60 protein-coding genes (2 of these 60 only partly in view) are annotated in these 57671 nt (G+C 44.5%); 40 read left to right on the forward strand and 20 right to left on the reverse strand.

The window, feature by feature from the left end; genetic code table 11:
• Both ACSFXN_RS06540 and ACSFXN_RS06545 read left to right on the forward strand, forming a co-directional pair.
• Positions 1-95, forward strand: the 3' end of a protein-coding gene (locus ACSFXN_RS06540; protein WP_437149374.1) for a GNAT family N-acetyltransferase. 331 nt of this gene lie to the left of the window's left edge; the window shows 95 of its 426 coding nt (coding positions 332-426); its start codon lies beyond the left edge, outside the window; it ends in the stop codon at positions 93-95.
• Positions 96-176: 81 nt separating this feature from the next.
• A complete protein-coding gene (locus ACSFXN_RS06545; protein ID WP_437149375.1) occupies positions 177-599 on the forward strand; it encodes a DUF1259 domain-containing protein in 423 nt (140 codons plus the stop codon).
• A 715-nt stretch (positions 600-1314) separates the two neighbouring features.
• Here the strand turns inward: ACSFXN_RS06545 and ACSFXN_RS06550 are convergent.
• Positions 1315-1716 (reverse strand): DUF2512 family protein, encoded by a 402-nt coding sequence (locus ACSFXN_RS06550; RefSeq protein WP_437149376.1) that lies wholly within the window; start codon positions 1714-1716, stop codon positions 1315-1317.
• 229 nt (positions 1717-1945) lie between these two features.
• On the opposite strand from ACSFXN_RS06550, the gene ACSFXN_RS06555 reads away from it, so the two are divergent.
• Positions 1946-2500: a divergent PAP2 family protein gene (locus ACSFXN_RS06555; protein WP_437149901.1), complete on the forward strand. Its 555-nt coding sequence runs from the start codon at positions 1946-1948 to the stop codon at positions 2498-2500.
• A 21-nt stretch (positions 2501-2521) separates the two neighbouring features.
• Here ACSFXN_RS06555 and ACSFXN_RS06560 read toward each other — a convergent pair whose 3' ends face one another.
• Positions 2522-3097: a TVP38/TMEM64 family protein gene (locus ACSFXN_RS06560; protein WP_437149377.1), complete on the reverse strand. Its 576-nt coding sequence runs from the start codon at positions 3095-3097 to the stop codon at positions 2522-2524.
• Positions 3098-3426: 329 nt separating this feature from the next.
• Positions 3427-3936 carry a GNAT family N-acetyltransferase gene (locus ACSFXN_RS06565; RefSeq protein ID WP_437149378.1) on the reverse strand — a complete coding sequence of 170 codons (510 nt, stop codon included), beginning with the start codon at positions 3934-3936 and terminating at the stop codon, positions 3427-3429.
• A 967-nt stretch (positions 3937-4903) separates the two neighbouring features.
• Here ACSFXN_RS06565 and ACSFXN_RS06570 point away from each other — a divergent pair.
• The 4 genes from ACSFXN_RS06570 to ACSFXN_RS06585 all read left to right on the forward strand — a co-directional run bounded on the left by ACSFXN_RS06570 (position 4904) and on the right by ACSFXN_RS06585 (position 10093).
• On the forward strand, positions 4904-5605 hold the full coding sequence (locus ACSFXN_RS06570; protein WP_437149379.1) for a GDSL-type esterase/lipase family protein: 702 nt from the start codon (positions 4904-4906) through the stop codon (positions 5603-5605).
• Positions 5606-5950: 345 nt separating this feature from the next.
• Complete coding sequence (locus ACSFXN_RS06575; protein WP_437149380.1) at positions 5951-7381, forward strand: carbon starvation CstA family protein; 1431 nt, start codon at positions 5951-5953, stop codon at positions 7379-7381.
• 322 nt (positions 7382-7703) lie between these two features.
• On the forward strand, positions 7704-9107 hold the full coding sequence (locus ACSFXN_RS06580; protein WP_437149381.1) for an FAD-binding oxidoreductase: 1404 nt from the start codon (positions 7704-7706) through the stop codon (positions 9105-9107).
• Complete coding sequence (locus ACSFXN_RS06585) at positions 9104-10093, forward strand: bile acid:sodium symporter family protein (RefSeq protein ID WP_437149382.1); 990 nt, start codon at positions 9104-9106, stop codon at positions 10091-10093. Before ACSFXN_RS06580 ends, ACSFXN_RS06585 begins: the two co-directional genes overlap by 4 nt.
• An 80-nt stretch (positions 10094-10173) precedes the next feature.
• On the opposite strand, the gene ACSFXN_RS06590 is transcribed toward ACSFXN_RS06585, so the two are convergent.
• Positions 10174-10509, reverse strand: coding sequence for a hypothetical protein (locus tag ACSFXN_RS06590; RefSeq protein ID WP_437149383.1), 336 nt, complete (start codon positions 10507-10509; stop codon positions 10174-10176).
• Positions 10510-10623: 114 nt separating this feature from the next.
• Positions 10624-11478, reverse strand: coding sequence for an NAD(P)H-hydrate dehydratase (locus tag ACSFXN_RS06595; protein WP_437149384.1), 855 nt, complete (start codon positions 11476-11478; stop codon positions 10624-10626).
• A 155-nt stretch (positions 11479-11633) separates the two neighbouring features.
• Here ACSFXN_RS06595 and ACSFXN_RS06600 point away from each other — a divergent pair, with 155 nt between their 5' ends.
• The 8 genes from ACSFXN_RS06600 to ACSFXN_RS06635 all read left to right on the forward strand — a co-directional run bounded on the left by ACSFXN_RS06600 (position 11634) and on the right by ACSFXN_RS06635 (position 18180).
• The gene (locus ACSFXN_RS06600; protein WP_437149385.1) at positions 11634-12377 is read left to right on the forward strand and encodes a ZIP family metal transporter; all 744 of its coding nucleotides are present in this window, start codon (positions 11634-11636) and stop codon (positions 12375-12377) included.
• A gap of 126 nt (positions 12378-12503) precedes the next feature.
• Positions 12504-13466, forward strand: coding sequence for an MBL fold metallo-hydrolase (locus tag ACSFXN_RS06605; protein WP_437149386.1), 963 nt, complete (start codon positions 12504-12506; stop codon positions 13464-13466).
• A 71-nt stretch (positions 13467-13537) separates the two neighbouring features.
• The gene (locus ACSFXN_RS06610; protein ID WP_437149387.1) at positions 13538-13903 is read left to right on the forward strand and encodes a nuclear transport factor 2 family protein; all 366 of its coding nucleotides are present in this window, start codon (positions 13538-13540) and stop codon (positions 13901-13903) included.
• Positions 13904-14121: 218 nt separating this feature from the next.
• Positions 14122-15087 (forward strand): nucleoside hydrolase, encoded by a 966-nt coding sequence (locus ACSFXN_RS06615; protein WP_437149388.1) that lies wholly within the window; start codon positions 14122-14124, stop codon positions 15085-15087.
• A gap of 13 nt (positions 15088-15100) precedes the next feature.
• A complete protein-coding gene (locus ACSFXN_RS06620) occupies positions 15101-15703 on the forward strand; it encodes an ECF transporter S component (protein ID WP_437149389.1) in 603 nt (200 codons plus the stop codon).
• Positions 15704-15768: 65 nt separating this feature from the next.
• The gene (locus ACSFXN_RS06625; protein WP_437149390.1) at positions 15769-16524 is read left to right on the forward strand and encodes an energy-coupling factor transporter transmembrane component T; all 756 of its coding nucleotides are present in this window, start codon (positions 15769-15771) and stop codon (positions 16522-16524) included.
• The gene (locus ACSFXN_RS06630) at positions 16509-17372 is read left to right on the forward strand and encodes an energy-coupling factor ABC transporter ATP-binding protein (protein WP_437149391.1); all 864 of its coding nucleotides are present in this window, start codon (positions 16509-16511) and stop codon (positions 17370-17372) included. Before ACSFXN_RS06625 ends, ACSFXN_RS06630 begins: the two co-directional genes overlap by 16 nt.
• Positions 17365-18180, forward strand: coding sequence for an energy-coupling factor ABC transporter ATP-binding protein (locus ACSFXN_RS06635; RefSeq protein ID WP_437149392.1), 816 nt, complete (start codon positions 17365-17367; stop codon positions 18178-18180). Before ACSFXN_RS06630 ends, ACSFXN_RS06635 begins: the two co-directional genes overlap by 8 nt.
• 385 nt (positions 18181-18565) lie before the next feature.
• On the opposite strand, the gene ptsP is transcribed toward ACSFXN_RS06635, so the two are convergent.
• Both ptsP and ACSFXN_RS06645 read right to left on the reverse strand, forming a co-directional pair.
• Complete coding sequence (gene ptsP, locus ACSFXN_RS06640; RefSeq protein WP_437149393.1) at positions 18566-20278, reverse strand: phosphoenolpyruvate--protein phosphotransferase; 1713 nt, start codon at positions 20276-20278, stop codon at positions 18566-18568.
• Complete coding sequence (locus ACSFXN_RS06645; RefSeq protein ID WP_036804699.1) at positions 20278-20544, reverse strand: phosphocarrier protein HPr; 267 nt, start codon at positions 20542-20544, stop codon at positions 20278-20280. Before ACSFXN_RS06645 ends, ptsP begins: the two co-directional genes overlap by 1 nt.
• Before the next feature lie 178 nt (positions 20545-20722).
• On the opposite strand from ACSFXN_RS06645, the gene ACSFXN_RS06650 reads away from it, so the two are divergent.
• The 5 genes from ACSFXN_RS06650 to ACSFXN_RS06670 all read left to right on the forward strand — a co-directional run bounded on the left by ACSFXN_RS06650 (position 20723) and on the right by ACSFXN_RS06670 (position 28064).
• The gene (locus tag ACSFXN_RS06650; protein ID WP_437149394.1) at positions 20723-21475 is read left to right on the forward strand and encodes a DeoR/GlpR family DNA-binding transcription regulator; all 753 of its coding nucleotides are present in this window, start codon (positions 20723-20725) and stop codon (positions 21473-21475) included.
• Complete coding sequence (pfkB, locus tag ACSFXN_RS06655; protein ID WP_437149395.1) at positions 21472-22404, forward strand: 1-phosphofructokinase; 933 nt, start codon at positions 21472-21474, stop codon at positions 22402-22404. The genes ACSFXN_RS06650 and pfkB overlap by 4 nt, the downstream gene beginning before the upstream one ends.
• Entirely contained in the window at positions 22401-24317 is a 1917-nt protein-coding gene (locus ACSFXN_RS06660; protein ID WP_437149396.1) for a PTS fructose transporter subunit IIABC, read from the forward strand. Before pfkB ends, ACSFXN_RS06660 begins: the two co-directional genes overlap by 4 nt.
• A 209-nt stretch (positions 24318-24526) precedes the next feature.
• Positions 24527-26623 carry a sensor domain-containing protein gene (locus ACSFXN_RS06665; RefSeq protein ID WP_437149397.1) on the forward strand — a complete coding sequence of 699 codons (2097 nt, stop codon included), beginning with the start codon at positions 24527-24529 and terminating at the stop codon, positions 26621-26623.
• Between the two features lie 208 nt (positions 26624-26831).
• Entirely contained in the window at positions 26832-28064 is a 1233-nt protein-coding gene (locus ACSFXN_RS06670; protein WP_300989079.1) for an AI-2E family transporter, read from the forward strand.
• A gap of 126 nt (positions 28065-28190) precedes the next feature.
• Here ACSFXN_RS06670 and ACSFXN_RS06675 read toward each other — a convergent pair whose 3' ends face one another.
• Positions 28191-28376, reverse strand: a complete 186-nt coding sequence (locus tag ACSFXN_RS06675; RefSeq protein WP_437149398.1) for a hypothetical protein — start codon at positions 28374-28376, stop codon at positions 28191-28193.
• Positions 28377-28457: 81 nt separating this feature from the next.
• Here ACSFXN_RS06675 and ACSFXN_RS06680 point away from each other — a divergent pair, with 81 nt between their 5' ends.
• The 14 genes from ACSFXN_RS06680 to ACSFXN_RS06745 all read left to right on the forward strand — a co-directional run bounded on the left by ACSFXN_RS06680 (position 28458) and on the right by ACSFXN_RS06745 (position 41596).
• A complete protein-coding gene (locus tag ACSFXN_RS06680) occupies positions 28458-28829 on the forward strand; it encodes a nuclear transport factor 2 family protein (protein WP_300989075.1) in 372 nt (123 codons plus the stop codon).
• 253 nt (positions 28830-29082) lie between these two features.
• The gene (locus tag ACSFXN_RS06685) at positions 29083-29802 is read left to right on the forward strand and encodes a 3-ketoacyl-ACP reductase (RefSeq protein WP_437149399.1); all 720 of its coding nucleotides are present in this window, start codon (positions 29083-29085) and stop codon (positions 29800-29802) included.
• A 111-nt stretch (positions 29803-29913) separates the two neighbouring features.
• Positions 29914-30363, forward strand: coding sequence for an SRPBCC family protein (locus ACSFXN_RS06690; RefSeq protein ID WP_437149400.1), 450 nt, complete (start codon positions 29914-29916; stop codon positions 30361-30363).
• 931 nt (positions 30364-31294) lie between these two features.
• The gene (locus ACSFXN_RS06695) at positions 31295-32542 is read left to right on the forward strand and encodes a hypothetical protein (protein WP_437149401.1); all 1248 of its coding nucleotides are present in this window, start codon (positions 31295-31297) and stop codon (positions 32540-32542) included.
• A 508-nt stretch (positions 32543-33050) separates the two neighbouring features.
• Complete coding sequence (locus ACSFXN_RS06700) at positions 33051-33395, forward strand: MerR family transcriptional regulator (protein WP_437149402.1); 345 nt, start codon at positions 33051-33053, stop codon at positions 33393-33395.
• Entirely contained in the window at positions 33392-33844 is a 453-nt protein-coding gene (locus tag ACSFXN_RS06705) for an SRPBCC family protein (RefSeq protein ID WP_301857297.1), read from the forward strand. Before ACSFXN_RS06700 ends, ACSFXN_RS06705 begins: the two co-directional genes overlap by 4 nt.
• Positions 33845-33965: 121 nt before the next feature.
• A complete protein-coding gene (locus ACSFXN_RS06710; RefSeq protein WP_437149403.1) occupies positions 33966-34175 on the forward strand; it encodes a hypothetical protein in 210 nt (69 codons plus the stop codon).
• 134 nt (positions 34176-34309) lie between these two features.
• Positions 34310-34846 carry a short-chain dehydrogenase gene (locus ACSFXN_RS06715; protein ID WP_437149404.1) on the forward strand — a complete coding sequence of 179 codons (537 nt, stop codon included), beginning with the start codon at positions 34310-34312 and terminating at the stop codon, positions 34844-34846.
• A 103-nt stretch (positions 34847-34949) separates the two neighbouring features.
• Positions 34950-35822, forward strand: coding sequence for a phosphotransferase family protein (locus ACSFXN_RS06720; protein ID WP_437149405.1), 873 nt, complete (start codon positions 34950-34952; stop codon positions 35820-35822).
• A 68-nt stretch (positions 35823-35890) separates the two neighbouring features.
• On the forward strand, positions 35891-36547 hold the full coding sequence (locus ACSFXN_RS06725; RefSeq protein ID WP_437149406.1) for a YIP1 family protein: 657 nt from the start codon (positions 35891-35893) through the stop codon (positions 36545-36547).
• Positions 36548-36807: 260 nt separating this feature from the next.
• Positions 36808-37593: an MBL fold metallo-hydrolase gene (locus tag ACSFXN_RS06730; protein WP_437149407.1), complete on the forward strand. Its 786-nt coding sequence runs from the start codon at positions 36808-36810 to the stop codon at positions 37591-37593.
• A gap of 222 nt (positions 37594-37815) precedes the next feature.
• Complete coding sequence (locus ACSFXN_RS06735) at positions 37816-38322, forward strand: GNAT family N-acetyltransferase (RefSeq protein WP_437149408.1); 507 nt, start codon at positions 37816-37818, stop codon at positions 38320-38322.
• Between the two features lie 221 nt (positions 38323-38543).
• Complete coding sequence (locus ACSFXN_RS06740; RefSeq protein ID WP_437149409.1) at positions 38544-40550, forward strand: ABC1 kinase family protein; 2007 nt, start codon at positions 38544-38546, stop codon at positions 40548-40550.
• Between the two features lie 125 nt (positions 40551-40675).
• Positions 40676-41596 carry a bifunctional helix-turn-helix transcriptional regulator/GNAT family N-acetyltransferase gene (locus ACSFXN_RS06745; RefSeq protein WP_437149410.1) on the forward strand — a complete coding sequence of 307 codons (921 nt, stop codon included), beginning with the start codon at positions 40676-40678 and terminating at the stop codon, positions 41594-41596.
• A gap of 60 nt (positions 41597-41656) precedes the next feature.
• Here ACSFXN_RS06745 and ACSFXN_RS06750 read toward each other — a convergent pair whose 3' ends face one another.
• Positions 41657-42184, reverse strand: a complete 528-nt coding sequence (locus tag ACSFXN_RS06750; protein WP_437149902.1) for a cupin domain-containing protein — start codon at positions 42182-42184, stop codon at positions 41657-41659.
• Positions 42185-42308: 124 nt separating this feature from the next.
• On the opposite strand from ACSFXN_RS06750, the gene ACSFXN_RS06755 reads away from it, so the two are divergent.
• Positions 42309-42725, forward strand: a complete 417-nt coding sequence (locus ACSFXN_RS06755) for a GNAT family N-acetyltransferase (protein ID WP_437149411.1) — start codon at positions 42309-42311, stop codon at positions 42723-42725.
• 425 nt (positions 42726-43150) lie between these two features.
• Here ACSFXN_RS06755 and ACSFXN_RS06760 read toward each other — a convergent pair whose 3' ends face one another.
• Positions 43151-43540 carry a VOC family protein gene (locus tag ACSFXN_RS06760; RefSeq protein ID WP_437149412.1) on the reverse strand — a complete coding sequence of 130 codons (390 nt, stop codon included), beginning with the start codon at positions 43538-43540 and terminating at the stop codon, positions 43151-43153.
• 258 nt (positions 43541-43798) lie between these two features.
• Between ACSFXN_RS06760 and ACSFXN_RS06765 the strand changes: the two genes are divergently transcribed.
• On the forward strand, positions 43799-44632 hold the full coding sequence (locus ACSFXN_RS06765; RefSeq protein ID WP_437149413.1) for an AraC family transcriptional regulator: 834 nt from the start codon (positions 43799-43801) through the stop codon (positions 44630-44632).
• Between the two features lie 52 nt (positions 44633-44684).
• On the opposite strand, the gene ACSFXN_RS06770 is transcribed toward ACSFXN_RS06765, so the two are convergent.
• Positions 44685-45110: a hypothetical protein gene (locus ACSFXN_RS06770; protein WP_437149414.1), complete on the reverse strand. Its 426-nt coding sequence runs from the start codon at positions 45108-45110 to the stop codon at positions 44685-44687.
• Between the two features lie 386 nt (positions 45111-45496).
• On the opposite strand from ACSFXN_RS06770, the gene ACSFXN_RS06775 reads away from it, so the two are divergent.
• Positions 45497-45709, forward strand: a complete 213-nt coding sequence (locus tag ACSFXN_RS06775) for a DUF3951 domain-containing protein (RefSeq protein WP_437149415.1) — start codon at positions 45497-45499, stop codon at positions 45707-45709.
• Between the two features lie 366 nt (positions 45710-46075).
• On the opposite strand, the gene ACSFXN_RS06780 is transcribed toward ACSFXN_RS06775, so the two are convergent.
• The 7 genes from ACSFXN_RS06780 to arsC all read right to left on the reverse strand — a co-directional run bounded on the left by ACSFXN_RS06780 (position 46076) and on the right by arsC (position 52043).
• Positions 46076-46198, reverse strand: coding sequence for a hypothetical protein (locus tag ACSFXN_RS06780; RefSeq protein WP_437149416.1), 123 nt, complete (start codon positions 46196-46198; stop codon positions 46076-46078).
• Between the two features lie 205 nt (positions 46199-46403).
• Positions 46404-46616, reverse strand: coding sequence for a hypothetical protein (locus ACSFXN_RS06785; protein ID WP_437149417.1), 213 nt, complete (start codon positions 46614-46616; stop codon positions 46404-46406).
• Between the two features lie 36 nt (positions 46617-46652).
• On the reverse strand, positions 46653-47498 hold the full coding sequence (locus ACSFXN_RS06790) for a type II toxin-antitoxin system SpoIISA family toxin (RefSeq protein ID WP_437149418.1): 846 nt from the start codon (positions 47496-47498) through the stop codon (positions 46653-46655).
• 358 nt (positions 47499-47856) lie between these two features.
• Positions 47857-49452, reverse strand: a complete 1596-nt coding sequence (locus ACSFXN_RS06795) for a long-chain-fatty-acid--CoA ligase (RefSeq protein ID WP_437149419.1) — start codon at positions 49450-49452, stop codon at positions 47857-47859.
• 290 nt (positions 49453-49742) lie between these two features.
• Positions 49743-50531, reverse strand: coding sequence for a hypothetical protein (locus ACSFXN_RS06800; RefSeq protein WP_437149420.1), 789 nt, complete (start codon positions 50529-50531; stop codon positions 49743-49745).
• Positions 50532-50675: 144 nt separating this feature from the next.
• Entirely contained in the window at positions 50676-51467 is a 792-nt protein-coding gene (locus ACSFXN_RS06805; RefSeq protein WP_437149421.1) for a hypothetical protein, read from the reverse strand.
• Between the two features lie 156 nt (positions 51468-51623).
• On the reverse strand, positions 51624-52043 hold the full coding sequence (gene arsC, locus ACSFXN_RS06810) for an arsenate reductase (thioredoxin) (protein ID WP_437149422.1): 420 nt from the start codon (positions 52041-52043) through the stop codon (positions 51624-51626).
• Between the two features lie 209 nt (positions 52044-52252).
• Between arsC and ACSFXN_RS06815 the strand changes: the two genes are divergently transcribed.
• Complete coding sequence (locus ACSFXN_RS06815; RefSeq protein WP_437149423.1) at positions 52253-53023, forward strand: alpha/beta fold hydrolase; 771 nt, start codon at positions 52253-52255, stop codon at positions 53021-53023.
• Between the two features lie 575 nt (positions 53024-53598).
• A complete protein-coding gene (locus ACSFXN_RS06820) occupies positions 53599-53745 on the forward strand; it encodes a hypothetical protein (protein WP_437149424.1) in 147 nt (48 codons plus the stop codon).
• A 311-nt stretch (positions 53746-54056) separates the two neighbouring features.
• Here the strand turns inward: ACSFXN_RS06820 and ACSFXN_RS06825 are convergent, their stop codons facing one another.
• Positions 54057-55112: a glycosyltransferase gene (locus ACSFXN_RS06825; RefSeq protein WP_437149425.1), complete on the reverse strand. Its 1056-nt coding sequence runs from the start codon at positions 55110-55112 to the stop codon at positions 54057-54059.
• 94 nt (positions 55113-55206) lie between these two features.
• Positions 55207-57144: an FUSC family protein gene (locus tag ACSFXN_RS06830; RefSeq protein WP_437149426.1), complete on the reverse strand. Its 1938-nt coding sequence runs from the start codon at positions 57142-57144 to the stop codon at positions 55207-55209.
• Between the two features lie 250 nt (positions 57145-57394).
• On the opposite strand from ACSFXN_RS06830, the gene ACSFXN_RS06835 reads away from it, so the two are divergent.
• Positions 57395-57671, forward strand: the 5' end (the start) of a protein-coding gene (locus ACSFXN_RS06835) for an HAD-IA family hydrolase (protein WP_437149427.1). 353 nt of this gene lie beyond the right edge of the window; 277 of the gene's 630 nt are visible here — the first part of the coding sequence; its start codon is at positions 57395-57397; the stop codon falls past the right edge of the window.

Raw genomic sequence — 57671 nt, forward strand, 5'->3', positions numbered from 1 at the left:
TCCAACAAATTCTCGAACCTCGAGAAATTCGGGCTTCAGAAGAGACGAAAGAATTTGTGGAGATGTGCAGGAAAGTTAAAAAAAGTAATCACTGACCAAAGCCTAGCAGAAATGATCAAGTCCGCATAAATCGAGAAAAAAGATTTTTAAATCGAAATTCGGAAGGAATGGATGTTATGCAGCTAGTGGAAACAGTGGCAGAAAAAGTAGGGCATCTTTTAGATGCAGAAGTGGAAGGGAATTCTGATAAATACATCATTAAAAAGAATAGAACACTTCAAATATGCACAGAAAACGTCTGTTTTACTTGCGCCCTTGAGTTGGATATTTTTTTTAAGCGGATGCATGGCAACGGGATTGCTTTTAATAAAGCAGAAATTCTTTTGTTGCCGGAAGAATTGAAGGCTTTCAATTCTGCTTTAATGGAACATGAAATTACTTTTCCCACTTCGTTTCGCCAGTGGCAAGTAGAAAATCCACATATTATCGCAGTAAATATCGAATCAATGGAGCCGCCGGAAAATTTTGCTGCACGTCTTGCTTCAGCTTTGCAAGTCATCGATAATAAAGAATTCCAGCTGGATCGGACATGGGTATGATTTTATGCTGATTTATTTAAAAAAGGGTTCTGGAATAATTATTTCAAAACCCTCCGCTTGTTGAGAAAGATAAAACTTGTATTGGTGATCCTCCCTTAACCGATATTCCGCCAACCAGCTGCGCTTGCCGCGGGCGAGCGCCGAGCCGCTTCGTCGCTTACGCTCCTGTTTCTGCATCGCTTCGCTAGCTTCGAAACATGAAAGGGCGTTGCAGGGTCTCGGCTGTCTCGCTATCCCGCAGGCGTCTCCGCTGGTTGACTCCATATCTAAAGAGCAAGCACAAACATTCGAGAGCTTTCCAAAACCATCACACTTTTAGAGAGTCTCTAGAAGTGGTAAAAGGAAGTGGAATGCAGCGGAAGGCGGCGAAGGGCAAAGATGTGCTCCTACAGCGCCAGGCGCTTCGTCGCAAAGGCACCACCCGACTATGGTTGGGTGATGCCTTTTCTGCGGGAATAGGGCGAGTCCTGAGACCCCGCAGGGAATGAATGGGGCAAATTGCTTTTGCCCCGTTCATTTGCGGCGAAGCTAGCGCAGCGATGCAGGAGCACACGGTTTTCGCCAGCGAGCGAGGAGGCTCAGGCCGCCCCCCGCGAAAAGCGTCCGTCCTGGAGCGAAATGAAAAAAGAGAATAAGAGTTTCTCGACAGCTTAAGGGCTCTGGAATAATTATTCCAGAGCCCTTTTTAACATTGAAATGCTTTAACTATGGTTCATTAAGTTGCAGAACTTCTGCGGCGATTTCTGTCACGGAACACTTGGCTGTCCAAAAATTGATGGAAATACCATTCACCTAACCCAATGAAAATACCTGAGATGATTGCCGGGGTAATCACATCTGCGGTGCTTGGAACAAGCGCTTCTCCCACGAGCCAAATCACCAGAATGGCAACTGCTACATCTGCGATAGTGGCAAGTGAGTTGCGTTTCGTTTGTTCCGAGCGTTCGCCTGATCTGCGGAAAATCATCAAATCTCCCATCGCATACGCAATTAAAGTCAAAGCCAAGCTGATCAAAAGTGTATCCGCAAATGAAATGTCAAAAAAACCGGTTAAAATGATTAATAAGACTGCTGCAATCATGACGAATTTAATAGCCAATGCAAGTAAATGTCTCAACTGAATCTCCTCCTTGCTTCTTTTTTACTCAACCTTTACCCCGATTTATAAACTATTAAATCAAATTTCCACGTAAATATTATATTTTTATCAAAAGGATATTGATGCAGCGCTTTTTCTTCAATTTCTGCATAAAGAGGACAGAGTTAGGGTAATAAAAAGAAATAGACTTGAAACTTAAGAGTGGCAAGTTATTTTAGATGCAGAGTGGAGGACGAGGGATATGGAATTGCAGCAAATGAACAGAGGAATAGCGACCTCACTTTCAGCTATTGGCATTGCACAAGCATTAAAAGTGCTGACTCATAAGAACTTGACTGGAAAATGGGATTGGAAACAAGCCTTTACGACGGGCGGCATGCCAAGTTCCCATTCAGCCGGTGTCTCAGCACTTGCAGCTTATGTGGCAGCGAATAAAGGTACAGGACATACCGAAACGGCATTGGCTGTAGTTTTCGGCACCATTGTTATGTACGACGCGCAAGGAATCCGCCGCCATACTGGAGAAATTGCTCATCTGGTCAATGATCTAGAAGACAGTTTCGTTTCCCTGACAGGAGAATTTCCAAGCCTTGAATTCGAAAGGCGGGAAAAAGAGTTGAAAGAGATTCTTGGCCATCAGCCGATAGAAGTTTTAGGCGGGGCTATATTCGGTGTATTATTCGGACTTGTTTCTGCCAAAATTGAAAATGATGAACGCAGACAAAAGAGAAGAGAACGCAGAAAAGAAGGCGCTAAATTCCGTATCGAGTCAAATGAAATTTATGTGCCTGCAAAAAAATAAAATCCAAAAAAGCGTCCCGATTCAGGTGCGCTTTTTTGGATTCGTTAAACCAACATTCAATCGTACTTTATTCATTTTTCCAATGACCACATAAACCAATGCCAACACCAGGAATAAAGTCAAGCTTACGTACCAGGGGAATTCCGTAATTGCTTCACCGAACGCCGTATAAATGATAGCCGGTGCAATCAATCCCAGCATAGAATAATACATATATTCCTTGCGGGTTTTGGTCATTTCCATTAAATAAAGAGAAAGCAAGTGGAAATGGACAAACGGCATAATGCGCAAGATCATTACTTGGCCTACTGAAATTTTGCGGTCTGAAAACATCCGATTTTTTAAATCAGATATTTTTTTCCGGAATTTAGGAAATTTATTGACCAGCAAATACGACACCAGACTCATTAATGAAAGACCGATAAAAGACAATAAAGCCCCTTCCCAAAAACCGAAAACCAAACCGCCGATCACACAGACCAAAATCACGGGCAAAAACAAAAGAGGCCGCAATAAATGCAATAGCACAAAAAGGAGAGGGGCCAGCCAACCAAATCCTTCTATAAAAGTTTCTAATGTATATTCGAATTGCTCCATTGTTCTACCTCATTTGATAAACTTTCTTAATTCTGAAGAATAAGCCAATAATAACGCAAAAGCAAGCAAGAGGCTTCAAACCCTTATAAAATAAGGGAAGAAATCCGTATCGCCGGCTTATTGGGCAAAGCAGCTCGTAAACGTTTTATTCAACTTTTTTGCTTCCAGATTTTTTCTTGGAATAATAGCTATTTAAGACAGTTCTTTATAATGGCTTCCTGTACTTTTGAGATGAGACAAAATAGTGGAGGCGCCCAAATGTGCTGCGCAGTAAAAAAGCCAGCGAAGCGATGCAACGCCCGTTCATCTCTCGAAGCTAGCGCAACTTATTAAAGGTCTTTAATCCAGACCATATGGTGTTTTCCTGTTCCCCAATAATTTTCAAGTAAAAGGCTGGGTTCTCCTAGTTTTTTTAACCAGTACAGCTGGGAACTTGAAAATCCGGAGTCCAAATAGAATGTTTTCTTGCCTAAACTGTTCAATTGTTTAATGGCATTTTGAAATAAAAAATCACCTACTCCCTGGCGCTGATTGGAAGGGTGCACATAAACGCACGCAACTTCATACTGTCCAGGTTCTACAGCAATCATTGATTTCAACATGTTTCCTGGATTTTGCAAGGCAATTGTGCCTATAAGCTGATTTTCCTGCAAGGCAAGATAAAACCGGTTTTCAGATTCTGTGAAACTATCAGTTACCGCATTGTTTAGCCTGCGGACTTCTTCTTCAAATAATACATTGTCGTTAAAGCCTTCCCGAGCAAGCAAATCGGCCATACAAGCTCGGAAAAGCTGATCCGCATTTTCAACATCTGTTGCTTCGATTATTTTAAATATCATGCTGCACCTCGTATTTCCTTAAAATAAACTCTTCCCATCCTTCTGCGTCAATCCTGATATTTGTATATAATCGTTCGAAACTTCTCCCGTCAAATTAGCAGCCGCCGCAAACAGCTGTGGTAAAACTTTTTGGAACCCTGGAGGTTCTTCATAAATTGCAGCAAAATCTTCAACTGCCATTCGTTCAAAGCGAATGGTTTTGCCGCTTATATGGGGTGACGCCGGTCATTCTCAAACTCTTTAATTCTCAAAATGCCCAGAAAGCGCTGCTGGGTATATAGCATAAAATATCGGTCTCTTTAAAAGATTCCTCCAATTCCTGTTCTGAAGTATAATCTGCCCGTTGGATTGGTGCACCTTAAGCTGAAAATTTTTCGTTTCCCTTGGATTTCAGACTGTTGAAGACCGGTTCAAAGTATTGACGATTTCCAGAAATTTTTTTGCGAATTTACTCTGCAACTGCCCGTTCACTCCTTTGATAGTATAATTCAATTTTAATTCCTCTTTGAGGATATAAATAGTCGTCCTGTCATTTTCAACTTGTGTTGCCTTCCCTAAACAGAACACTTGTTCTTGTTTTGATAAAGGATTATAATAGACAAAAGAAGAAAAAACAGTTGTTGCCTTTATCCGTTAGGATGAAAAACTAAGAAGTTCCCGCTATTAAACAAATGAAAAGAGGGAGTTCAAAGCAATAGCTATAATAAGTGAAACATATTTATTATTAGGGGTTTAATGAGCAAGTCTGCTGTGGAGCGAAAAATACAAAGAAATGTTTTACTCTCTTCTTAAATATCGACAATGATTTTCATTTATTTTCTTAATCATGTCAGATAGGAAAGCTGGCGATTAAAAAGTGAAAAGGGACATAAATATTTCACAACTTAAGCAAAGGGCTAAAATCGAAGAACTTGTATTTTTGTGATAAAATTATTTCATATCTAGCTAGAAAGGGACGTGTGGCAGAATGAAAACCAATTCTCAACCTGGCGCCCTTTTGACAGGAGTGCCTTTCACTAATCCAAAAAAGCAGCAAAAAATACTTCAATTAAATCATATTGTCCTATTAGGAGATTCAGTCGCGTACGGTTATGGAACGCAAGGCGGCATAGCAAAATACTTGAAAGAAACGTTCCGAGACAGCAAAGTGACGAACTTGGGCATAAACGGATTAACCAGCAACGGCATGGTAGAACGGCTGCGGTCCGGTATGTGGGACAAAACGATTGCTTCTGCAGACATGGTTCTGATTAATATTGGCGGCAATGATTTGCTTCACGGTTTCCGCGGATACGGAGCAAAAGGGCTTGTCCGTCAATTTTCCTCCATTAAACGGACGTTCCGCCAGAACTTGCTGGAGACATATAAGCGTATCCGGAAGCTCAATGAAGCAATTTTAATTGTGCAGAACAATTTGTACAACTCGATGAAAAAAGAAGTTCAATATTTCGGTTTTACTGATCTTTTATTGCGTTTATGGAATTCATCAATCGGTGAAAAAGATGTCATCGTTTCCCGGACAGATATCATGGGAAAGAACCCAGAAATTTGGCTTGATGCCATCCATCCGAATGATGCCGGCTATAAATTGATGCATGAACTTTTGATGAAAACTTTGTCTTCTACAGGGTTTGTGTTTCCTCCAATTGAAAGCACAAATCGTCACTAAATTTTACTGAACCTGCAAAAAGATGATTTAGCTTCTAATCAAATCCCTGGCCTATTAAGAAGTTGACAAGGGAAGGCTTTGAAGTCCCGCTCTATGCTGAAGCACAGAGCGGGACTTTTTTATTCTCTTAAGCTTCTCTTTCTTTTATAAAACACGACAATTTTGTCCAAGAGGTTGACGTGGCGCATTCTGGCAAATAGTATTAAAATGGAAAATATTTTTGTTTTTGAAAATATTTCTTGTATACCTAAAGAAGATTAAATTATAAAAGGGGGTGGCCAAAGAGACATGGAATTTTGACGATTACCTGAAACTGGTTACTAATACTAAGGATAGAGGTGTGCTATGATTACTTTTTTTGTGTCGATTATCATATTGGTAATTGCTTATTTTACATACGGAAAGTTCATTGAAAAAATGTTCAATCCGGTGGAAGAAAGAAAAACACCGGCTTATGCTAATCACGACGGCGTCGATTTTGTTCCAATGAACAAGCATAAAAATGCATTGATCCAGTTGTTGAACATCGCCGGGACAGGACCGATTTTCGGGCCGATCATGGGAGCTTTGTACGGTCCTGTAGCTTTCTTATGGATTGTGATCGGTTCTATTTTCGCTGGGGCCGTCCATGATTACTTGACGGGAATGATTTCAATCCGCAATAAAGGGGCGCATATCCCCGAATTGGCAGGGAAATTTCTAGGTGCCGTTTCCAAACATATCGTCAACGTTTTTGCTTTATTGCTTTTGTTATTGGTAGGGACCGTGTTTGTCACTACACCGGCTTCGCTAGTGGTTATTTTACTGGATGGCAAAGTGGCTTTAGGCATTGTCATTGCTGTTATTTTTATCTATTATTTCTTATCGACAATCTTGCCAATCGACAAAATTATCGGCAGACTGTATCCGTATTTCGGAGCAGTGTTGTTGATCGGGACACTTGGAGTCGGAGGGGCATTGGTGTTTTCAGATTATAGAATTCCTGAATTGAATTTAACCAATATGCACCCGGCTGATTTACCGATTTTCCCGATGCTGTTCTTTACGATTACGTGCGGAGCATTATCTGGCTTCCACGCCACCCAGTCGCCGATTATTTCCAGAACTGTTCAAAAAGAATCACAGGGGCGCTATATTTTTTACGGCATGATGATTGCAGAAGCGATTATCGCGATGATCTGGGCTGCGGCTTCCATGAGCATTTTCGATGGACAGACGTTGAACAGCATCATCAATTCCGGAACGCCTTCTGCCGTCGTCAACGAAGTTTCCATGACGCTGCTTGGTGCAGTTGGAGGAACCATCGCTGTGCTTGGCGCCATCGTGTTGCCAATCACTTCTGGCGATACAGCGTTCCGCGCGGCTCGTTCCATCATCGCTGACTACATTAAACTCGACCAGCAAAAAGTGATGAAACGCCTGATTATTGCGGTTCCGTTGTTTGCTGTATCGGTTTTGCTGACGCAAATTGATTTTAATCTGTTGTGGCGGTATTTCTCTTGGGCAAATCAAGCGACAGCGGCTATTGCGCTTTGGATTGGGACAATGTACTTGTACATCCAAAGAAAGAACTACCTGGTTGCCATGGCACCAGCCATCTTTATTACGTATATGGTGTTCGTCTATATTTTAAACCAAAAAATCGGTTTCAACTTGGATTTGAACGTATCGTTTATGATTGGCCTGATTCTGACCCTTGTCATTGTGGCTTTGTTCTATGCGAAAGCCAGAAAAAATCGGGAAGAAGATGTGGAAACTGCCGTAGCAGTCGAATAACGAAGTGGGAGGGCTTTATCCCTCTGAAGCTGCTGAAGCGGACTCTAAGAGTCCGCTTTTTCTTTTTAGCTGCCATTCACTTCGTAGAAGAATGAAGTACACCCGGAATGGAAATGGTTTTTTAGAAGCCTGAACAATTGATGCCGAAAAGGATTTAATGTAAAACGCTTAACTGATTAATTATTATATTAATATTATATTAGGTTGAAATTTTCAGATGATTATGTATAATAAACACTATTAGCCAGACAGAAATATCAGCCGATTCTAAATGTTTGTTATTTGTTAGTCTGGAAATCGTTATACATAAGGAGTGAATAGTATGACCGTACAGAATATCACCGTTGTCATGGACGCCTTAAAAGCGGCATTGACAGAAGAACAGGTTACGATCAATGAAACGGTAAGAGAACTGCATGGCAAAGATGAATCTTATCACGCCTTGCAATTACCGGACATTGTCGTATTTCCTGAATCCACCCAGCAGGTCAGCCAAATCATGAAAATCTCCAACGAATTCAAGGTGCCCGTTGTTCCTTTTGGCCTTGGATCGAGCTTGGAAGGGCACATCATTCCAGTAAATGGAGGAATAACAATTGATTTTTCCTTAATGAACAAAGTGCTGGAAGTAAAAGAACATGATTTTCTGGTGAAAGTGCAGCCGGGTGTGACACGCACCCAATTGAATAAGGAATTGAAAAAATTTGGATTGTTTTTCAGTGTAGACCCAGGGGCAGATGCCACGCTTGGAGGCATGGTGGCGACAAATGCCAGCGGAACCACCTCGGTCAAATACGGGGTCATGCGTGACCAAGTGCGCGATTTGGAAGTGGTCCTTGCTGATGGGATGGTCATCCACACCGGCAATTTGGCAGCTAAATCATCGTCCGGCCTTCACTTGAACGGATTATTTACTGGATCCGAAGGGACACTCGGCTGTTTTACTGAAATGACATTGCGTGTTTACGGCATTCCGGAACATGTGTCTGCAGCAAGGGCATCTTTCCCTTCTGTCAATGATGCTGTAGAAGCGGTGGTCTCCATTCTTCAAGCAGGGATTCCGGTTGCCCGTGTAGAGCTTGTCGATGAACCATCGATCAAACAAGTCAATCTTTACAGCGAAACAACTTACAAGGAAAAACCGACCCTGTTTTTGGAATTCCACGGAAACGAGGCTGGATTAAAACAAGACGTCGAATTTATGAATGAAATCGTTTTGGGCCACGGATGCCAGGAAATCCGATTCGAAACGGACACGGCAAGCCGCAATAAATTATGGGAAGCCAGACACAATCTGGCTTACGCGTTCATCCACGGCTATCCAGGCAAGAAAATGATGGTGACAGATGTCTGCTTGCCGATATCGGAACTTGCAGGAGCTGTTGCCCATGCCCGTGAAAACCTTGAAAGTATGGATTTGATCGGCGGAATTGTCGGCCATGTCGGAGACGGCAACTTCCATGTATTGCTGATGATGGATATGAATGAGGCAGAAGAAGTAGCAAAAGCCGGCGAATTCAACGAGCGGATTGTTCTTTACGCACTTGAGCGAGGCGGCACATGCACCGGCGAACATGGAGTGGGCATCGGCAAACAGAAATATCAGCAGCAAGAACACGGCGATGCGCTGCGAGTAATGGAAAAAATCAAGCAAGCATTGGATCCGCACAATCTGCTAAATCCGAATAAAAATGTCAAAGCAGAGAAAAAGGAGGCCTCCCAATGAAACTGCTTGAAAAATTGAGTGCCTTTGCTGGCAAATATTTTGGTATCTGGGTAATTGCTATTGCAATTCTTGCATTTCTGATTCCTGAACCTTTCTTGTCTTTTGGGAGTTACATCACCATATTGCTTGGAATCGTCATGTTTGGGATGGGGCTGACGTTGAAACCTGTAGATTTTAAAATTGTATTTATGCGCCCAATTCCCGTTATCATAGGAGTAGCGGCACAATTCATCATCATGCCGCTAGCCGCTTTTTCCATCGCTTATTTATTGAAACTGCCTCCAGAACTTGCTGCAGGACTAGTGTTGCTTGGAAGCGTCCCGGGGGGAACTGCTTCCAATGTGATGGTGTATTTGGCTAAAGGGAATCTGGCCTTGTCAGTCGCCATGACATCGTTATCCACTTTGCTGGCGCCGATCATGACGCCGTTATTGCTGCTTTTATTGGCAGGGCAGTGGCTACCGGTAGATCCGGTTTCCCTGTTCATGTCCATTATCCAAGTCATCATTATTCCAATTGCCTTAGGGTTTATCGTTCAGAAGTTTTTCCCGAAAGCGGTCGAAAAAAGTGTCTCGATCGTACCGCTGATTTCTGTTCTGGCCATCTTGATCATTGTTTCTGCAGTGACTGCAGCCAATGCTTCGAATGTCATCAGTGCTGGATTCATCGTCTTTATCGCGGTGTTCCTGCATAATGGTTTCGGTTTGTTGCTTGGTTATCTAACTGCAATGGCGCTCGGATTGAATGAAAATGACAGACGCGCCATTTCAATTGAAGTCGGCATGCAGAACTCCGGACTGGGAGTTGCCTTGGCTACCGCCCACTTTAGTCCGCTTGCGGCGCTGCCAAGTGTTTGGGGAGCTATCTGGCACAACATCTCCGGCCCCATTCTTGCGACAATCTGGTCGAAAAAGCCCGTGCCGGAAGACAACGCAGCTGTGATTCCTGCTGCTAAAGTTCCTTCAGCAGTAAAAGCAGGGAAGTAAGCCTTCTTTAGCTGCCAAAAACTATTGAGTTATTAACATTAAAAAACGAGAAAAGCTGATTGCCAGCAGTTCTCGTTTTTTTATTTTTTCCGCAGCGTAGCAATCAATTCTTCGCCTTTCACTGTCTTTGTGGAAAAAGCGATCGCGTCTCCTTCTTTAAGGGCATCAAAATCACCAGTGGCATCTTCGGCAAGGGGATAGGTTTTTTCTTGGCCTTCAAACTCAATAATTACTTCATTTTTTTCTTCGTTAGCGTAACCTTTAAAGATGCCATTCATTTGAGTGGTCAAGTCAATTCCGGATGCTGGATCCGTTCGTTCGGTTTCCTGTACCATTTCATTTTCCGGCCGTTCGATACAGCCGGAGAGCGACAATACAAGCAATCCGAATAATAAAGTTTGTGTGATGAACTTCATTTGTGCACCGCCTTTTCGAAATTTACGGAAAGATTCCTCTCTTAAAATACACTTATCTCAGTAACACTTTGCTTCCGAAATGCACTTATATTACTAGTCTGTCTGTTTAATGATTCACTTTGCCTCGAAGTTTTTCCATACTTCCGGAAGGAAATCCATTAATTCATGAGCGAGCAATGTTTGCGTAGAACGTGTTGTGGCCCAATGGTCAGCACAAGCCCCGTGGAGAAACACCGCATTCAAAACAGCATGTTTCCAGTCTTCATGGCAGCACAGCATGCCGAGAATCATGCCCGTCAATGTGTCGCCTGTGCCGCCTTTAGCGAGCGAGGCATTTCCAGTGGCGTTAACCCAGGTCTCGCCATCAGGAAAGGCAGTAATCGTCTGATGTCCTTTTAAGACGATGGTGACTCCAAGTTCTTTCGCAAACCTGGAAACATAGTAACCGCGCTGCTTTTCCAGGTCGGTTGTTGAGACCCCCGTAATTCGTGAGAACTCTCCAGGATGGGGCGTTAAAATAATTGGAGCTGGTCGCTCATTATAAGGCCGCTCCGTTAAAGCACCGGCATCAAGAACTACTGGAAAATCGCAGTCGATGAGCTGCTCAATCGCATGTTCCGCAATCCGGTTCGGCACAATGCCCGGCCCCATGGCAGCCGCACGGTACCGATACAGTTCAAGCGTCCCGTCTGCTACTCTTTCTAAGCCATTCCGGATATAGGTGGCTTCCGGAAGAACAGGAACCACCAATGGAATCACTTCCGATTCGGTGGCGATTTCCAGTTTTCCGATTCCCGAGCGCATCGCGCCCAGCCCGGATAATATTGCAGCCCCTGGCATATCCCGGCTGCCCGCTATCAAAAGACCGGTGCCGTATGTTCCTTTGTGGCTTTTTGGGTCCCGTATCGGAAGGGTTTTTTCTACAGAATGCCCGGTCCATACGGGCAGCCTTGCCTTATTTTCTGCCAACTCCATCAGCTCCCAGCATAATGTCTGTTTAATAAAACATACCCGTTAGAAGCAGCTAATTAACGGCTGCGAAGTTTAGATTCCGATTGAGGTTATGATTGAACATTTCCGGGAACGGTAAAGCATGGAAATGAAATTGAAGAGGGGTGGGTTGGATGGGGCAAGCGCTGTTTTGGGGAGCAGTAGCAGGCGGAGCCAATTTGCTGGGTGCTTTGATCGTAATGGCCGTTGCGCTTCCGCAAAAGCTGATCGGTTATATCATGGCACTTGGAACTGGGGCGTTGATCGGAGCTGTTGCTTTTGAGCTGTTGGTCGAAGCGATGGAAATCAGCGGGTTGATGTATATTGCGCTGGGATTTCTCGGCGGAGCATTAATTTTTACTTTTTTGGATATTTTAGTTACCCGTAAAGGCGGCATGCACCGGAAACGTTCCGGGCATGGAAAAGATGCCCCCAGCAATTCGGAAGCAAGTGCAGGAATGGCGATTTTTCTCGGCACCATCATGGATGCCATCCCGGAAACAGCCATGATCGGCCTTGGCCTTGCGCAAGGCGGAGGCATCGGTTTCGCATTGATTGCCGCTGTTTTCATCAGTAATTTGCCAGAAGGCATATCCAGTACAACCGGTTTGCAAAAAGGCGGCTTCCACAAAAAGAAAGTATTATTCATGTGGGTTTTTGTAGTAGTGGTATCCGCATTAAGTTCACTTATCGGATATACATTCCTGGAAAATGCCCCAACAGATATTCAGGCGCTGATCAGTGCTTTTGCAGCAGGCGGCATTATCGCCATGGTGGCTTCTACCATGATGCCTGAAGCACATGAAAAAGGCGGGCCAATTACCGGTTTCATTACAGCGCTGGGGATTTTTATTACTTTAATGCTGCAGCAAATTTAGCGTTCAAAACCTTAGGAAATTTATTTCTTAAGGCTTTTCTTTGGCAAAGGCAGAGTGCCTGCAAGTATCCCTATCTGAGTTCGAGTGATAGAATATTCAGTATATTAAATAATAACCTAAAGGAGGATGGCTATGCCCAAACAATTAAACGGACGCATTCATATAATTGATGGAATGGATTTAGGGTTAAAAGAACGGACAGGTACGTATGTAATCGATGAGCATGAACTGACCATCATTGATACGAGTGCCAGCCCTTCAGTCCAGCATGTTAAAAAAGGATTGAAAGAATTAGGGTTTTCACTGGACCAAGTGAAATACATAATCGTCACTCATGTCCATCTTGATCATGCAGGCGGAGCCGGTCTGCTGCTTAAAGACTGCCCAAATGCCAAAATTGTGGTACATCCGAAAGGAGCGAGGCACCTTGCGGACCCGAGCCGATTGATCGCTGGCGCAAGGATGGTTTATGGAGAAAAATTTGATGAATTATTTGATCCCATTATACCTGTACCGGAAGATCGGCTGCTGGTAAAAACGGAAGGCGGCCAATTACAAATTAGTCCGGCCTGTACACTTGAATTCTGGGATACTCCCGGACATGCCAACCATCACTTCGGCATTTACGATCCTGTCAGCAACGGCATGTTTGCCGGTGACACGGCAGGCATCCGCTATGAACAGCTCGTGGAAGACGGCATTGAATTGTTTTTGCCATCGACTTCCCCCAACCAGTTTGACCCATTTGCTATGCAACAGTCGATTGAACGGATGCAAGCACAGAACTTGGATGCCATTTACTACGGCCATTTTGGAATGACCAAAAAACCCCAGGCCGCTCTTCAACAAGTTTCTGGCTGGCTAGAGGTCTTTTTGGAAGAAGCAAAAGCGGCGGTTGACAGCGGGGAGGGCCCGGATGGAATTGCCGCACGGTTAAATGGTTTGATAAAGGAACATTTAAGAAAACTAAATATTGCTGATGACCACCCCGTTTATAATATTATTCATCTTGATTTGGAAGTCAGTTCAATGGGCATGATCGATTTCTTGGCAAAAAATAAAAGCAGTAAGAATACAGCCCATCAGTAAATCAGTAAGGTTTAAAAGTGCTTTATCGGGTATTGAATAGAAAATGATTCTCTTAAGGAGGAAAATTCTATATGGCAGATGTTAAAAGTGAGAAGTTTTTTAAAGAAATGAACATCGCTTTTGTAATCGGAGACTTGGATTTTATTGAAAAACATATTGCGGACGATATTACTTGGGAAATGGAAGGCGAAAAAACGATCCGAGGGAAAGAAGAGTTTTTGAGCTACGTTGGAGCGATGGATACCAATCATGACGTGAAAGTCACAATTGACAAGGTGCAGACTGAAGGCCTCCAAGCCACGGTGATCGGAAAAATGATGGTTAATGAAAAAGACGGCAACGTAAAATCTTATTCTTATCAAGACATATACGAAGTGAATTCGGAAACTGGCGGCAAAATCACCAGTTTGACATCCGTTGTCCATGAAGATAAATAGATTTTGAAAACGGCAAGAGGAGACCCTGTCTCCTCTTTTTTGTGTCTGAACATCTTAAAGAAGAAAACCGCCTGCAATATATCTGCATTGCAGGATATCAAAGGATTGGAATAGAAATACTTAATGACCGTTGATAGACAAATGAGTTTTTTAAGAAAAAAGCTTAGTGGAAGAGCACGAGTTCGATCAATGGGCAGAAATAGATAAGGGGGTATTGGATGGCTATTCCTGTGATTATCGACTGTGATCCCGGAATTGATGATGTAATGGCACTGACTTTAGCTTTTGCTCATCCGGAATTGGAAATCAAGCTGATTACGACAGAAGCGGGGAATCAGACGCAAGCAAAAACAGTAGCGAATGCATTGGCATTTGCCAGTTACTTGGGGCAGAACATCGAAGTTGCCAAAGGGCTGGAAAATCCGATGTTCAGAGAACTTGAAATCGCGGATGCAGTCCACGGTGACAACGGCCTTGGGAATGTGGAATTTCCTGAACCGACTTTAAAATTGAGTGAGCGAACGGCAATCGACGCGATGAAACAAGTGCTGCTCGAAAGCGCCGAGCCGGTCATAATTATCGCAACCGGCCCGCTGACGAATTTGGGGGCGTTGCTTTTCACACATCCTGAAGTCAAACAGAAGATTAAATTCATTTCTTATATGGGAGGGGCAGCAGTTGGCGGAAATATGAGCCCGACTGCTGAGTTTAATGTATATGTAGACCCTCACGCTGCTGATTTGGTATTCCGGTCAGGGGTGCCGATTGTAATGAGCGGATTGGATGTTACGCATAAAGCGTTTGTGTCAATGAAAGAATTGCAAGACATAGAAAACATTGGAACCGATTTCGCCTTAAAAGTTGTGAAAATGCTCAGCTTCTATATAAAAGAGGCAAGACAGACGGCCTTTCATACGCCGGATTTCGAAAAAAGTATCCGGCTGCATGATTTATGTGCCGTGTCGTATGTCTTAACTCCAGAACTATTCGAAGGCGATGACTGTTTTGTACAAATAGAGACAGAAGGCCGTCTGACTGCAGGCACAACAGTGGTGGATTATGCACAGCGTTCCGGAAAACCTGCCAATGTGAAAGTGCTCCATACGGTCGATCGGGAGAAATTCGTTGCCCAGTTTGTTGATGCGATTAAAAAGATGAGCCAGCTGACAGCTGACCATACTTAAAGGGGGAGAAAAGATGAAGCGCAGTTTTAAAGATGATTTCAGTTTAATGGCGATGCTGTTGATACCGATTGGCGTGGCAATCAATATTGTCGGTTTCCAATTGACAAACGTATTGCGATTGCCGATTTTCCTGGACACCATCGGCACGATTTTAGTTGGCGTCATTGCAGGGCCATGGGTAGCTTTGCTTGCCGGACTTATTACCAACTTAATCAACGCAATTTTTAATCCTACTTATTTGCCGTATGCCTTAACGTCAATGGCTATTGGTGTGGGCGCAGGACTCTTGTCCAAATATGGTTTTTTCAAAAGCGTTCCAAAAACCATCATTTCAGGTATCATCATAACGGTGATTGCGGTTGTCGTTTCAGCACCGATTACGGTATTGGTATTCGGCGGGGCAACAGGGAATACGTCTTCTCTCATTACGGCTACCTTCCTGGCATCAGGTCAGCAACTATGGACAGCCGTATTTTCATCCAGTTTCATCGTTGAAATCGCCGATAAAGTGGTCTCGGTCTTAATCGTCTTTTTCATTATAAAAGGCATGTCGGACCGTTATTTATCAAAACTGAAATATGGCCATCTGTATATGAAACGAAGAAGCCGGCAATGAAAATTTTTTGCAGTTAATGCTGTCAGTTTAAAAGATGCAGTTGCGGAAAAGAGGTGGCACCATCCATGAAACCGAATGCATTGCTTCAGCTTCATCCGATGACGAAATTTTACTTTGCATTATTTGTTTTAGCGGTCGTTTTAATCGTTCCGGGTTATCTATTCGCCTTTTCGGTGTTCTTTGTGTTAATGGCTATTTCACTAATGGCAGGTGTATTCAAGGAATTCATGGAAATTGTTTTGAAAGCTTTATTGAGTGTATTGATCATCGTGTTTCTGATGCAAATCTTTTTCTTTCCCGGAGAACAAGTGCTGTGGCAATGGTGGATTTTTGAAATCAAACAAGAAGGCATCTATTACGGCCTTATCTTAACTTCTCGCATCCTGGCGATCGGTTCCGCCTTTGTACTGTTTTTCAGAATGACTGAAGTGCGGGATTTTGTTAAATCACTTGAAGACAAAGGCATGCCGCCGATGGGTGCCTATGTGGTATTATCAACGCTGCAAATCATTCCGGAAATGCGCCGCCAAGCGAATACCATCATGGAAGCCCAGAAAACAAGAGGCGTCGAAACAGAAGGTTCCTTGTTCGTGCGGGCGAAAGCATTTATTCCTACTTTAACGCCGTTGGTCTTGTCGTCCATCGCCGGTACAGAAGAAAGGGCGCTGACACTCGAGTCCCGGGCTTTTTCAGCTCCGGTGCACAAAACCAGTTTGCATAAACTGACAAAAAGCCGTGCCGACCGCATTCTGCCAGTCGTTTTGGTCTTCATCATTATCGCTTTAGTTGTCTGGAGGTTTTTCTTATGGCAGCAAACATGATCGATTTAAAAAACGTTTCGTACCGATACCCTGTAAGCGATGATTATGTCTTGAAAAATGTCTCTTTCAGCATCGAGAAGGGAAAATTCACCGCCATCATCGGCAATAACAGTTCAGGCAAAACAACGTTGTGCAACACCATCCGGGGATTTATTCCTCATTTTTATAAAGGGGACCTGGAAGGAGAAGTCCTGGTTGACGGCATACCTATACAGGATGCACAGCTCGGACAATTGGCGGAGAAAGTGGGCTATGTCTTCCAAAACCCTTTTATCCAAGTATCAGGCGTTAAAGACAATGTTTTTGAAGAAGTGGCCTTCGGATTGGAAAACCTTGGAGTTCCGGTCGATGAAATTCGTTTGCGGGTTGAGGAAATGCTGAAACTCGTTAACATCGACCATTTGCGCGATAAAAACCCCTTCGAGTTGTCAGGAGGACAAAGACAGCGTGTTGCCCTTGCTTCCATCATCGTAATGGACCCGGATATTCTGGTCATTGACGAACCGACTTCCCAGCTTGACCCAATTGGGACAGAGCAGATTTTCGACATTATCCGCTTGATGAAAGAACGCGGCAAAACCATTGTTTTGGTTGAACATAAAATGGACTTGATTGCTGAATATGCCGATGATTTGCTGGTTATGCACAAAGGTGAACTGGTTATGCAAGGCGCCGTTCGGGATATTTTCGCTGACCCGCAATTCGGACAATATGACATACAGTATCCGCATGTTACGGAACTTGCCCTTCTATTGCAAAAAGCGGGGATGCCACTGGCATTTTTGCCGATAAGAGACAGTGAATTGGCAGAAGCACTGAATTTGAATGGAGTGATTGCCCGTGACTGACCTTCTATTGGAAAATGTCAGTTTTTCTTATCCGGACGGCACAAAAGCGCTTGAAGACTTTTCTTTGTCGGTTAGAACTGGCGAACGCGTAGCCATTGTCGGACAGAACGGTGCAGGGAAGACAACAGCGGTCAAACTGATGAATGGCTTATTAAAACCAAAGGCTGGAACGGTGCTGGTCGGTGAATGGGATACTAAAAAATACACCACTGCTCAAGTTTCAAAAAAAGTCGGCTATGTGTTCCAAAATCCGGATGATCAGATTTTTCATAATGATGTTGAATCTGAAGTCCGTTTTGGACCGAAAAATATGAAGTTTGATGTGGAACGTGTAGATGAGCTCACCCAATGGGCGATGGATATTTGCGGCATCACGGGTTTTGCGGAAGAAAATCCGTATAATCTGCCATACTCCGAACGAAAATTCGTGACGATCGCATCTGTTCTGGCGATGGATTCGGATATTATCATCCTTGATGAACCGACAGCCGGACAAGACAAAATCGGATTGAAAATTCTTGGCCGCCTGCTGGAGATGCTTGAACAAAAAGGGAAGACGGTCATCACGATCACGCACGATATGGAATTTGTCACCGACTATTTCCAGCGGATTGTTGTCATGGCAAACCGCAAACTTGTAGCCGATGACCAAGCGAACAAGATTTTCTATGATGCCGGGATTCTGGAGAAAAGCATGCTGAAGCCTCCAGCGGTAGCTCAAATGGCGAGAATGCTGAATTTTCCGGACGGCATCCTTTCCAAACAGCAACTGATTGATGCAATCCTGCAGCAGCGCACCAGGCTTTAGACTGTCGAGAAACTTATATATTCTTCTGGCATTGCGCTCCAGGACGGACGCTTTTCGCGGGCACGGCTTCAGCCGCTTCCCTCGCTGACGCTCAGTCCAGGGTCTTCAGCTCGCGCTTTTCCCGCAGAAGTCGCCGCCTTCCGCTACATTCAGCTTCCTTTTACTACTTCTAGAGACTCTCCAAAAGTATGATGGTTTTGCAAAGCTCTCGAATGTTGGTGCTTGCTCTCTAGTTATGGAGCCAAACAGCGGAGACGCCTGCGGCTTTAAAACATATGCTCCTGCAGCTGGTTGGCGGAATATCGGATAAGTGATGAAAACAAAGTAAATTTACTTTCTCAACAAACGGAAAGCCCCAAGGTTCAAAAGAACCTTGGGGCTTTTTTTACATTTTTTCTTTTACGTAAGTGGCAACTTCTACTGAAGTGTCCATCGCTAAAATTCGGTCAATATGGCTTTCCATATCGGCTTTTGATAATTTGCTGATTTGCGCACGGGCTTTCAGAATGGAAGAAGCGCTCATTGAAAACTCATCCAGCCCGAGACCGAGCAGGATCGGAATGGCAATTTCATCTCCGGCCATCTCTCCGCACATGCCTGTCCATTTGCCTTCGCGATGCGAAGCATCAATGACCATTTTCACCAAGCGCAAAATCGCCGGGTTGAAAGGCTGGTACAAATACGACACGCGTTCGTTCATGCGGTCAGCCGCCATGGTGTACTGGATCAAGTCGTTTGTGCCAATGGAGAAGAAATCCACTTCTTTGGCAAATGTATCCGCCATAACAGCAGTAGAAGGAATTTCAACCATGATGCCGATTTCGATTGAATCACTGACTTCAACGCCTTCTGTCTGCAGCTTCGCTTTTTCATCGAGAACGAGCGATTTCGCCTGACGGAATTCATCGAGTGTTGCAATCATCGGGAACATGATTTTCAAATTGCCATGGACGCTTGCACGAAGCAAGGCACGCAGCTGCGTCCGGAACATGTCTTCCATTTCCAGGCACAGGCGGATTGCCCGCAAGCCCAGGAAAGGATTCAGTTCTTTCGGCAATTGCAGATAAGAAAGCTCTTTATCGCCGCCGATATCCAATGTGCGGACTACAGTCGGTTTGCCTTCCATCGCTTTTAATACCGAAGAATAAGCTTCAAATTGCTCTTCTTCCGTCGGGAACTGGTCACGGCCCATGTACAGAAATTCCGTACGATATAAGCCGATTGCTTCTCCGCCGTTTTCCAAGACGCCAACCGTATCTTTCGGTGTTCCGATATTGGCGCCGAGTTCCACTGAATGGCCGTCCGTTGTGATGGTCGGCTCGTTTTTCAGTTTTGCCCATTCCGCTTTTTGGCGGTCGTACTGGGCTTTCTTTTCTTCATATGAAGCAATGGTTGCTTCGTCAGGATCAATGATGATTTGGCCATCGAGACCATCGACGATGATGACGGTTCCGTTTTCAACAGCTGCCATCGCGGTCTTCGCGCCAACGACTGCCGGTATTTCCAATGTCCGGGCAAGAATGGCCGAGTGGGAAGTGCGTCCGCCGATATCGGTGATAAACCCTTTAACAAATTTCGGGTTCAACTGCACCGTATCAGAAGGAGTCAGATCTTCCGCGATGATCACAACTTCATCTGAAATCATGCTTGGGCTTTGGATGGATACGCCCAATAGGTGAGACAGCACGCGTTTTGTTACATCGCGGATATCCGCTGCACGTTCTTTCATATAATCATTGTCCATCGATTCGAACATCTGGATGAACATATTGGCGGTTTCCTGCAAAGCAAATTCCGCGTTGTTTTTGTCAGTCTCAATTTTTTCCTTGATCGGGCCAAGCAATTCGGGATCGCTTAGCACTAAAAGATGGGCGCCGAAGATGGCGGCTTCTTTTTCGCTGATTTGCTGAGAAGTTTGCTCTTTAATCGTTTCAAGTTCTGAAATGGATTGGGTTAACGCGGCTTCTAAACGAACTACTTCCTGCGCTGTATCCGTTACGATCGTTTTTTCGACGTTCAGGTCCGGATTTTCAAGTCTGAATGCTTTGGCAATGGCAATTCCATTAGAAGCGGCGATTCCGGATAATGTTTTGTTCATCAGTTTGAAAGCCCTTCTGAAGCCATTACTTGGCTCACTTGAGCCAGTGCTTCTTCTTCATCTTCTCCATTTGCAGCAACAGTAACGGTTGACCCGGAAGCCACTCCAAGACTCATAACCCCTAAAATCGATTTCAAGTTCACTTTTTTGCCTTTATGCTCCAATGTGATATCGGATTTGAATTTTGACAAAGATCCCACTAAAGCGGATGCCGGGCGTGCGTGGATACCTGCTTCGTCTGTGATTGTGAATTGTTTTTCTACCATGTTAAATTCCTCCTAGAATGAGTGATTGTTTTTGAGTGATTCATAATCAATTATGAATGATTTTGAAAGAAATAAAAACTAAATGAATGTTTTTGATTGCTTATGAATGATTATGATTGATTTTGGAAGCGATTTCAAGTATTATCTATTTAACAAGATCAGCAAAGAAGGTGAATGGATGTTAACGAACGAACGGCATGACTTCATTTTAAAATTATTGGAAGAAAAGCAGACGGTTAAAATTCAAGAAATTGTGGATTTGACGGCCGCTTCCGAGTCGACAATCCGGCGTGATTTAACAGAACTTGAAAATCAGCAAAAATTGGAACGTGTCTTTGGCGGAGCTGTTCTTCCTGGGCGTTACTTGATTGAGCCGAGTGTAGCAGACAAATCTACACAAAACCTGCAAGAAAAAATCCAACTGGCCAAATTTGCTGCTGCGTTCGTCCATAAAGGCGACAGTGTCTTTTTAGATGCAGGCACCACTACTTTTCAGATGATCCCTTTCTTAAAAGAAAAAGATCTGGTTGTTGTGACAAATGGATTGACTTTGGTCGACTCATTGAACGAGCAAGGCATCACCACTTATCTGACTGGAGGAAGAGTCAAGCCGCGGACCGGTGCACTGGTCGGAGCCCAGACCATTCAATCTCTAAAAAATTATCGCTTCGATGTTTGTTTCCTGGGCGTCAACGGATTTCATCCCGATTATGGATATACGACGCCGGATCCGGAAGAAGCAGCCGTTAAGCAACTTGCCAGTTCACTAGCGCGCAGGACTTATGTGCTTGCCGACCATTCGAAATCCAATAAAGTGAGCTTTGCTAAAATCATGGACTTGGATCAGGCAATTCTGGTCGTTGATGAATTATCCGGTGAAACCATTGAAATTATGGAAAAAAAGACTACAGTGAAGGTGGGAAAAGCATGATTTATACGTGCACCATTACACCATCTATAGACTACACCACCTATTTACCCAAATTCAAGACCGGGAAACTGAATCGCACGAACGACGTACATTATTACCCGGGCGGTAAAGGCATTAATGTTTCCCGTGTATTAAGCCGGCTGGGAACTCCCAATAAAGCGCTTGGCTTTGCGGGCGGGTTTACAGGCCATTATATAGAAGAATTTCTCCATACTGAAGGAGTTGCGACCGATTTTATCCAAACGGAAGAAATCACCCGGATCAATGTGAAAATAAAATCCGAGGAAGAAACGGAATTGAATGGTCCGGGTCCAGCCTTGAACGAAGGACAGCTGAATGAACTGGCAGAAAAAGTCCAGGCGATGGAAAAAGGCGACTGGTTTGTGCTGGCAGGCAGTTTGCCTGACTCGATTCCAACATCGTATTTTATGGGACTTGCTGACATCTGCCGAAACCGTGAAGTCCGCTTCGTTTTGGATACGTCCGGTCCGGCATTAAAAGAACTGATTCAAGCCAAGCCGTTTTTGATCAAACCCAACGAACATGAACTCGGGGAACTGTTTGATGTTGAAATCAGCGGCAAACAACAAGCTTTATCCTATGCCTCGAAATTGGTTGAAAGCGGTCTCGGACATGTTGTGGTTTCGATGGGCGGTGAAGGCGCGCTGCTGGTGAATAAAGATGAGGCAGTTGCGGCGCAAGCGCCGAAAGGACAAGTCGTCAATACAGTAGGATCCGGTGATTCACTGGTTTCCGGTTTTATCGCTTTCTTCGCGAAAGAAGCAAATGCTGTGAAAGCGTTCCAATACGGAGTGGCTTGCGGCAGTGCCACAGCTTTCCGCTCCGATTTATGTGAAAAACAAGACGCAGAAGCGCTGCTCAGCCAAGTTGTTCTCCACCCCATTAATCAAGAGGATGTGACGACATGAAAATTACTCAATTATTAACTGAAAACACCATTATCCTGGATGTGACTGCTTCTTCCAAACCGGAAGTGATTGACGAACTGGTCACGCAGCTCGACCGTGCCGGAAAGTTAAATGATCCGGCCCAGTTCACGAAAGACATTCTGACGCGTGAACAGCAAAGCACGACGGGCATCGGGGAAGGCATTGCCATCCCGCATGCCAAATCCCAGGCCGTTAAAGAACCGGCGATCGCTTTCGGGCGTTCGGCACAAGGCCTCGATTATGAATCAATGGACGGCCAGCCGGCAAATCTGTTTTTCATGATTGCCGCCACTGAAGGCGCCAATGACGCCCATCTGGAAGCCTTGTCCCGCCTCGCGACATTTTTGATGGACGATAAATTCCGGACAAGGATCCTTGCGGCCACGTCGAAACAGGAAGTCCTGCAAGCCGTGACCGACAAAGAAACAGAAGAAGACGGACCGGTCGCACCTACAGATGAGCATACCGCTCCAGCAGGTTCTTCCAAACGGATTTTGGCGGTCACAGCCTGCCCGACCGGAATCGCCCATACGTATATGGCGGCCGAAAAGCTGAATGACCGGGCAAAAGAGCTTGGCATTGACATCAAAGTGGAAACAAACGGGTCAAGCGGCGTTAAAAACCGCCTGACAGACGCTGATATCGCAGCGGCGGATGCCATCATTGTGGCCGCCGATACTAAAGTGGAAATGGCGCGCTTCGCCGGCAAGCCGGTCATCCAGACAAAAGTCGGCAAAGCGATCTACGAGACGGATCAATTGCTGAATCGTGCCGTGACAGGCGATGCGCCGGTTTACCAGCACGATAAATCAAAAGACGAATCCACCGAAACGGAATCGAAAGGATACTTCTATAAGCATTTGATGAATGGCGTTTCCAATATGCTGCCCTTCGTTGTCGGCGGCGGGATCCTGATCGCCATTTCGTTTTTCTGGGGCATCAATGCCGCGAATCCGGACAGCCCGGAATACAATGAATTTGCCGCTATGCTCAGCACAATCGGCGGAGGCAATGCGTTCTTCCTTATGGTACCGGTGCTTGCCGGATTTATCGCCATGAGCATCGCGGAACGGCCCGGATTTGCGCCTGGTATGATCGGCGGCTTGATCGCCATCACAGTTACTGGGGTTGAAGGGGCAAGCGGCGGTTCCGGTTTCCTTGGCGGTTTGATCGCCGGTTTCCTGGCGGGTTACGTCACATTGCTCGTCAAGCGGGTATTTTCTGTTTTGCCGAATTCACTTGAAGGATTGAAGCCGGTGCTGTTCTTCCCGGTATTCAGCATCGCCATCACAGGCATCATCATGATGCTGGTCAACCCACAGTTGACGAAAATCTACACAGCGATTTCCGCGTTTCTTGAAAGCCTTGGTGGTACGAACCTGGTATTGGTCGGCCTGTTGCTTGGCGGCATGATGGCCATTGATATGGGCGGCCCGATCAACAAAGCCGCTTATACATTCGGCATCGCGATGCTGGATGCACAGAACTTTAACTTTATGGCGACGGTTATGGCAGCGGGAATGGTTCCGCCGCTTGGAATGGCCATTGCTACAACGATTTTCAAAAACAAATTCACCAAGCCGGAACGTGAAGCAGGCAAGACCGCTTACGTTTTAGGTGCCTGCTTTATCACGGAAGGCGTCATCCCGTTTGCGGCGGCAGACCCGGCGCGTGTTATTCCGGCGTCGGTTGCCGGAGCGGCAGTGACCGGTGCCCTGGTTATGCTGTTTGATGTCAGCCTTCGCGCTCCGCATGGCGGCGTGTTCGTCATGGGACTGGTCGACGGCGGTGTCACGAAAATATTGATGTACACAGTGGCGATCATTGCCGGTGCCTTTGTCACAGCCATTGTGGCCGGCCTCTTGAAAAAGAAAGCAGTTGCTATCGCTTAATTTAAAAAAGCCGTTACAGACCATAAATCTGTAACGGCTTTTTGTGTTGTATCTTAATCTAAGCAAAAGAAAAGTTGAATAAAAGTAAAAAAAACCCATAATTTTTTATTGCAAACAATCTAAGTTCCACTTAAACGTGTTAAAGTATTTTAAAAGACAGAACAAGGAGAAAGATATACGGCCTTTCGTCCTTAGTGAGGAGTGATAGATTGGACAACATAGAAAACAATATTCGAAATTCTATCATTAGCGGAGATAATCCGGATTTCTTACTGGAGATGTTTTCTAGTTTAGTGGAAGAAGCCGCCGTCTGTATGTATGTTTTAAGAGACGGAGTTTACAGTTATATCAACAAACGGTTCAGCGACTTTTCCGGATATACCAAAGAAGAAATTCTGAATAACCCTCAGGCATTGGCAATGCTGATCCATCCGGAAGATTTGGCTATTGTCATGGAGATTATCCATAATCGACTGGAAAATAAAGATGCAAAATCCCGCTACCGCGTCCGGATCGTGAAAAAAGACGGGTCGTTGGCTTATACCGAAATCCATTCCACCAAATCGATGATCAATAACGTTGCCGTTATGGCGGGAACCGTTATTGATGTCACGGAAGAAGTAATGGTGAACCAGCTGCTGAAAGAGAACAATGAACGCTTCCATTCTCTTTTTTATACGAATCCGGATGCTATTTTTACCTTTGATCTTTTCGGGAAATTCGTTGATGTCAATCCAAGCTGTGAAACTTTGACCGGTTACACTGCTGAAGAATTATTGGAAATGTCCTTTACACCGTTACTGCTGCCCGAACATTTGCCGAAAACGATGGATTATTTTGAACAAGCATTACAGGGCTTTACTAATAGCTATGAAATTTCAATTTACCATAAAGACAGAACACCGTTGCATTTGGAAGTCACGAACTTTCCCAAGAAGCAAGATGGTAAAATTGTCGGGGCTTACGGCATTGCCAAAAACATCACAGAAAAGCTGCTCTATAAAAAACAAATGGAAGACTTGGCGTTTTATGACTCTTTGACGAAACTGCCGAATCGGAGGCTGTTTGAAGACCGCCTTCAACAAGTAGTGGAAATGGCGAAAATCAGTGACTGTAAGCCTGCAGTCCTTTTCTTGGACCTGGACCGCTTTAAGTTCATCAATGATTCTTTAGGCCATTCCCTAGGTGATGAATTCTTGATATTAGTCGCTCAGCGCTTAGTGGAAAATCTTCGTAAAGGCGATACAGTGGCCCGAATTGCAGGCGATGAATTTGCGGTCCTTTTGCCGACAACGGAACCGCAGGAAGCGGTGGGAATTGCAAAGCGGCTGATTGCCTCGATAAGAGAACCATTTAACGTGTCTGGCCATTCGGTGACCATTTCCGGCAGTATCGGCATTGCGTTTATAGACAATCAACATGAAACGGCTTTCGATTTGATCAAAAAAGCGGATACTGCGATGTACTACACGAAGAAACAAGGCTCCAATAATTTCACCATTTATTCGAAAGAACTTGATTTTAAAACAATTTTTAAAGTGGCTGTTGAAAAAGATTTAAAATCTGCCATTGAAAACAACGAATTTGAGCTGTTTTATCAGCCGATTGTCAATTTGAAAACGGAGCAGCTGAATGGCATGGAAGCTTTGCTGCGCTGGACCCATCCCACTCTGGGAGTGATTCCGCCCGATAACTTCATCCCGATATCCGAGGAAAGCGGACAAATAATTTCGATTGGCAAGTGGGTGCTCGAAACGGCTTGCCAGCAAAATAAGGAATGGCAAAACGCAGGCCATCCTCCGTTTAAAGTCTGCGTCAATATTTCTACGATCCAGTTGAAGCGACCGGATTTTGTGGACGCAGTCAAAGCCATCCTCCATAAAACAGAACTTGCCCCGCAATGGCTGGAACTGGAAGTTACTGAAAGCATCTTGATGGAAAATACAGAAGTCGTGAAAGACAGTTTGCGGCAATTAAAAAAACTCGGCATCTCCATGTCAATTGATGATTTCGGCACAGGCTATACATCGTTAAGCTACCTTCGCCAGTTCGCCTTTGACCGGGTAAAGATTGACCGCAGTTTTATCGAAGACATTGAAAGCGATTTGAACGGCAAAGCCATCACTTCCTCCATCATCGCTTTAGCGCACAAATTGAATATCGGCGTGATAGCGGAAGGCATTGAAAACGAGGTGCAGCTCGGGTATCTACGGGATGAATTATGCGACGAAGGCCAAGGCTATTATTTCAGCCGCCCCATGCCGGCAGAAAAACACATTTTTCCTTATGGGAGCATGAATTATTAAATGCGCTGAATTTGCGATTTAAGGAATAATTTTAAGTGAAAAAGGGAACTCTATTAATACCACTTAACAAATTCTTCCGTTATTAGGAAGATTCTTATCTGTTGCCGGAAAGTAGCCAAATTGCCTTCTTCATTGATTGCGGTCTGGCTGTTTTTTTACGTTGATGCTGCTTTTGCCGTTCAGACTTTGGGAGAAGGAGGATAGCAGGATGGAGCCCGAAAAAGAAAAGTTGAATATGCGGACAGTCGCCACGTGGTTTGGAAGATGGTTTTTGAATAATAAACTGGTTGCAATCTTATTGGTCGTGTTATTGGTTTTTTTGAATCTTTATCTATTGTCCCGCATTACATTTCTGTTCTGGCCAATTCAAGGTTTTTTTAAAGTGATGGGACTGCCGATCGTCATGTCCGGCGTTCTTTATTATTTGCTTAATCCACTGATTGATTGGATGGAAAAGAAAAACATCCCCCGGGTGAGCAGCATCATTATGGTATTTGGCTTGTTGCTCGGACTGATCATTTGGGGAGTGACCATCCTCATCCCAATCCTGCGGGAACAATTTGAAAGCCTGCTCGCCAATTTGCCGGCTTATATTGACAGTTTAGTGATCCAAATCGATTCTTTGCTCCGAAGTGATGTCTTGTCCCAGCTGCAAAGCCGATTGACGGGAGATGCGGATGGCCTTACAACCTCCATCACCGATCAAACGGATGAAGTGGTCGATACGACAGTCACAGGCATCGGCAGTGTCGTGGGTGTCGTTACAAATACGGTTCTAGCGCTGATTACAACACCGATCATTTTGTTTTATCTGTTAAAAGACGGCCATAATCTGCCTTATCATATCATGAACTTAGTGCCTTCTCGCATGCGTGAAAAAACCTATGTCTTGTTGAAAGAAATGAATTTGCAAATCAGCCAGTATATACGCGGCCAGCTGCTCGTCGCTTTTTTTGTCGGACTGATGTTCTTTATCGGTTTTACGATTATCGGCCTTGAATATGGACTGATTCTTGCCATCATGGCGGGGGCGTTAAACCTTATTCCTTTTCTGGGTTCCTTTATTGCATTTATTCCTATTGTCATCGTGGCCCTCGTGGCCCATCCGCCGCTTATGCTGGCAAAAGTGCTGGTTGTGTTTTTCATTGAACAAACACTTGAAGGCCGGATCATCCAGCCCCTGATTCTCGGAAGCAATTTGAATATCCATCCGGTGACCATCATTGCTGTTTTGCTGACAGCGGGCCAATTATTCGGCATTGCCGGCGTCGTGCTGGGAATACCGGTATTCGCCGTCTGCAAAGTCGTGTTTGTCCATTTGTTTATTTGGTACCGGACCTATACCGGTCTTTATGATGACAATTTCAATCCGGCGCCAAAGCCGCTGGTATCAGAGAAGAAAAAACGGAAGCAGCTGTCTGTCCGAAAAAAACTGCAGTAATATTAAGCATCACAATAGATTTTTCCGAAATACTTGAAATGGTTAAGGCAAGGAGGTGGTAGCGAGTTAAAGCCATCAAATTTGCAAATAAAAAATGAAATCATCTGCATGATTTCATTTGGGTGATTAATCGTTTTGGTTGTTCGCAGGTTTTCCTTTGCGCCACGAATAGAAAGCTAAAGCAAAAAAGAAAAAGGCGGTATTGAAGAAAAAGACAATATCGTCGAACATGCCTTCAAACAATAGAATGTTGATCAGCGTCAGGACATGCATGAAGCCAAGGGTAATAATTAAGACCGTCGAAGTTTTCATAAACGTTCCTCCATCAGTTATTGAATCTTTAGTGTACCTTAAATGGACTGAGAAGAAAAAAGATTGAAAGGAGAACTTTATATGTCAGTCGTAACCAATCAGCAGTTTTTTGAAAAAGTGAACCGGGCTTTTATCGAAGGGGATATCAATTTTCTGGCAGACCATGTGGCGGAAGATGTCGTGTGGATGATGTATGGCAATAAGTCAGTCGGCCGAGAGGAATTCATCAATTGCGTCAAGGAAATGGGCATGGGCAACGACACTACGGTTGTTTTAACCATCGAAAATTTGATTGCCAGCGGAAATGCCGTCGCATTGAAAGGGAAAATGCATACCAATACGGAAGCGGGAGATGAAAAAATTTATACTTACTGCGACATCTATGAACTGGAAAATGAAGGATCCGGTAAGATCAAGGAACTGACTTCATTTATTCTGGATGTGAAAGGATGATTGTGCCGGCTTCAGGCTTGTCGCAACGGCATCAAACAAAAAAATCCCTTTGAGCTAACTCTGCGGGTTATCCGATAAAAAATCCTGTAAGCCGGTCTCTCTTGACGGGACCTTTCAATTTCTGCTTTGCCGCTCGGTGTTGATGCACTGGGTGGTTTTTTTTATGTATCCGTACCGCAGATCATGTGTAGCCAGTAAGAAAAAGGGAATGAAAGGATTATGCAGCACTTGAAAACGAAAGGCGGAATGGTACATGGCACAATCATTAAAAGAGAAAATCGCATTTATTACAGGAGCGGGGAAAGGCATTGGCCGGGCAACTGCTTTGGCATTGGCTAAAGAAGGCGTTAATGTCGGACTGATCGCCCGCACTGAAAGTGATCTGCAGAAAGTAGCGGAAGAAGTGCAAGCTATGGGGGTAAAAGCGGCGTTTGCCACAGCTGATGTATCTTCGATGGAACAAGTGGAAAACGCAGTCGCATCTTTAACCGAGTCGCTAGGGACTGCAGATATTCTCATCAATAATGCTGGAATCGGCAGTTTCGGCCCATTCCTCGACATCGACCCTGCCGAATGGAAAAAGACCATTGACGTCAATTTGCTTGGCATGTATTACGTGACGCGCGCCGTATTGCCTCAGTTGATTGACAAAAAACGCGGCGACATCATCAATATCTCTTCCATGTCCGGGTTGAAAGGGACAGCGGGGTCGAGTGCCTACAGCGCTTCGAAATTCGGCGTCCTCGGCATGACCGAAGCTTTGTCCCAGGAAGTGCGCAAACACAATATCCGGGTATCTGCTTTGACGCCGAGCCGGGTCATCACCAATTTCGGCAGCGGACAAGAACCGGAGAACAGCAAAGAGAAATTTATGCAGCCAGAAGATATTGCAGAATACATGGTTGCCCAGTTAAAATTGCATCCGCGTATATTTATCCCGACATCCAGCCAGTGGGCAACGAATCCATTCTAAAAACTGACCAAGTACCGGTGACCACTAGTTTCCGGTACTTTTTTTCGTGTGGGAATATGATACGATATGGGTATTGAAAGACAGCAGCCGAATCAGTGAGGAGAGGAAAAGATGGTCAAATGGAAAGAACAACGGGTCATTCCGGCAAATATTGAAACGGTCTGGAACCTGTTCTCGGATAAAAATATCAAACGGCTCATGCCGAAAATAGAAGATCATATTTTACTGGAGAACAATGACGACGAAGCCGGTGCCAAACATGCCCAGAGTTACTACGAAGGCAAACAATTGCAGAATTATATCGTTGAAACGATTGCCTACGAAGATTTACCGGAACGAAAATACCGGCATACAAGCTTTACCATGAGCCAGCTTTTCAAAGTGGACTATCATTATACACTCGAAAAAGCATCTGAAACAGAAACGCTTTTCATTTATGAAGGAACCCAAAAAGGACTGACTTTGGCCGCTAAAGCGATGATGCTTTCCGGAAGCAAAGCGAAGCGCAATGAAACGGTTCAGGCATTTATGGACCGGGTCGAATCCGAAGCAACCAAATGATAGACCTGATAGATGAGTCCGGCATCTGCTGAAAAGCGGCTGCCGGATTTTTCATTGCGTTATTGACCGGGTGGTGCACCACTTGGCTAAAAATAAATGTTGAATGAAACGGAAATGAACCTATCGGTAGCCATATTTTTCAATACCTGTAAGTCGAAATGGAAACGAATTGTTAACTCGCCATCAGCCTAGTAAAAAACACCACTTAAGTATATCTTTATACTCTCAAAAAACAATGATTTTAAATTTTCTTTGAATCTAATTGATGTTTTTGTTAAAAAGTATAGAATATTCTGAAATTTTATGTTGCTCTAAAGCGTCTGCTAAGAATATAATGAAGGTGTCAAAATACATATAGTCTTCTACAAAGTTCCATGGGAAAGTCAGGGAGAACTGGAGGTCCCCCTGGAACACCGTATTACTTATAAGCAGGAAAGGTTGTCTGCGGAAAAGAGGATTCACAAAACACACTAGGAGTTTCGTAAATCAATGAAGTTATTTTGAGCCGATTTCCAGTCAATTAGATTGCATCGCCTTATTCATCTTAGATTTCGGAAGACTATGAGACCGCCTGTACAGCCTGCCATTCGAGGGGACACAACGGAAAATACCAAACATTTTGCGCTCTTTGAATCCTTTAACACGCTTTGGGAAGAGAATTGGGTGGCTGTCTGGGAGGGCAAGAGAAAATTTTCAGAATTCGATTCGATGGAACAAATTGCGTTGGACTACGCTCAGTTACGCTTTAGAGCGGAAAAACGCTGCCATCAGCAAACTATACGGTTACATGGAGGCAGAAGGATTTACAGATTTTGGTATGACTTGGACTATGATGCGTACAGTGCAGTTGCAGATACAGGTGAATAGAGAATCCTTTGCCAGTCAAATGAGAAAAAGGACAAATTTCAACCAACGAACGGAGTGAGTCACCATGACTTCTTCATCAACGAACAAAGTATTCAGACGGATCGCTACTATTGCACTTACGACCTTGGTGGCAGGGAGTGGATGGAGTGCACAGATGCCCCTTGCGTCAACCAGCCTGCCACATGAAAACGAATCTAATGCGCAAAATATGAATCTCCATGATAATGAGGGAATGCCAACACGCAGTTCTGCCCCGATGGTCACCATGCCAGGGAATGACGACCATGCATCTGCCGATTGGGAGAAGGTCACCGATTACGATTATTTCACTGCGTATATCGAACCTGAATTAGTGGGGCTCTTGGACCGACTGAATGGATTGGATGAAAGAAGGGATGAACTCTGGGGGACGACCAACGGCGAGGACGTAACAGAGGATGTACTGGGTCTGGTCACTGACTACAAGCAAATTCGTACCGAACTGCTGTCCATGACGTTCACGGGATCAATCGAACGCCGCAAGCTTCTTTACGCAGCGGGGGATGACCTGTATCAAGCCCTTACGCTTCGGTCGGACGCCCTTTTCGTGTTGCATGAGGGGCTGATGGAAGGAGATGGCACCACCACGCATGACGAGGTGTACCGAAGAGTCGAGAAATTCAACAAGTTGATGGCGGCATCCGACACCCATATCGGCGGACTCAACGACAGCCTGATCGCCCTATATGACAGTTTCCCTGAATTTGATGATGCGAGCCAGAACCCACCAGAACCCAATGTACCGAAACAACTGACGGAAAGGGAGCATTTCCTGATCTACTTCATCAACGACCTCACCTATGCCGTCAACGAATACGAGATGACCCAAATCTTCTACATCGTGCCGATCATCACGGGATTCGGATCAGAACGTACGGCCGACCCGATTGCCCTGTTACGGATGGGTCAGGGCTACCGATTAGCCCTTGACCAGATTGCGGCGGATTGGGATTTCACACTGCTTGGTGAGAATGCGGCTCATCTCATCGGATTCCAAGAGAACTTCCGCGAGGCATTGAAGTGGCAGGGCGAAGCATCCGCTATCCTTGAAAGGGCACTTCTTAAAAGAGGGGACGGTCCATCCGATGAAGCCTTTGCCGCCAGCTTGGAAGAAGCCAGTGTTTTCTTGCAAAAGGCGTCTGATTCCAACGGTGTCGCCATGGACCATTTTTTCACTTACCTGGAGGCGGAGGGGCTGACGGAGGAAGATTGGGCAGCATGGTATTTTTTAGGATTCGGTGATGTCAGTTCCGTTATCGATCGGTATGAATAGAACAGCCGTTATGCTTCGATGAGGCTCAAACGGTTTCACAGGTGTCGAATGAGCCGAAGCTTTAAATGGGAGCAAAATACAGAAAGAAGGAACCCATATAAAACGGTCAGAATTAAGGGTGCACCGCCTTGGGAAGACACTTTTTCTTTAACTGAGCTAATTCGTAAAATACTCGAACTGTCGATCAAAGTTCACTGAAGAAATTCGCAAAAGTGCGCTATTTATTTCGAAAGGCATATCGGCATTCTTCTAATGGAAATTAGATGAAAGCGAGAAGAGTGCAGTCGGGCTTCTGAAATATGAGAAGGCGGGAATATCTTGTTCAATGTTGAAATATATATAGAAGGAGTTTAATAAAAAATCGATCAGGTTGTGTTTAACCTGATCGATTTTTTTATGTTTTATTAATCCATGTTAACAACTTGTGTTTTAGATGATTATCTTTTTAAACAACTTTACTTTGAAAAAGAGCAAAAGTTAAACAATTTTATTCTCAATCGACAATTGGATGTATATAATCAGCGAGTTTTCGAATATCACCGGATTATCAAAAGAAACGCTGCGTTATTATGCAGAAGCGGAGCTGTTGGAACCTTCTTTTATTGTTCCGGTGAATAAATACCGTTATTATGACGATAGCGGTTACTTCTTAGCGGTTTTATTGATCCAGCTGAGAGGCTTCGGGCTAAGCATCCAGGAAATGAAGCGGGTGATGGAAGATAAATCACTTCTTAATCTGGAAACGCTGCTTTTGAAAAAGCGGAAGAACCTGCTGGGACAAATTGAAGACCTGCAAGCGCTTGTCAAGGAAATGGATGAATTTTTAGCAAGTGGAAAGGATGAAGCGGAATGATTACTTGGAGCGAAGAAAAAATAATTGATGCCAATATAGAAAAGATCTGGAACTTGTTTGCCGATGAAAACATCCAGAAAATCATGCCGAAAGTGGAACAGCACCGATTGATTGAAAAACAGCCACATGAAGTGGGGGCGAAGCATGAACAGACTTACCGGGAAGGAAGACGTGCAGAGACTTATGTGGTGGAGACGCTCGCTTATGAAGACACCGATGAAAAGAAATTTAAGCAGACAAGTTTTGTCCTAGGAGGGGCATTTCAAGTCAGCTATACAGTCGCTTTAGAAAAAATCGGCAAGGACCGGACAAGATTCACTTACTCAGGGCAAAACAAAGGCATTAACTTTGTCGGCCGGGCCATGCTGAAGCTTGGCAGTGAAAAAAGCAATATGAGAGTTGTCCATGAGTTCATGGGAAAAGTGGAACAGCAAGCATTGAAAAATTAACACGCCTGGACCTGCCGGATTTCCGGTAGCGTTCAAGCGCTTTATTTTATACATAAAGACCTTGCCGGATTTTGCTTCGCTATAATAGAAAGAAGAAAAATCGTAGAGAGATGTGTGTAAAATGAAAGTATACATAATCGGTTCAGTCGGCAGCGGGAAAGGCAGCGGGAAAACAACGCTGGCAAAAACCATAACTGCAAAACTAAGAATTATGATTGTGTTTCTCGATATTCTGCCAACTGTCCGGACTTGCCGCATCATTAAATGGTTCATCAAGCAGAAATTGCAGTTGGAGACGGCCAATTACCGGCAGACACTACGCATCTTTTAGAAGAGATTCGGCTGGAATCGGTATTTTGAGGCAACCATGAAACCGGAATTTATTCAAAAGCTGCAGTCCTACCCGGAGAAAACGTTTATCCTTAAAAATCAGGAAGACATCACAGCATTATTGGAGGTGACATGATGAACCCTATTCCACACGCACTTGTAATCGGCGGAACCGGCATGCTGTCAGGGGTTTGTACAGCATTGGCAGCCGAAAAATGGCATGTATCCGTCATTGGCCGGTCGGAAAATAAGTTCAGGCCTTTGTTGAAACAGCAGCCGGAAGCGATTTTCCCTATTCAAGCTGATTACGATTCAGAAGAGATCTTCGGGCTGGTCCAAGAAGCCATTGAGGCACGGGGAAACTTCGATTTGATCATCAGCTGGACATCGAATCATAAAGCGTTGGAGTGGATATGCAAGCTGAATGCAAGCAAAGTTCCTTTTCAATTGCTGCACATAAAAGGGAGCAAGAGATATTTCCAGGATCAAGAAATTGGCCTGCCCGAAAACTGCGCTTATCAAAAAATCTTTCTCGGTTATATGCGCGAAGCAGGAGAAACGCGGTGGCTGAGCCATGAAGAAATTTCAAAAGGAATTTTTCGGCAAATCGGTTCAACGGACACGGCAAGCATCATTGGGCAAATTGAACCGTATGAAGCAAGGCCACAGTAAAAAATATCAACTAAATAGCTTTTTCTCTAATATATGTAGAAAACTACATAAGGTAAATTCAGAAAAATCAAAACCATGCAAACAAAGAAAGGTGACAACGATTATGGAACTGGAAAAGAAAATAATATTCATCAAACAAGCGATGCCTGAAATGGAGATTTGCAAAATAGAAGAAAAGAAAACGGGATGGGACAACGAAATTGTGTTCATCAATGACAAAAAAGTTTTCCGGTTTCCTAAAAACAAAGAAGTGGCAAAAAAAGCGGAAATGGAAGCAAGATTGCTTGGTGACTTATTGAAACAGAAAGAGCTGCCTTTGAGCATACCGGATGTCACTCTTTTATACGGAGACGACAAGCAAATAGTTTGTGGATGCTATGACTTAATCGAAGGAGATATGTGCAGCAAGTTCAAAAAAGCAGGAATGATTGAAAACGCCAAATTGCTGGGAGAATTTTTGACACAATTACATAGCCTGGAAATCCCAGATTATATGGAAAAAAAGCATACCACAGCTTATTGGAAAACATTCTATCGCGACGTCCAGAAAGAAATTTTTCCGTGTATCGAACAAGAAGCGCAATACGAAATACAGGACACGTTCGAACGCTTTTTATTCCAACAAGATCCATTAGCAATTTCCTCTACCGTAATCCATGGAGATTTGACCGCCTCCAATATCGTTTTCAAAAGTGCGGAAAACCGGATTACCGGCATCATTGATTTCACGGATGCCCAAATCGGAGATCCGGCATTTGATTTTGCAGGAATTTATTGGGACTTCGGGCCGTCATTCACGCAACAAGTACTGGAAAACTATAGAGGCACAGAAAAGATTGAAGCGATTTTCAAAAGAGTCCAAGCATTTTACGGCTTGCAGCCGGTTTTTCATGAACTGCTGTATGCTATGAGAAATCAGCAAGATATCGACTGCCGAGATGCTTTAAAAAAATTCTTAGAAATGAAATACCTATGAATTTTACCGGTTTGAAACTTTTGGGAATCTTAATCGTATGAATGATTAAAGAGAGAGGGGAAAAGACGATGGTGCATCTGAAAGAAAAAACGACTTACGGAAAGGTCAATCCTTTCACAGCCATTTGGCTGAAAACAAGAGAAACGGTGCGGTATGTAATTGAGGAAAAATCAATGGGCTATGTCATTTTACTGATGCTGTTATCCGGCATTAGCAGCGGTCTGGTAGGGGCCTTCAATACTGAGCTAAATGAGTTGATGCCGGTATGGGGCATCATACTTGGCTCCATCATTGCGGCCCCAATCTTTATTTTGATGATTTTTTCCATTATGGCAGGGATTTATCTGGTCGCTGGCAAGATATTCAAAGGCGTCGGTACTTATCAGGATCTTTTTAAAGCTACTGGAGCAGCGACGATTCCGCAAATTTGGTTAATCCCTGTTTATCTGATTTGGATGCTGGCGGCACCGGAAACGTATTTTGCCCAGCCAGACGGAATGCAAGGTGATGGCGGGGGGCTTATCCTGACGATTTTCGGCTCCGTCCTCATAACGGTTGTAACGATCTGGAGTATCTTTATCAACAGCAAAGCCATTGGGGAAGCACATCGCATCTCCAGCTGGAAAGGCTTTTTTACCATTATGATTCCGTCACTCATTATCGGTGTCATTATTGCTGTCATTGCGATAGTGCTGGCAATTCTATTTTTCAGCTTTGCCGCTTAAGAAGGCTTCGGTCTTCTTTTTTTATTTGGTGAAATACAGAAGAGAATAGTAATAAATGTATAAAACTACATAAGGAAGCAATAAAAAAACCAAAAACGCAATAAGAAAAACGACGAAAACAAAAAATGAAAGGTAATAAAACAAAAAAGACTGGGAGGACAAATGAAGTTGCAGGAAGAAGACATACAAGAAGGCAGGAAAATAATTTAAGAAAAGACAATCATAAATCATGCTAGCTTAAAATGAAAGAAGGCGTTCAGATGATCGACATTTATCAAAAAGAAAATGTGATGTGCGTTGAAGGCACCCTCGAAAACTTCGGCCGAAAAGTATTTGTTTACCTCGTCGATGGCATGCTGGTCGATACAGGGCCGGAAAATCTCGGACAAGAACTGATCCCTTTTTATAATCAGCACGAACTGGATCAAGTGGTGCTCACGCACAATCATGAAGACCATACCGGCATGGCAGCTTGGATTCAGGAAAATCTGAAAGCCCCAATTTATGGGCATCCGATCGGCATAGAAGTGTGCGAGAAACCAGGCGATTATCCGCCGTACCGGCAGCAAACCTGGGGCGGCCGAAAAGCCTTCATTCCGCTGCCGCTCCAGGAAACCATTCAATCCCGCAATGGTGAATGGAAAGTGATACATACCCCGGGCCATGCAGAAGACCATGTGTCGTTTCTGAACGAAGAAACCGGGCAGCTGTTCACAGGCGACTTATTCGTTTCACCGAAAACAAAAGTCATTATGGACAGTGAATCGATTCCACTCATCATGAACTCGATTCGGCAATTGCTGCAATCCGATTTTAAATCGATGTTTTGCGCTCACTCCGGTTATTTTGAAAACGGCAAGGACATGCTCGCGAAAAAACTGGCCAATCTTGAAAAGCTCAGTTCAAAAGTGCAGGCTTTGAATGACAGTGGTTTATCGATAAGGGAAATCAATGAAACGGTATTTCCCACAAGCTTTCCTATCATCGGGTTTTCTAAAGGTGAATGGGATTCTAAGCACATTGTGACTTCCATACTGAACGGATAATGACAGGAAGTGGAACATGGGACCGTGAGTGAACACTCCACTGAAGCAGTGATGTGAGAATTCCGGGAACCGCTGGACGCCGAAGTCGAAATTGACCGGTATATGGCTTGCCTGGAAACCGTCTATACGATCAAAGGTGTGATTTCGTGTTGTAACCGGCAGGCTCCTTAGACTTGATGGTTCAGCATCACCTAACCAATACACTTATTGGAGGTACAAGAATTGGAAAAAGTATATGAAACGCCGCGAATGCATTTAAGAACATTGTCTCAAGACGATTTAAGCGCTGCAGTGCGCTTCTGGGGCAATTCGGAAGTTATGGGAGAGTCAGGGGGAACAACTTCTCTGGAAGCCCTCCCGCGCGTCCTGGAAGGCTATAAACGCTGTTACCTGAAAAGCGGGCTCTCCGTGTACGGCATTATTGAGAAAGCATCCGGAAACTTGATCGGTGCTGCCGGCTTTAATATCAGTGATTCCCTAAACACTGCGGAATTGCTGTGCCATCTTGAAAAAGACAGCTGGGGCAAAGGATATGCCACTGAAGCTGTCCAAGCCTGCATCGAATTGGCAAAAAGACATTCCGACGTTGAAACGATTTATGCTTCCGCCGCTCCCGGCAATGAACGCTCGTTAAAACTGCTGCAGAAAGTGGGATTTCAGTTTATTGACAAGAGATGGTTTGATGATACCCAGCAAGAAGAGCCATATTTCGAACTGACGGTGAAATGAAGTTGGCCGAGGCAGCATCATGATTGAATTAACTATTCTTGCTTGAAAATCAAAAATGGATCCTCTGGGGTCCTTTTTTCGTTTTAACGAAGACGGTTTGTTAAAATTTAATAATTGCCTAGGTCCATACAAAACGTATTGCCTTATATTTGCTATACTAAAAAGATGAAATATTTAACTTAATAATTGTAAATATTTCGATGAAGAAAGGAGGCAAAACCTTGGTTTATGCAGTCCTGCTTTTAGAAATACTGCTTATCACTGTTTTCATTTACTTTGTCAGCGGGCGGCTGATGGGGGCACAGGTCAATTTTATCAAACGCGTTTTATCGGTAGCCCTCGGGGTATCGCTGACAACGTTTGTTTACTGGTATTCTTATTTGCGTTATACCGATTACTTATCGGAAAGTGTCCTTAACACCGCCACTGACGTCAGCACGATTGTATGGATTGGCAGCATCCTGCTTATTTCCATGCTGTTGTATCTGTTATTTGAACTGTTTGATCCCATTGAACTTGGCGCAAAAGGAGAACGCATTACCGGAAGAAAGTTTATTTTCAGGCGCCTCCAGCATCGCTGGCGCCGGCAAAAAAGGCTACGCCAAGTCGTGGAAATTGCTATCCGCAACGGCATTTCCAGAGCCCTTAAATACGCAAGGCACCGGGAAAATGACCGGGAGTTGGCGATTGCGTTCCGTGATACGCTGGAACAAAGCGGCGGCATCTTCATCAAATTCGGCCAAGTGCTGTCCACCCGCACCGAATTGTTTCCGCCTGTGTTTGTCGAAGAGCTTGGAACCCTTCAACAAAACGTCAAACCGCTGTCGAGCATCCAGGTGCAGACCATCCTCCAGAATTCACTGTCTGATGAACTGGATGAAGTTTTTTCTCATTTTGAAATGGAACCGATTGCCGCAGCATCTATCGGCCAAGTCCATAAAGCCATCTTGAAAAAAGGCAACCACCATGTCGTCGTGAAATTACTGCGGCCGGAAATCAAACGGATCATGCGGGACGACCTCAATATTCTGGTCGAATTTGCGGAATGGGTGTCCAGCCGGTCTACATGGGCAGAAAATCTTGGTTTCAGGGAACTGGCCATCGGATTTGCTGCAGGGCTCCGCGAAGAAATCAATTTCAATATTGAAGCGCGCAACACCATCCAAATCTCAAATGCACTCGAAAACAGCCCGTATCACGTTAAGATTCCACATGTTTACACGGAATACAGCAATGACAGCTTGATCGTCATGGAGTATGTGGAAGGCAAAAGCATTGCGCAAGGCAATGCGGTATTCAAGCAATTCGGCATCAATCAAAAGGATTTTGCACGGAGCGTGTTGTTTTCCTTTTTTGAACAGATGCTGGATTCAGGTATTTTCCATGCCGATCCACACCCAGGCAATATCTTTATTGATGAACGGGACGGAACGCCGATTTTGCTCGATTTCGGTGCCGTCGGGCGCTTAGCTGCTCCTCAGCAGGAAGGGCTTAGCCTGTTCATTATCGGCGTAGAGCAAGGGGATGCCAGTGTCATATATGACTCGATCACTTTACTGGTCGAAGATTCTCAGCACATTGACCGACACAGATTTGAACAAGCCATTGGGCAGATTTTATTAAAAATTTCGTATGTCAACCGGATTCCTACTACTGAACTTATCCATTCGCTATTCGACTTAGTGCGGGATTTCGGTCTGTCGTTTTATCCGTCTGTCGGAACCGCTTTGCGTTCCTTGATCACGTTGGATGGCACTTTGCATACCATCGACCCGTCGTTTGATATGTTTACGGAAGCCAAAGTCTTTGCGCAAAAGTATAAGACCGCTTTTCTGAAAAAACCATTTACGGAACCGAAAGCCGTCAAAGAACGGCTGGAAAGCGAACTTTCTTTGCTGATCCCGGAAATGCTCAAATTGCCGAAACGGCTGGACCGCCTTGTTGAACGAGTGGAAAGCGGAAAAATCATTTTGCATCACGATGTTTTTTCAGACCGGAAAAATGCCAATTTTATCACGCAATTATTTTCCCGCTTTATTCTGTTGATGACAGGGATCACGTTCGGCCTTGTGTCATCCGCGTTGCTTGCCATTGCCCAGTTTATCCAGGCGGCATATGCTGTCTATTTGAATACAGCCGCCTATACCGGATTATTCTTATGTGTCATCTTACTAGTCCGGTTATCCGTGCAGGCAATACGGGATATGAAGCGCAGCAATGATATTTGAATTCTACCGCCATCCAGTGCAACCGGCTGGATGGTTTTATTGTGATCAAAAACTAGTTGACAAAGTCAACTGTTTGAATTACCCTTTATTTAATTAAAAAATTCTGAAAATTTAAGGAGTTACGAATGACAGAGCGCACCTATACAGAAGAAATCCGCAGATTTAACCAGCATTATGCCAATTTGTTAGGGAAAATCGATCAGCGTATTTACGGAAAGCCATATCCTTTAAGCGAAGTCCGTGTCATTGCCGAGCTTTACGGGAAAAAAGAGGCAACCGCCACGGAAATACGCGAGAAATTGGGCATCGACCGCGGGTATATGAGCCGCATGATCCAGAAGTTCGAAGAAGAAAACATCATTTCCAAAAAACAAGCATCCACTGACAAACGACAGTTTTTGATTCAGTTAACCGAATACGGAGAAAAAGTTCATCAAAATATGGTAGATGATGCCAATAGGGAAGTCGGCAAAATGATTGGTGCACTCGATGCCCAGCAAGTGGACCGTTTGACTTCTGCCATGAGAACCGTCGAGTCTTTGCTGAACTTTGAGCAAGCCGAAGCGCCGCGTGTCATTATCCGGCCGTATCAACCGGGTGAACTGGGCTATGTGTCTTATTTGCACGGCGCGTTGTACAGCAAGACCTATCAATTCGGCACCATCTTTGAATACTATGTCATGAAAGGCCTCGCAGAGTTTATGGTGGATTCATCGGGCGGAGAACTGTGGATTGCGGAAGTCGACGGAGAAATTGTCGGGTCAATCGCCATCACCCGATCTAGTGAGGATACTGCTCAGCTAAGATGGTTTGTGCTCGATGAACGTTTCCAAGGGCTTGGCATCGGCAAGAAGTTGATGGACACTGCTCTGGCGTTTTGCCGCACACAGCATTACCGGCATGTTTTCCTATGGACCGTCAACATTCTCGAAACTGCGCGGCATCTCTACGGCAAGTACGGTTTTACGTTGACCGAGCAAAAAGCGAATCACGAGTGGACGGAAGACGAGTTGCTTGAAGAGCGCTGGGACCTTGAATGGGATTAGCATATAAAAAGAACACTCACGGGACAACGGAGTGTTCCAGAACAATAAAAGCCGTCATTTCTATAATTTAGATTTGCCAAAAATCTTGCTTATAGGAGCCAGTATGGCATAAAGGAGTTTTTGTATCAGCCATGGCGGTTTTGTCAAAAGGATGTCGTTTTGATGGATAAGACCGAGACGGGACGTAATCAATAAAGGTGGAATTCCTTTGCTGTTCAGTTTCCCGGCATTGGCCAATTCATAATAGGATTTGAAAAAATGCTCAATCGTTAAGGCTGGCGAAAAGCGCTGAATCGAATGAGCTTCCAGCGGCCCTTCATTCCAGAAAAAGTGGGGGACTCCAGGCGGAATTGTCACTTTTCCCCCCGGGCCGACTTTCTGGACACGCCCTCCAATTGAAAAGTGCAACGTACCGGCAAGCACTTCTGCAGAACTTTCCTGTTTCGGATGGACATGTTCCGGCTCTTTTTCAACTGAAGGTGGATTAAAAGTTTCGATTTCCAGCAATGCGCCGTTGGTATCCTGTGCCGTTTTACGAAAAATCATTTTTTGGCCAGAACGCTGATTGATAATGGTCTGATGTGACATCAATTTAATTACCTCCATTAAAGGGAATTAGTTGACTAGATTAATCATGACAGCCAGTTATCAGGCAGATAAAACTTGGTTGCAAAGAACAGCGGTTACGATAAAGAGACAGGAGTTGAATCCTTTGAATGAACCAGATGATATACAGGTCACCACAAAACCGCCAGCCAGTTATGCATCTGTTTTCCAATTGTACCGGGAGTTGGAGTGGGATTCGCTCGGGTTGACGATAAATGACCTGAAAACAATGTGTCAGCAAAGCTGGCATGTCAGTTATGCGTATCACGGCGATCGGTTAGTCGGAATGGGACGGATCCTATCAGATGGCGTGATTACTGGACTTATTTGCGGGCTTGGCGTTTCACCAAACCATCAAGGAATCGGCATTGGCCGTAAACTCATGAACCAACTGATTGAACAATGCGATCGCCAGCGGATTATTCCGCAATTGATGTGCAGCGAGAGCCTGGAGCCGTATTATGAGACGATGGGCTTTGAGAAATTCGCAATAGGCATGACACGGAAACGGAAAAGCGAATAACCGGTTGATTTGATGATAACCAGGAATTTTGGAAGCGGGAGAGGCCGGTAATGAACAGCCTCTTTTTCTCGAAAAATATTTAAGTTGACATAATATAAATTATCGGAAGTAGTGTCTCATTTAGTAAGTATACTTAAGACAGTGAGACGAAACCGGTTTTTTGGCTTATTTTGAGCCAATTTCAGCTTTTTCGCTTTTCAGCTTGTTAGCTTGTTAGCTGCGTTTTGGGTTGTTTATGTTTGTTATGGCTGATCTGCATCTTGCTTAAGCGGTTTGGATTTGTCACTGAGAAAACTTTTTGATTCGATTCCGTCTCAATGAAATCATTTGGCGTCGCTAAAATTTCTCGGTAATTTTGAATGAATTCAAATGTATTTCTTAGATTGGCTGAATCGGTCTCATTTCAAGTTCAGTCCGATCTGTCGTTACATAATCAGCAAATTCCACCGATGTCCATCCAAATCGCTGAATCCCGCTCCGTAAAAACCGTTCGATTCTCCAGGCTCACTGAACACTGTTCCACCTGCCTGAACTGCTTGTTGGCACATCGTATGGACTTCTTCGCGGGAATCCGCTGATATGGACAACAATACTTCAATACTTTTTGATGTATCTGTCAATTCGTGTCTTGCGAATGTCTGTAATGTCGCTTCCGGAAATAGCATAATCATGGAATTATGCTCCCCAATGACAATCCCAGCCATTTCCTCACTGTCTGAAAACCGCTCATTAATGGTAAACCCCAATGCCTTGAAAAATTCCTTCGATTTGTTCAGGTCTTTCACCGGCAAATTGATCCAAAAATCTTTTGTCATTACGCTCTTCCTTTCTTTTTCCTGGATTTTCCTTGCCTCTGACAGAACTGGTTGTACCGCCATTATAGGTCCGTGTTTAGTAATTTTCTATAGTTTTACCTAAAATTTTCTAAAATCCTCCTGATTCCGCTTTTCAAAAACCTATCGATTCTTGTTTTCAACTTAATGAAAATCTGGAATTCAGCCGGTTTTTACAATATTTTATATTAATTCTTGTTATAATGGATGATATATCCTTTATAGAAATGAGTTGGAGCTATGCATGCAAATCTGACCGATCCTCCCTTCTTCTTTCATTCGGCAGGCGAAATCCGGCATTCAATCGGCAATCGCCATTTGAAACCGCTCCATGTCCATCCGGAAGCCTGTGAAATCATGCTGGTCTTGGAAGGCCAATGCCGCTTTGCCCTTAACCAGAAAGCTTATACCGCCGGTGCAGGCACAATGATGCTCATCAATGCCGGAGATTGGCATGCGGAAGCTTCTGTAAGCGGCCAGCCCTTTGTTTGCCTGTATCTCAGCTGTTCGGGGAATCTGATCGAAGGCTGTAGCACAAACCAAATCAGAGCGCTCCAGGCGTCTCCTGTGCATCAAACAACGGAGTTTGAGCGCCTGCAATCGGTTCTAACGCAGATCTTGGAAGAAAACAGCAGCTCCTATGCCAATAAACGGCAGACGGTCGGGCATTTGCTGGGCTTGTTCCTGAGCGTCTTGAACCGCTCTCTTGCCCCGCCATTCACGGCGGAAAGTGACCACACGCAGCATGTGCGGATTGCCAAGCGGTTTATCGAAGAAAGTGTGCACAGGTCGCTGACTTTGGAACACATCTCCACAGAAGTTGGCTTAAGCAAATACTACTTGGCCCATATCTTCAAAGAATGTACGGGCATCAGCCCGATCCAGTACGCCATTCAATGCCGTATCCGTGTTTCCGAGCATTTATTGGTCCATTCGGCCTTGAATATCCAACAAATCGCCCGCCGCACCGGCTATAAAAGCGAAACGCATTTCCAACAAGCTTTTAAGAAAGCGACCGGACAGACGCCGCATAAATACCGGACAGCGAATAAAGAAACATCCGCTAATACATAAAAAGGCCATTAAAACCCGGGGATCCACATCTCCGGGTTTTTTAAAGATTTTTTTATTCCAATTCTGGTTCGATTGCTTTGAGGTTATTGTCCATCCCCAACCTGAACAGCAACACCGCCAGCATACCCGTAACCGGCGTCATCACCATCGTCTCGAAAGTGGAATTGGACGCCAAGTTGCCTGCGGTATTGAGCACCATCATTCCAAACAGCAGCCAAATGCCAATCTGGACACTTTTCGTGAACCGCCCTTTGAGAACATAACCGGCTTTTAACGCAATGATGAACATAAAAACCACTTGCACAAAAATCGAGATGATTTCAAACGCCAAAATCTGCGATTCGTTCTGAAGCCTGCCGCCCCATACAAAACTTGCAGGCAGTATGTTCATGAGGATCAAGACATGCATGGCAATGGACAGCACATTGATAAATAGAATGACGTTGCAAGCGGTACGGACACCAATTATCTTTTTCATGTTCATCCGCCTCTCTTTGACTGCCTGCTCGTAATTAGACGCCTCCTCCCTTATAAGTCCGCGCTATTGACATATGCGTGATTCTATTCGCTATTCTTTTGAAAAATCCTTTAATCACTGTTTGAATGACACATTAACAAAGGATCTAAAAGGATATGTTTATCTCATCAACTATGGTTAAGTGATTAATTGCTGAAATGGCTTTGATTTATAAGGAAATTTATTTAATCATCATAATTTTCTGCTTTGATAATATTTTTTTGCTTTTTCGATGAAATTCGGCAGATGGTATGAAAAAACATCTTCTGCATTTGCATCTAAGCGGCAAGAGCTGTACCTTATTATCAAACAACATCAAATCCCAATCAGATAAAGGAGGAGTTCCCATGAATCCTATGGCATTAATGTCCCTGGGGTTGCCGGTCATGATTATCGTGCTGGTGGTGATTGCGCTCTATAAAGTATTCGTGAAGAAAAAATCCGTCACGCCTTTTTATACGCCTTTTGACAAAATCACCGGCCAAACCGGAGTGGTTTTTCATGAAGAGCAAGAAGTGCATGCCGAAGATCCGGACCAAGGTGACGACAAAGACCGCTGATCGGCTATCTCCAAAGGAAAGGTGCCAACTTCGAGTAAATTGCCTGCCGTTTTTTGGTTTTACTTCCTTTTCATGTTTGAATACGTTCCTTCCCACTCGACATACTGTCCATTTCGCCAACAAAAGCACATCCTGCTCGTGAAGCAGCGGCTTTTCTCAAAATACTGTCCGCAGAATTAAATTTACTGTCCGTTCCAGCGAAATACTGTCTCCACCCAATGATTTACTGTCGGCAAACGCTATAATACTGTCCCGCACCTTATTTAGCTCAAATAAAAGACAGAAGCCTTTTTGCTTCTGTCTCCTGTTCGTCCGATTCGAATTTGTTGCTTCACCGTAATCATTTGAATAATCGCAGTCCGTTTCTTATTGCTTGCCGCTTCGTTTGCCGAATTTGTATGCCATAAAAACCATGATCAGCGGGACAGCGACCATCAATCCGAATATCGCAACAGCTGCAATCATTTGAAAACTGGATGTGTCGTTCACAAGCGCATTCTCCTTTTTCTCTTTAATGAATTGTCTCTTCACTCCGATTCTACACCATTTCTGAGGTGCCCGAGCAATTCTTAATTTGTTTCACATTTCGCAGCGCTTTTTTATTGCCGTTTCATCCATGCAGCCTTCCTGCAAAGGCAATTGGTTGTCTCTATATCACAAAAAAATGGAGCCCCGGATAGGGACTCCATTTGACTTAAAAGCCTTTGCTTCGACCAATCTTCCGAATGGCTTTTTCGTTTGACTCTTCCATATCTTCGACGAGAGAAAACATCGAATGAGCTGATACGACTGCTCGTTTTCCACCTGGAGCCAGTCTTTTAGATGCGATACCTACACGTCCACCTGATAAGCGAGAACTGCTTTTACCAGTAGTTCTTCTTGAATGGCTTTGAGCTACTTTCGGCATAAACGTTCCCTCCTTTGCTCTTAGTATATCAGATTCTTACGGAAGCCACCAATCTAATATGTATGCCATGTTCATTAAATGCGAAGCATCCACGCCATTTGCCTTTATTTCCCCTTTGCCTACAACAGATAAGAGAAAGTTGTAATGGTACCCAAAGTAAGGCATGACCACAATGGTCTCGCCTAGATCACTAGTGATTTCCACTTCATGCCCATCATCCAATCGCGTTATCCACTGTTCTTGCTGCTCGACATCTACCGACTGCATACCGTGATAACGGATGATGTCTGTCAGGCTTTGATTCATCGACCTTTTAAGTTCATCATCATCAGTGGTTGTGTCCACTTCGCGAAGATGAACTTGCAACTGCATCTTGTCGGTGTACTCAGAAAAATAAGTCCGCAACCGCTCTTGGTACTCCGCCCAATTCTCTGGAGGGTTGATGGAGACCAAGTGATTGTCTGTATACGCCACTACATTGTGGAATGCCAGCACCTTGGTCGTGTTGTTCCGAAGAATGCGTTTGTTCTCACTTAAGGTTTTCAATGTGTATTCCCCTTGTTTGAATTCTGCATTCCAAATCTTAGTGATATCTGGAGTCTGGAACAATGCCAAATCCAGAAAAATTGCCGCCCCAGCTAATTGTAAAAGCAGCTGCCAATCGGAAACCGCAATCGTTTGATCAATTAACAAAATACAGAGCAAACTGACGAAGAAGAGATAGAATCCCTTGCGAAAGCTCAGCAAATTATTGTAATAGGTTTCGGTTTTAAAGAGGAAGATGACGAATGTCACCATCAAAAATAAAGCCATCATAACTACTAAAACAATTGGGTTTGATAAAAAATTCCATAACACACTGAAAAAATCTTTTACTGACATTGAATTCGATTCTCCTTTCCGGCTATGTCCAAAGAATATCGCATATTTTTCGCCATATCTTATTATACAAAGATAAAAACAAAACACCTGCTGATTTTCAATGTAAGCGCCAAATATTTTACGCTTATTCTTTCATGCCTCATTGAACCACACTATAGCTTGTGGCAAGCTGTGTATCCCAACTACGGAGGCACACATCAAAAAAACTGGAGCCTGTAAGACTCCAGTGCCGCCCGTTGCACTTTATGCCCTGATTCAAATGCCATCCCCTTCTTTTTTTGCGCTAAATTTACAAGGCCCATCAAGCCTTTTTTAATACACAAAAAACCCGGAACTGCAAAAGCTCCGGGCCAACTTATTAATTCACTTTTTTTGCACTGTTCCAGTACATCTCACGCAACCGGAATTTCTGCAGTTTCCCGGTGGCGGTTTTCGGCAGTGCTTCCACAAAGTCAATCGACTTCGGCGCTTTGAAATGCGCCATCTTCTCACGCGTGTAGTTGATGATGTCCTGCTCCGTCACCTGGGCGCCGGGATGGAGCACGATGATCGCTTTTGGCACTTCGCCCCATTTCTCGTCCGGCACCGCGATGACGGCAACTTCCATGACGTCCGGATGCTTGTACAACACGCCTTCGATTTCTGTCGAAGAGATGTTTTCGCCGCCGGAGATGATCATGTCCTTGATGCGGTCCTGGATTTCGATATAGCCGTCCGGATAAGTCACGGCAAGGTCGCCCGTGTAAAACCAGCCGTCGCGGATCGCTTCCGCCGTTTTCTCCGGATCTTTGTAATAACCGCTCATGACGACGTTGCCGCGGGTGACGATTTCTCCAAGCTCTTTGCCGTCCCAAGCGACTTCCTGGCCATCTTCCTGGTTGACCACTTTCGTCTCCCCGTTAAAAGCCAGTTCGATGCCTTGGCGCGCTTTAATCGTCGCTTGTTCTTCCGGCGATTTCGATTCGAATTCCTTTTTCCATTCGTTGTACAAAATGAACGGAGACGTTTCCGTCAGCCCGTAGACATGGATCATGTTAAGGCCGAGTATTTCTTGCGCTTTGCCGATCAATGCCGCAGCGGGTGGAGCCCCGGCTGTCGCCATGCGCGGTTTGGTGGTGATCTCAATGTGTTTCGCTTTCGGTTCGTTGACTAGCATATTGACGACGGTCGGAGCCCCGCACAGAATGGAGATCTTCAGCTGTTCGAACAAATCCAGAATGAGCGGCGGATCGACTTTCCGCAGGCAGACATGCGTCGCGCCGGCCGCAGTGATGGCCCACACACCGCCCCAGCCGTTCGCATGGAACATCGGCAAGGTATGCAGGTACACATCGTCATGGACGACATTCAAATGGTGCAGGAAGTTGGCGGCATTCAAGTAATTGCTGCGGTGCGTCAGCATGACGCCTTTTGGATTGGACGTGGTGCCGCTTGTGTAATTGAGTGTCAGCATCTGGTTTTCATCGATATCGACTTCAGGTACGCGTGCATCTTCCGGCACTTCCCCGATAAAGTTCTCATACGTCACGCCATCGATAGTGGAGGCGCATCCCGGCACTTCGACAACGATGTATTTGTCGATTGGCAGCTTGTCCTGGATGTCTTCAATAATCTTCCCGAACTCGGCATCCACAATGAGCGTCTTGGCATCACTGTGGTTAATGATGTACTCCAGGTCTTTTGCCGTTAAGCGGTAATTGAGCGGCACCATGACCGCGCCCAATTGGCAGATGCCGTAAAAGCATTCGAGCATATAATGGGTATTCGGCAGCATCACTGCCACGTGATCGCCTTTTTGGATTCCGGCATTATGTAGGGCGATGGCCAGGCGATCGGTGCGCTTGCCGAATTCCTGGTATGTAAAACTCTTGTCTTCGTCAATCACCGCGATTTTCTCAGGGTAGTATTTAATGGCACGGCGTTTCCAATCGAGTGGTGTCAAAGCAGCAAACATGTTCTTTTCCCCTTTCAATCCCATATTTTTTATAAGTTGTTATAAAACAGTATATTAATCCCTTTAAACTGTGTCAATGGAGTTATCGGAATTGAACGAAAACTTCATCATTTGCAACAGTTCGCTATGCATATCAACTTCCCCCTTGAATACGGTCGCTTTGTGCTCCACCCAAGCAGCGCCTTCCCATGCCAAAAAACGGCAGTAAATCCATTTATCGTTCATTACACGGCGGATTGCTTTTCATTCATAGTAAGTCAACACATATAAAAAAGAGCCGCTATGGGCTCTTAAAGCTGATGCTTGAGGAAATAATCCGTGAATTCCTCTTTGTAATCTTCCAGGATTTCGAAGAACTTGTAGCGGTGCGGCTTGCTGTAGTCTTTGCCGTACTTCTTGAAATAATCCATCAGGTAATTGAATAATTCGTCGTACAGTTCCATGAACGGTTCATGGGTCATTCGCTCAAACCGCTCCAAATATAAGTGAATGGCATCCTCGTCGCTCTTGTCGACATAATAGAACAAATCGCTCATGCTTCGAATCAAAGCAAGATACGTGCGGCGGATGTTTTCCCCCTTGAACATTTCATCCCGTGCTTCCAGATAAAACGGCAATTCATTCAAGTAGATGTCATTTTCATGAATACTTTTTTTCCGTTCGAAGGAGGCATGCGCCTGGCAGAAAAATTCCGACCAGAAGAAATAGCCGTCACGGTCTTTCCACTCGCCGTACTTCTCGAAATCCATCTGCAAGCGGTAATGCTCCACTGCATGGCCCATCTCATACGTCAGCAGGCTTTTGGTCAGTCCGCTATAGACTTCAACACCAATGACGCTTTTGTCGCCAAGCGGGTAATGCGCCGATTTCTCCGCTCCGCTGAACCTATCCGGCATGCCGTATGCCTTGCAGATGTACCGGCCAAAATCGCTTCGTTCTGTATAGAAGATGATGGTTTCCACTTTGTGCCGGAAGTTGAACGTCGGGTAGCACCGCTCCGCATCCAGAATCATTTCCTGAAAATCCACTGACTCGTCTGATAGGTTTAGAAAGTTAACGCCTGTCGCTGTTTTATTCATATCCACTGTCTCCATTTCCATTGAATTTCCTTGTAGGGATCCACACCTCTTTTCAATGACGGCTTTCTTATCCTATACCCGAAATACCAGCGCCTACCCATCCTCCCTATAATTTTCCAAAAAGAAAAGAGCCCCTAAAGGCTCTCATTGTTTGTTTTCTGCAAAGAAGTTGGTGAGTTCCTGTTCGTATTGCTCCAGCCGTTCAAAAAAGCTGTATTCGTGCGTGGCGTTGTAAAATATGCCGTTCCGCAATAAGTAGCTGTTCAGCTCCATGTAGAGCGTTTCATAGACAGTCATGAATTCGGGAGACGAATCCTGTTCGAAGCGGTCCAGGTAATAGGAGATGGCTTGGGTGTTTTTCTCCAATGTGTAGGGGTGCAAATCCGCCATGGAATAAATCATGTAAAGAAAGGTCTGTTGGATGTGCTTGTCGTCAAAGAACAAGCCCTTATTCTCCAAAAACATCGGAAAATTGGTGAGGTACAGGTCATTGCCTTCCGGTGTTCGCTGGGTCATCGAAGCATGGGCTTGGCAGAAGAACTCCGACCAGAGCCGATAACCCCGGCGTTCTTTCCAGCCTTCATAATTCGTGATATCGCTTTTCAACTTATGATGCTCGATGGCGTGCCCCAATTCATGGGTCAGGAGCATTTCAGTCAATCCCTTGATCGCTTCCACGCCGATGATGCTCTTCAACCCATGCGGATAGTGAATCGCACGACCTTCTTTGCTGTATTCGTCTTCTATCCCATATTCATTTTTTATGTATTCAGTGAAATATTTCCGTTCGGTAAAAAAGATAATGATTTCTATCTTATCCGCAAAATTAAAGTCTTCGTAAACACTCATAGCACGTTCAATCAGTTGGTTAAAATCCTTACTGTTGGTATCTTCCAGTAATGCCAGGTAATGAATGCTGTTTGCCGTTTTGTACACAACGATACCTCCCTATCTTTTATCCTTTTTCGTCAGAGAAGAATTCTAGGTCAAATCTCCTCAACTCTTTTATTCTAGCAGGTTGAACGCAAAAAAGCCGTCGAGAGGACAGCTTTCAGCTCGTGTTTTATTACCGGAACATTCCCAGTGCATATATTAATGTCCGTCTTCCGAGAAGGTCTTGATGCGCCTGCCAATATCGTCACGCACTTGCTGAAACACTTTCCATTTTTCTTCTTCCGTACCTTCGGCTTTTGCCGGGTCTTCAAAGCCCCAATGGTCGCGTTTAACGTGAGGCGGTGTTGTCGGGCATTTATCTGCCGCATCTCCGCAAAGCGTGATGACCAGATCCGCGTTATTCAAAATCTCCGGATCGATCAAGTCTGAAGTCTGTCCAGCAATATCGATGCCGATTTCTGCCATCGCTTTTACCGCTTTCGGATTCAAGCCGTGCGCTTCAATGCCGGCGCTATAGACTTTCCACTCTTTCCCTAAATATTCTTTTGCCCAGCCTTCCGCCATTTGACTGCGGCATGAATTGCCGGTGCATAAAAAGTAAATCGTTTTTTGTGTCATGTGAACTTCTCCTTTTTTTAACAGTTTGCAAGCATATGCCGCGGATACCCGTTGGTCTTTACTCTTCGAACTATATAACAATCCATTTTCGCGCGTCAAACTTTATCGATTGGCACAGGATTGTCATGCTTAAAATGAAACTTTCTATCCGCTGGAAACGTATGTAAGTAAAGCAAGGATAAATGTTGTGAAAGAAAAGAGGCCGGACAATGAAGTTATCTTATAAGGAGTATGGAAATCAACATGCACCGTTAATGATTTTTATCCACGGCGGTGGAGTCGGCGGCTGGATGTGGGACAGGCAAGTCCGCCATTTCAGCAGCTATCATGTAGTAGTACCGGAATTGGATATCTTGGAGAACGCGTCTCCATTTTCCATCCATGCAAGTGCCGATCATATCATTGCTTTAATAGAAGAAAAGCGGCAAAACAAGCCGGTCATCGCCATCGGGTTTTCATTGGGGGCCCAAATCTTATTGGCCGTTCTTGGCAAAAAGCCGGATTTAGTGGATTATGCCATGGTCAACAGCGCGTTGGTTAAATCATGGCCGTTTACCGATGCATTGATCCAAACTTCCGCTTTCTTTCAGCCCCTGGCCAAAAGCAAAGCATTCTCCAGGCTTCAAGCAAAGTCATTGTACATAGAAGAACCTTACTTTGAAACCTACTACCGGGACAGTTCCCGCCTTAGGAAACAGGAGTTGGCTGTCTTGCTGAAAGAAAACATGTCGTTCACGCTGCCCAGCAACTTCAAGCTGGCTTCGGCAGACATACTGGTCACGGTAGGCGAGAAAGAACGAAGCATCATGAAAGAATCGACGAAGGAAATCAGGAGAAGCAATCCCAACTGCAGAGCCCTTATGTTTCCGGAAATCGGCCACGGCATTTCACTCGCGAAACCTAAGTTATTCAACCGCGTCATCGATCATTGGCTGGCGGATATTGAATTCCCGGATGAAGTGATGGCAATAAACGATTGACGAAAATCTCTTTGGAGAACATTTTCTCCCGGTCCTCCCGTGCGGCGGACAACTGCTTGTTATAGCAAATTGGAATCAGAAGCAGCGATTAAGCCGGTTTAAAGGAAAGTTAAAATCCGCTGAAAGCTGCTTTGTTTTAATTGGTTTTGTTTGTTGAGCTTCCCTTTGAAAACTTCCTATTATTCCCTTGAAAAAGCTATAGGGCATTGCAAAAACCGGTTACTTCATGAACAGAATGCGTTTTTTGTTGTTGGCTTTTTTTTGATATTTTTGTTAAACACTTATGTAATGATGTATTTAAGGAAACAAAAACCCAAATAAACCAAAAACCCGCAATAACATCAGCCGATTAAAATCCGCATAGTTTCTAAGGCCACTTCAACTACCTTCTCCCGTTTTTCTTGTTATCTTCTTCTTCGTTCGACTTATATTCTCAGTCACGGTTAATTAATTCCCTTGAATCTGGTAATATGAAGCAACAGAACTTCATACCGTTCCTTAAAATCATTTATGTGCTTGGCATTTAAGAATGTTGGTTTTTGATGTGCTTTACATTATGCGACTGGAGGGTTCGTATGCTTAAATTCATCGATGACTTGGCCGGTGCCTTATTCGATCTGATGAAATTATTTTGCTATTTCCTGGCTGGAGTTTTGATTGTGAGTGCCATTATTTATGGAATCATTGGAATCATCCATCTCATAACAAGCTTATTCTTTTGAGATGCGGATACCGCAATGGCCATTATTCTGTATTTTGTTTTAAATTCTCTGGGTCCTCCATTTCTTCAGCAGCAATGACAATAACAGCCGAGCCGATATTCGCCAATTTCAGCCGAATGGAAAAAATCCCGCCCTTAGACATTTGTCTTCTGGGACGGGATTTTTCATTTGTGCTGCCACCTTATTTGCTGATAGGATGGCATATCATTTTTAATCGGTACCGTTGCCTATGCCGATACCTCGGATAACGGGAACTCCCGCCGCATTTCCCCTGGAAACCGGCAGTTAAACCAAATCACTGCACGTTGCTGTCAAACCCACTTTTTCTCTTTCGGCCTGCTTTTTTTCTTCACATAGCTCTTAAGTGCGTAATAACGGTACAGCCATCCGGCCGATTGCCGCTTAATCATGGAGCCGATCAGCTTTTTCTCCAGATTGCCCGCTTGGAAATAACAAGCTCGCTCATGGATCCATTCATTCCGGATGATTTCGCCTATATGCTGTTTCGTTAATTCCGGTGTCAGCGTGCTGTTCGGATGGAACAAATTCCAGAAACAAGTCAGGACCCGCGACGTATAGAAATTTTCAAACAGCACTTTATTTTTTCCGGTATAGGCATGGTTTCTTTGGAGAAACTCCCTTACGGCTCCTTGCATCAATTGCATATTGTCGTATAAGTTTGGACGAAACTGGCTGGTGATCGAACTGGCGTTAGAATCGATGTAATAGTAGAGGGCATCAGGAATGAGGCTGATGTTTTGGCATTTTTCGATATAGCGCAGGTTAAACAGTAAATCTTCTCCCCAGCTAACTTCCGTATCGAAGGCAAGGCCGGATTCTTTGATCAGGTGTGCGTCATACAACTTGTTCCAAATGAAATGGATATAGTAATGCTGATACAGTTCCCCAAAATTCTTCAAGAACTGCTCGTTTGAAAATGTGCCGTTCCGCGGCATGCGAAAGACTTCCGATTTGATGATGCGATTTCCTCGCGTCAAAATCTTTTGATAGCCGCATAGGGCGAGCTGGCTTTCGCTTGCAATAGCCTGAACCAGCCGCTCTGTCATCCGGTGATCGATGTAGTCGTCTGAGTCCGCAAGCTGGAGAAACTCTCCGCTAGCTTCCTTCATTCCCCGGTTCCGCGCGGCTGATGGCCCTGCATTCGGCTGATGAATCACTTTCACTCGCATGTCTTTTTTCGCATAACTTTCGCAAATCTCCCCACTGCTGTCAATGGATCCATCATTGACGAGAAGCAATTCAATGGTTGGGTAGGTTTGATTGAGCAAGCTGTCGATGCTTTTATGCAAATAATTTTCCGCGTTGTATACGGGAACAATTATACTGACTAATTTCGTTGAATCCATCGTACTCCTCCTGTCGGTTAAGAAACTAGGGGCAGTCGGTTTAACCTTCATTAATAGCTTTTCAGCCGATTCGAAATCGGTTTTTTCTTTTATTTTAGTTAATGGCAGAAAGTTGACTGGTCTTGAAAGCATATTGCAAATCTCTGATTTCTCTTTCGATGTCTCGGTACTTTGGAATATGCGGAACATCGAGTTCGGAAAAATGCCAAGTTTTCTCTGCTGCATTGGCCATCATTTCGAAAACAAGAAGGAGCTGGGCCAACTGGGCATCAGCCAACGGAAGCCGATCTTTGTCTTTAGCTGCTTTCGCTAACAAAAAACTCAATTGCTCAAGGCCGAAAAAAACCGGCTGCAAAGATTCCAGCGCTTGTCTATTGCTGGAGAGTTCGCCTTGTGCCGTGCTAAAAACCAACCTCAAATTGGTCAAGTTTGTCTGCATTTTCCGCTGCTCAATTGTATTTTCTGCTAAGCTGTTCTTCTTATGAACGGAAAACAACGCACTGGTAAATCGCTGCTGGCTCCGGATAGTTTTGGCCATTAGACGCGGAAGCAAACTGGAAGCATGGCGCCTTCCCACCAGCAAAGTGCCAAACAACCCAATAGCGGATCCAATAAGCACATCGGTCAACCTGGCCGAAGTGAAATATGAAATGGTTCCGATGGTGGACGTACTTTCGGCTAGTATTAACGCGATGGGAGTAACGAAAACGGAGGCAACGGCATAATTCAACACCATTGCCAGTTCAGCTAATACCATCAGCAGGAAAACGGCCAGCACAATAAGAAGCCCTTCCGGTTCTAAAGATAGGATCAGTACAGCGATCACTATGCCCAGGATGGTGCCGCATGTCCGTTGGATGGCCCGGTTAAAAGTGGAAAGAATCGTGGCCCCTGACATTACTGCGGCACATGTTAAAGGAATCCAATAAGACGTAAGATCATTAAAAAAATTCGCGGCTAAAGCTGCTGCTGTTAGAACGATGCCAAAGCGAAGCGCGGTAAAAAAGATCATTGAATTTTTGTTGAATGAGCCCGAAAACAGCGTTTTGAAGCTTGTCTTCGGTATTTTTAAGAATGGACGATCCGCTGCTGCTTTATTGCCAGCTGCATGGTCATAGGCCTGCCGTATATGCCTTTCCAATCCCGTTGATTTTTTTTCATCTTGGAGCGCTATAGCCGGAACCGATTCATTGGGGCCGGCTTCTATTGCGGATTCGATCAGCTGCATGCTTTCAATAGCCTTAAAAGGTAAGCGCTGCTTGTTTTCATTCGAGTATTCCACAATTTCGGAATAAATCAGCTTGGCTTGCTTATGAAGCAGTGCCAGCCGCCAATATGGTGGGGTTTCCAGCCAAGGTGCATAACCTGCAGCCAAAATGTTCTCTGCTGTTATAACCGAGAACCAGGATTTTTGCCGGATTTCGAGGAAACTTGAAGAATCCAACGAGTCCATCAATAAAGCCAAGTTTCGGTATTCTTCTTTTACAGCAGCGGTTTCCACACGCAATGGTGCGATAACCCAACCCGCCATTGCGAAAAAGAACGATAAAATCCCTCCTGCAAATACAAGTGCCGCATGAAGAATGGCAAGAGACGGGTCTGTATCCGTATTGGCATTGATCAAAAAAACCAAAATAAAAAACAAAGCTGACGGCCCGGCAAACTGGTACGCGCCAAAGAAAAACACAGCTGATGCCCCAATGATTCCCACCGCTACTGCCGAAAGAATGGGATTCGCTGAAAGCACTGTACCGAGCCCGGCAGAAAAAGCCAATCCCAGCACGACGCAAAAGATTTTTTTTGCGCGCAGCACATAAGGTTCATTAAACATATAGAGGAAAGCGAGACCCCCAAGCGACATAATAAATCCATACTGGATATAGCCGAGCCATAGCCCCACCAATATCGGGAAAGCGGAACAGAATCCCGCTCCAATTGCTTTGCTCCAGGGCAGAGGGACATTATTGATTGCAAAGGCTTGTTTCAGTATTTGTTGAAAATCCGTAACAGCACTTCGAACTCTTCTTTGCATAACTGCTCCCCTCTCCTTAAACCACTTGTGGATGCTTTTCAATGAGTATATCAATTTTTTTTTAAAAAAAGAAAACAGAATTATGTAAATTTAGGCGGTTTTGTATGATTCCGAGGCGTGAGAAAATGGCGAGATTAGTATAGAATGGTGCATAAAGGAAACTTCTTTCTCTTCTCTCTATGTCAACAGCTGCTCTGATAGCTTTCTCCCGAGATCAAGAAAGAGTACATTAAGAAAAAGAGGAGATTAAATGAGATACATTATTTTTGATTTTGACGGAACTTTAGCCGATTCGACTCAGCTTTTCATGCAGGCTTGGAATACATTTGCAAAACAATTCAACTACTTGCCGGTCACTCAAGAAGATCTGGTGTCGTCCAGAAACTTAACGATCCAGCAACGGGCGAAGAAATACGAATTTCCCATGCACAAAATCCCGATAATTCTCCCGAAAGTCTACCAATATTTCAAAGCGCATATGAATGAAGTGGCGCTTTTTGACGGCATTAAGGAAATGCTGGAAGCTT

It is taken from the genome of Planococcus sp. 1R117A (genome assembly GCF_051417975.1).
Taxonomy (GTDB): Bacteria; Bacillota; Bacilli; order Bacillales_A; family Planococcaceae; genus Planococcus; species Planococcus shenhongbingii.

Excerpts from the sequence above, each read along its gene's own strand:
- ACSFXN_RS06660 (WP_437149396.1), top strand. The coding sequence starts at position 22,401 with ATGAAAATTACTCAATTATTAACTGAAAACACCATTATCCTGGATGTG.
- ACSFXN_RS06645 (WP_036804699.1), bottom strand. The coding sequence starts at position 20,544 with ATGGTAGAAAAACAATTCACAATCACAGACGAAGCAGGTATCCACGCA.
- ACSFXN_RS06625 (WP_437149390.1), top strand. The coding sequence starts at position 15,769 with ATGAAACCGAATGCATTGCTTCAGCTTCATCCGATGACGAAATTTTAC.
- ACSFXN_RS06675 (WP_437149398.1), bottom strand. The coding sequence starts at position 28,376 with ATGAAAACTTCGACGGTCTTAATTATTACCCTTGGCTTCATGCATGTC.
- ACSFXN_RS06785 (WP_437149417.1), bottom strand. The coding sequence starts at position 46,616 with ATGCCGAAAGTAGCTCAAAGCCATTCAAGAAGAACTACTGGTAAAAGC.
- ACSFXN_RS06680 (WP_300989075.1), top strand. The coding sequence starts at position 28,458 with ATGTCAGTCGTAACCAATCAGCAGTTTTTTGAAAAAGTGAACCGGGCT.
- ACSFXN_RS06545 (WP_437149375.1), top strand. The coding sequence starts at position 177 with ATGCAGCTAGTGGAAACAGTGGCAGAAAAAGTAGGGCATCTTTTAGAT.
- ACSFXN_RS06795 (WP_437149419.1), bottom strand. The coding sequence starts at position 49,452 with ATGTTTGCTGCTTTGACACCACTCGATTGGAAACGCCGTGCCATTAAA.
- ACSFXN_RS06585 (WP_437149382.1), top strand. The coding sequence starts at position 9,104 with ATGAAACTGCTTGAAAAATTGAGTGCCTTTGCTGGCAAATATTTTGGT.
- ACSFXN_RS06590 (WP_437149383.1), bottom strand. The coding sequence starts at position 10,509 with ATGAAGTTCATCACACAAACTTTATTATTCGGATTGCTTGTATTGTCG.
- ACSFXN_RS06720 (WP_437149405.1), top strand. The coding sequence starts at position 34,950 with ATGGAACTGGAAAAGAAAATAATATTCATCAAACAAGCGATGCCTGAA.
- ACSFXN_RS06685 (WP_437149399.1), top strand. The coding sequence starts at position 29,083 with ATGGCACAATCATTAAAAGAGAAAATCGCATTTATTACAGGAGCGGGG.
- ACSFXN_RS06750 (WP_437149902.1), bottom strand. The coding sequence starts at position 42,184 with ATGTCACATCAGACCATTATCAATCAGCGTTCTGGCCAAAAAATGATT.
- ACSFXN_RS06760 (WP_437149412.1), bottom strand. The coding sequence starts at position 43,540 with ATGACAAAAGATTTTTGGATCAATTTGCCGGTGAAAGACCTGAACAAA.
- ACSFXN_RS06815 (WP_437149423.1), top strand. The coding sequence starts at position 52,253 with ATGAAGTTATCTTATAAGGAGTATGGAAATCAACATGCACCGTTAATG.
- ACSFXN_RS06650 (WP_437149394.1), top strand. The coding sequence starts at position 20,723 with ATGTTAACGAACGAACGGCATGACTTCATTTTAAAATTATTGGAAGAA.
- ACSFXN_RS06695 (WP_437149401.1), top strand. The coding sequence starts at position 31,295 with ATGACTTCTTCATCAACGAACAAAGTATTCAGACGGATCGCTACTATT.
- ACSFXN_RS06575 (WP_437149380.1), top strand. The coding sequence starts at position 5,951 with ATGATTACTTTTTTTGTGTCGATTATCATATTGGTAATTGCTTATTTT.
- ACSFXN_RS06605 (WP_437149386.1), top strand. The coding sequence starts at position 12,504 with ATGGCTATGCCCAAACAATTAAACGGACGCATTCATATAATTGATGGA.
- ACSFXN_RS06800 (WP_437149420.1), bottom strand. The coding sequence starts at position 50,531 with ATGAATAAAACAGCGACAGGCGTTAACTTTCTAAACCTATCAGACGAG.
- ACSFXN_RS06825 (WP_437149425.1), bottom strand. The coding sequence starts at position 55,112 with ATGGATTCAACGAAATTAGTCAGTATAATTGTTCCCGTATACAACGCG.
- ACSFXN_RS06745 (WP_437149410.1), top strand. The coding sequence starts at position 40,676 with ATGACAGAGCGCACCTATACAGAAGAAATCCGCAGATTTAACCAGCAT.
- ACSFXN_RS06820 (WP_437149424.1), top strand. The coding sequence starts at position 53,599 with ATGCTTAAATTCATCGATGACTTGGCCGGTGCCTTATTCGATCTGATG.
- ACSFXN_RS06710 (WP_437149403.1), top strand. The coding sequence starts at position 33,966 with ATGAAAGTATACATAATCGGTTCAGTCGGCAGCGGGAAAGGCAGCGGG.
- ACSFXN_RS06725 (WP_437149406.1), top strand. The coding sequence starts at position 35,891 with ATGGTGCATCTGAAAGAAAAAACGACTTACGGAAAGGTCAATCCTTTC.
- ACSFXN_RS06830 (WP_437149426.1), bottom strand. The coding sequence starts at position 57,144 with ATGCAAAGAAGAGTTCGAAGTGCTGTTACGGATTTTCAACAAATACTG.
- ACSFXN_RS06615 (WP_437149388.1), top strand. The coding sequence starts at position 14,122 with ATGGCTATTCCTGTGATTATCGACTGTGATCCCGGAATTGATGATGTA.
- ACSFXN_RS06705 (WP_301857297.1), top strand. The coding sequence starts at position 33,392 with ATGATTACTTGGAGCGAAGAAAAAATAATTGATGCCAATATAGAAAAG.
- ACSFXN_RS06570 (WP_437149379.1), top strand. The coding sequence starts at position 4,904 with ATGAAAACCAATTCTCAACCTGGCGCCCTTTTGACAGGAGTGCCTTTC.
- arsC (WP_437149422.1), bottom strand. The coding sequence starts at position 52,043 with ATGACACAAAAAACGATTTACTTTTTATGCACCGGCAATTCATGCCGC.
- ACSFXN_RS06620 (WP_437149389.1), top strand. The coding sequence starts at position 15,101 with ATGAAGCGCAGTTTTAAAGATGATTTCAGTTTAATGGCGATGCTGTTG.
- pfkB (WP_437149395.1), top strand. The coding sequence starts at position 21,472 with ATGATTTATACGTGCACCATTACACCATCTATAGACTACACCACCTAT.
- ACSFXN_RS06715 (WP_437149404.1), top strand. The coding sequence starts at position 34,310 with ATGAACCCTATTCCACACGCACTTGTAATCGGCGGAACCGGCATGCTG.
- ACSFXN_RS06670 (WP_300989079.1), top strand. The coding sequence starts at position 26,832 with ATGGAGCCCGAAAAAGAAAAGTTGAATATGCGGACAGTCGCCACGTGG.
- ACSFXN_RS06600 (WP_437149385.1), top strand. The coding sequence starts at position 11,634 with ATGGGGCAAGCGCTGTTTTGGGGAGCAGTAGCAGGCGGAGCCAATTTG.
- ACSFXN_RS06770 (WP_437149414.1), bottom strand. The coding sequence starts at position 45,110 with ATGAAAAAGATAATTGGTGTCCGTACCGCTTGCAACGTCATTCTATTT.
- ACSFXN_RS06610 (WP_437149387.1), top strand. The coding sequence starts at position 13,538 with ATGGCAGATGTTAAAAGTGAGAAGTTTTTTAAAGAAATGAACATCGCT.
- ACSFXN_RS06790 (WP_437149418.1), bottom strand. The coding sequence starts at position 47,498 with ATGTCAGTAAAAGATTTTTTCAGTGTGTTATGGAATTTTTTATCAAAC.
- ACSFXN_RS06700 (WP_437149402.1), top strand. The coding sequence starts at position 33,051 with ATGTATATAATCAGCGAGTTTTCGAATATCACCGGATTATCAAAAGAA.
- ACSFXN_RS06580 (WP_437149381.1), top strand. The coding sequence starts at position 7,704 with ATGACCGTACAGAATATCACCGTTGTCATGGACGCCTTAAAAGCGGCA.
- ACSFXN_RS06565 (WP_437149378.1), bottom strand. The coding sequence starts at position 3,936 with ATGATATTTAAAATAATCGAAGCAACAGATGTTGAAAATGCGGATCAG.
- ACSFXN_RS06630 (WP_437149391.1), top strand. The coding sequence starts at position 16,509 with ATGGCAGCAAACATGATCGATTTAAAAAACGTTTCGTACCGATACCCT.
- ACSFXN_RS06730 (WP_437149407.1), top strand. The coding sequence starts at position 36,808 with ATGATCGACATTTATCAAAAAGAAAATGTGATGTGCGTTGAAGGCACC.
- ptsP (WP_437149393.1), bottom strand. The coding sequence starts at position 20,278 with ATGAACAAAACATTATCCGGAATCGCCGCTTCTAATGGAATTGCCATT.
- ACSFXN_RS06765 (WP_437149413.1), top strand. The coding sequence starts at position 43,799 with ATGCATGCAAATCTGACCGATCCTCCCTTCTTCTTTCATTCGGCAGGC.
- ACSFXN_RS06690 (WP_437149400.1), top strand. The coding sequence starts at position 29,914 with ATGGTCAAATGGAAAGAACAACGGGTCATTCCGGCAAATATTGAAACG.
- ACSFXN_RS06560 (WP_437149377.1), bottom strand. The coding sequence starts at position 3,097 with ATGGAGCAATTCGAATATACATTAGAAACTTTTATAGAAGGATTTGGT.
- ACSFXN_RS06775 (WP_437149415.1), top strand. The coding sequence starts at position 45,497 with ATGAATCCTATGGCATTAATGTCCCTGGGGTTGCCGGTCATGATTATC.